General features: G+C 72.6%; 56 protein-coding genes and 1 riboswitch (1 of these 57 cut by a window edge). Of the genes, 27 read left to right on the forward strand and 29 right to left on the reverse strand.

Annotated elements, in window-relative coordinates:
- Positions 1-264 precede the first annotated feature (264 nt).
- Positions 265-906: a DNA-3-methyladenine glycosylase gene (locus Sdi02f_RS29895; protein ID WP_030404499.1), complete on the reverse strand. Its 642-nt coding sequence runs from the start codon at positions 904-906 to the stop codon at positions 265-267.
- A 146-nt stretch (positions 907-1,052) separates the two neighbouring features.
- On the opposite strand from Sdi02f_RS29895, the gene Sdi02f_RS29900 reads away from it, so the two are divergent.
- From Sdi02f_RS29900 to Sdi02f_RS29910, 3 genes are all read left to right on the forward strand, one after another.
- On the forward strand, positions 1,053-1,835 hold the full coding sequence (locus tag Sdi02f_RS29900; protein ID WP_030404498.1) for a sporulation protein: 783 nt from the start codon (positions 1,053-1,055) through the stop codon (positions 1,833-1,835).
- Positions 1,836-1,899: 64 nt separating this feature from the next.
- On the forward strand, positions 1,900-2,439 hold the full coding sequence (locus Sdi02f_RS29905) for a YbhB/YbcL family Raf kinase inhibitor-like protein (protein ID WP_030404497.1): 540 nt from the start codon (positions 1,900-1,902) through the stop codon (positions 2,437-2,439).
- A gap of 197 nt (positions 2,440-2,636) precedes the next feature.
- Positions 2,637-3,143, forward strand: a complete 507-nt coding sequence (locus Sdi02f_RS29910) for an HNH endonuclease (RefSeq protein ID WP_108934354.1) — start codon at positions 2,637-2,639, stop codon at positions 3,141-3,143.
- Between the two features lie 37 nt (positions 3,144-3,180).
- Here the strand turns inward: Sdi02f_RS29910 and Sdi02f_RS29915 are convergent, their stop codons facing one another.
- The 3 genes from Sdi02f_RS29915 to Sdi02f_RS29925 all read right to left on the reverse strand — a co-directional run bounded on the left by Sdi02f_RS29915 (position 3,181) and on the right by Sdi02f_RS29925 (position 5,558).
- Positions 3,181-4,110, reverse strand: a complete 930-nt coding sequence (locus Sdi02f_RS29915; protein WP_030404496.1) for an SPFH domain-containing protein — start codon at positions 4,108-4,110, stop codon at positions 3,181-3,183.
- Between the two features lie 164 nt (positions 4,111-4,274).
- Entirely contained in the window at positions 4,275-4,706 is a 432-nt protein-coding gene (locus tag Sdi02f_RS29920; protein ID WP_030404495.1) for an NfeD family protein, read from the reverse strand.
- Positions 4,707-4,760: 54 nt separating this feature from the next.
- A complete protein-coding gene (locus tag Sdi02f_RS29925; RefSeq protein ID WP_030404494.1) occupies positions 4,761-5,558 on the reverse strand; it encodes an ABC transporter ATP-binding protein in 798 nt (265 codons plus the stop codon).
- A 153-nt stretch (positions 5,559-5,711) separates the two neighbouring features.
- Here Sdi02f_RS29925 and Sdi02f_RS29930 point away from each other — a divergent pair, with 153 nt between their 5' ends.
- Positions 5,712-6,494 carry an Rv1486c family protein gene (locus Sdi02f_RS29930; RefSeq protein WP_053638650.1) on the forward strand — a complete coding sequence of 261 codons (783 nt, stop codon included), beginning with the start codon at positions 5,712-5,714 and terminating at the stop codon, positions 6,492-6,494.
- 184 nt (positions 6,495-6,678) lie between these two features.
- Here the strand turns inward: Sdi02f_RS29930 and chpE are convergent, their stop codons facing one another.
- From chpE to Sdi02f_RS29945, 3 genes are all read right to left on the reverse strand, one after another.
- Positions 6,679-6,927: a chaplin ChpE gene (chpE, locus tag Sdi02f_RS29935; protein WP_030404492.1), complete on the reverse strand. Its 249-nt coding sequence runs from the start codon at positions 6,925-6,927 to the stop codon at positions 6,679-6,681.
- A 169-nt stretch (positions 6,928-7,096) separates the two neighbouring features.
- Entirely contained in the window at positions 7,097-7,738 is a 642-nt protein-coding gene (locus Sdi02f_RS29940) for a response regulator (RefSeq protein ID WP_030404491.1), read from the reverse strand.
- Positions 7,731-8,876, reverse strand: coding sequence for a GAF domain-containing sensor histidine kinase (locus Sdi02f_RS29945; protein ID WP_030404490.1), 1,146 nt, complete (start codon positions 8,874-8,876; stop codon positions 7,731-7,733). The genes Sdi02f_RS29940 and Sdi02f_RS29945 overlap by 8 nt, the downstream gene beginning before the upstream one ends.
- Positions 8,877-9,094: 218 nt before the next feature.
- Here Sdi02f_RS29945 and Sdi02f_RS29950 point away from each other — a divergent pair, with 218 nt between their 5' ends.
- From Sdi02f_RS29950 to Sdi02f_RS29960, 3 genes are all read left to right on the forward strand, one after another.
- Positions 9,095-9,790 carry an SDR family NAD(P)-dependent oxidoreductase gene (locus tag Sdi02f_RS29950; protein ID WP_030404489.1) on the forward strand — a complete coding sequence of 232 codons (696 nt, stop codon included), beginning with the start codon at positions 9,095-9,097 and terminating at the stop codon, positions 9,788-9,790.
- The gene (locus Sdi02f_RS29955; protein WP_108934355.1) at positions 9,790-10,899 is read left to right on the forward strand and encodes an S-adenosylmethionine:tRNA ribosyltransferase-isomerase; all 1,110 of its coding nucleotides are present in this window, start codon (positions 9,790-9,792) and stop codon (positions 10,897-10,899) included. The genes Sdi02f_RS29950 and Sdi02f_RS29955 overlap by 1 nt, the downstream gene beginning before the upstream one ends.
- A gap of 352 nt (positions 10,900-11,251) precedes the next feature.
- Complete coding sequence (locus Sdi02f_RS29960) at positions 11,252-11,968, forward strand: transglycosylase SLT domain-containing protein (protein ID WP_030404487.1); 717 nt, start codon at positions 11,252-11,254, stop codon at positions 11,966-11,968.
- Positions 11,969-12,098: 130 nt separating this feature from the next.
- On the opposite strand, the gene Sdi02f_RS29965 is transcribed toward Sdi02f_RS29960, so the two are convergent.
- A complete protein-coding gene (locus Sdi02f_RS29965) occupies positions 12,099-14,669 on the reverse strand; it encodes an ABC transporter ATP-binding protein/permease (RefSeq protein ID WP_174843415.1) in 2,571 nt (856 codons plus the stop codon).
- Between the two features lie 293 nt (positions 14,670-14,962).
- Between Sdi02f_RS29965 and serB the strand changes: the two genes are divergently transcribed.
- Positions 14,963-16,243 (forward strand): phosphoserine phosphatase SerB, encoded by a 1,281-nt coding sequence (gene serB, locus Sdi02f_RS29970; protein WP_108934357.1) that lies wholly within the window; start codon positions 14,963-14,965, stop codon positions 16,241-16,243.
- On the opposite strand, the gene Sdi02f_RS29975 is transcribed toward serB, so the two are convergent.
- From Sdi02f_RS29975 to Sdi02f_RS29990, 4 genes are all read right to left on the reverse strand, one after another.
- Positions 16,222-16,740 (reverse strand): SixA phosphatase family protein, encoded by a 519-nt coding sequence (locus Sdi02f_RS29975; RefSeq protein ID WP_031087111.1) that lies wholly within the window; start codon positions 16,738-16,740, stop codon positions 16,222-16,224. The genes serB and Sdi02f_RS29975 overlap by 22 nt on opposite strands.
- A 91-nt stretch (positions 16,741-16,831) precedes the next feature.
- The gene (locus Sdi02f_RS29980; protein WP_030404483.1) at positions 16,832-17,038 is read right to left on the reverse strand and encodes a hypothetical protein; all 207 of its coding nucleotides are present in this window, start codon (positions 17,036-17,038) and stop codon (positions 16,832-16,834) included.
- 190 nt (positions 17,039-17,228) lie between these two features.
- Complete coding sequence (locus Sdi02f_RS36775; RefSeq protein ID WP_037800608.1) at positions 17,229-17,345, reverse strand: SGM_5486 family transporter-associated protein; 117 nt, start codon at positions 17,343-17,345, stop codon at positions 17,229-17,231.
- A gap of 75 nt (positions 17,346-17,420) precedes the next feature.
- On the reverse strand, positions 17,421-18,761 hold the full coding sequence (locus Sdi02f_RS29990; RefSeq protein WP_174843416.1) for a CynX/NimT family MFS transporter: 1,341 nt from the start codon (positions 18,759-18,761) through the stop codon (positions 17,421-17,423).
- A 58-nt stretch (positions 18,762-18,819) separates the two neighbouring features.
- Here Sdi02f_RS29990 and Sdi02f_RS29995 point away from each other — a divergent pair, with 58 nt between their 5' ends.
- Positions 18,820-19,512, forward strand: coding sequence for a FadR/GntR family transcriptional regulator (locus Sdi02f_RS29995; protein WP_031087108.1), 693 nt, complete (start codon positions 18,820-18,822; stop codon positions 19,510-19,512).
- Positions 19,513-19,629: 117 nt separating this feature from the next.
- Here Sdi02f_RS29995 and fabI read toward each other — a convergent pair whose 3' ends face one another.
- On the reverse strand, positions 19,630-20,397 hold the full coding sequence (gene fabI / locus Sdi02f_RS30000; RefSeq protein ID WP_030404480.1) for an enoyl-ACP reductase FabI: 768 nt from the start codon (positions 20,395-20,397) through the stop codon (positions 19,630-19,632).
- Positions 20,398-20,402: 5 nt separating this feature from the next.
- Entirely contained in the window at positions 20,403-21,107 is a 705-nt protein-coding gene (gene fabG, locus Sdi02f_RS30005) for a 3-oxoacyl-[acyl-carrier-protein] reductase (RefSeq protein WP_030404479.1), read from the reverse strand.
- Between the two features lie 276 nt (positions 21,108-21,383).
- Here fabG and Sdi02f_RS30010 point away from each other — a divergent pair, with 276 nt between their 5' ends.
- The 3 genes from Sdi02f_RS30010 to tyrS all read left to right on the forward strand — a co-directional run bounded on the left by Sdi02f_RS30010 (position 21,384) and on the right by tyrS (position 25,640).
- Positions 21,384-22,907, forward strand: a complete 1,524-nt coding sequence (locus Sdi02f_RS30010) for a TldD/PmbA family protein (RefSeq protein ID WP_030404478.1) — start codon at positions 21,384-21,386, stop codon at positions 22,905-22,907.
- Complete coding sequence (locus Sdi02f_RS30015) at positions 22,904-24,298, forward strand: metallopeptidase TldD-related protein (protein ID WP_108934359.1); 1,395 nt, start codon at positions 22,904-22,906, stop codon at positions 24,296-24,298. The genes Sdi02f_RS30010 and Sdi02f_RS30015 overlap by 4 nt, the downstream gene beginning before the upstream one ends.
- A 73-nt stretch (positions 24,299-24,371) precedes the next feature.
- The gene (gene tyrS, locus Sdi02f_RS30020; RefSeq protein ID WP_031186131.1) at positions 24,372-25,640 is read left to right on the forward strand and encodes a tyrosine--tRNA ligase; all 1,269 of its coding nucleotides are present in this window, start codon (positions 24,372-24,374) and stop codon (positions 25,638-25,640) included.
- An 81-nt stretch (positions 25,641-25,721) separates the two neighbouring features.
- On the opposite strand, the gene Sdi02f_RS30025 is transcribed toward tyrS, so the two are convergent.
- Positions 25,722-26,003, reverse strand: a complete 282-nt coding sequence (locus Sdi02f_RS30025) for a GlsB/YeaQ/YmgE family stress response membrane protein (RefSeq protein ID WP_030404475.1) — start codon at positions 26,001-26,003, stop codon at positions 25,722-25,724.
- Positions 26,004-26,263: 260 nt separating this feature from the next.
- Between Sdi02f_RS30025 and Sdi02f_RS30030 the strand changes: the two genes are divergently transcribed.
- Positions 26,264-26,662, forward strand: a complete 399-nt coding sequence (locus tag Sdi02f_RS30030; protein ID WP_030404474.1) for a DUF3099 domain-containing protein — start codon at positions 26,264-26,266, stop codon at positions 26,660-26,662.
- A 208-nt stretch (positions 26,663-26,870) separates the two neighbouring features.
- A complete protein-coding gene (locus tag Sdi02f_RS30035; RefSeq protein WP_108934360.1) occupies positions 26,871-27,110 on the forward strand; it encodes a hypothetical protein in 240 nt (79 codons plus the stop codon).
- On the opposite strand, the gene moaA is transcribed toward Sdi02f_RS30035, so the two are convergent.
- The 3 genes from moaA to Sdi02f_RS30050 form a co-directional block, all read right to left on the reverse strand.
- On the reverse strand, positions 27,107-28,096 hold the full coding sequence (gene moaA, locus Sdi02f_RS30040) for a GTP 3',8-cyclase MoaA (RefSeq protein WP_055469528.1): 990 nt from the start codon (positions 28,094-28,096) through the stop codon (positions 27,107-27,109). The genes Sdi02f_RS30035 and moaA overlap by 4 nt on opposite strands.
- 167 nt (positions 28,097-28,263) lie before the next feature.
- Positions 28,264-29,898 (reverse strand): monocarboxylic acid transporter, encoded by a 1,635-nt coding sequence (locus tag Sdi02f_RS30045; protein ID WP_031087105.1) that lies wholly within the window; start codon positions 29,896-29,898, stop codon positions 28,264-28,266.
- Positions 29,895-30,251 carry a DUF485 domain-containing protein gene (locus tag Sdi02f_RS30050; protein WP_030184863.1) on the reverse strand — a complete coding sequence of 119 codons (357 nt, stop codon included), beginning with the start codon at positions 30,249-30,251 and terminating at the stop codon, positions 29,895-29,897. Before Sdi02f_RS30050 ends, Sdi02f_RS30045 begins: the two co-directional genes overlap by 4 nt.
- Before the next feature lie 474 nt (positions 30,252-30,725).
- On the opposite strand from Sdi02f_RS30050, the gene Sdi02f_RS30055 reads away from it, so the two are divergent.
- The 7 genes from Sdi02f_RS30055 to Sdi02f_RS30085 all read left to right on the forward strand — a co-directional run bounded on the left by Sdi02f_RS30055 (position 30,726) and on the right by Sdi02f_RS30085 (position 36,859).
- Positions 30,726-32,264 carry a S8 family serine peptidase gene (locus Sdi02f_RS30055; protein WP_030404470.1) on the forward strand — a complete coding sequence of 513 codons (1,539 nt, stop codon included), beginning with the start codon at positions 30,726-30,728 and terminating at the stop codon, positions 32,262-32,264.
- 97 nt (positions 32,265-32,361) lie between these two features.
- A complete protein-coding gene (locus Sdi02f_RS30060) occupies positions 32,362-32,676 on the forward strand; it encodes a hypothetical protein (RefSeq protein ID WP_108934361.1) in 315 nt (104 codons plus the stop codon).
- A 50-nt stretch (positions 32,677-32,726) separates the two neighbouring features.
- Positions 32,727-33,734, forward strand: a complete 1,008-nt coding sequence (locus tag Sdi02f_RS30065) for a CopD family protein (protein WP_108934362.1) — start codon at positions 32,727-32,729, stop codon at positions 33,732-33,734.
- Between the two features lie 104 nt (positions 33,735-33,838).
- Entirely contained in the window at positions 33,839-34,831 is a 993-nt protein-coding gene (locus Sdi02f_RS30070; RefSeq protein ID WP_030404468.1) for a DEDDh family exonuclease, read from the forward strand.
- Positions 34,832-34,929: 98 nt separating this feature from the next.
- Entirely contained in the window at positions 34,930-35,163 is a 234-nt protein-coding gene (locus Sdi02f_RS30075) for a metallothionein (RefSeq protein WP_030404467.1), read from the forward strand.
- Positions 35,164-35,223: 60 nt separating this feature from the next.
- A complete protein-coding gene (locus Sdi02f_RS30080; protein WP_030404466.1) occupies positions 35,224-36,015 on the forward strand; it encodes an SURF1 family cytochrome oxidase biogenesis protein in 792 nt (263 codons plus the stop codon).
- Between the two features lie 88 nt (positions 36,016-36,103).
- Positions 36,104-36,859 (forward strand): SDR family oxidoreductase, encoded by a 756-nt coding sequence (locus Sdi02f_RS30085; RefSeq protein ID WP_031087097.1) that lies wholly within the window; start codon positions 36,104-36,106, stop codon positions 36,857-36,859.
- Positions 36,860-36,888: 29 nt separating this feature from the next.
- On the opposite strand, the gene amaP is transcribed toward Sdi02f_RS30085, so the two are convergent.
- The 8 genes from amaP to Sdi02f_RS30125 form a co-directional block, all read right to left on the reverse strand.
- A complete protein-coding gene (amaP, locus tag Sdi02f_RS30090; RefSeq protein ID WP_030404464.1) occupies positions 36,889-37,476 on the reverse strand; it encodes an alkaline shock response membrane anchor protein AmaP in 588 nt (195 codons plus the stop codon).
- Positions 37,473-38,153, reverse strand: coding sequence for a DUF6286 domain-containing protein (locus tag Sdi02f_RS30095; RefSeq protein ID WP_108934363.1), 681 nt, complete (start codon positions 38,151-38,153; stop codon positions 37,473-37,475). The genes amaP and Sdi02f_RS30095 overlap by 4 nt, the downstream gene beginning before the upstream one ends.
- Positions 38,150-38,533: a hypothetical protein gene (locus Sdi02f_RS30100; protein WP_108934364.1), complete on the reverse strand. Its 384-nt coding sequence runs from the start codon at positions 38,531-38,533 to the stop codon at positions 38,150-38,152. Before Sdi02f_RS30100 ends, Sdi02f_RS30095 begins: the two co-directional genes overlap by 4 nt.
- Positions 38,530-38,715, reverse strand: a complete 186-nt coding sequence (locus Sdi02f_RS30105) for a hypothetical protein (RefSeq protein ID WP_031087091.1) — start codon at positions 38,713-38,715, stop codon at positions 38,530-38,532. Before Sdi02f_RS30105 ends, Sdi02f_RS30100 begins: the two co-directional genes overlap by 4 nt.
- A 49-nt stretch (positions 38,716-38,764) precedes the next feature.
- Complete coding sequence (locus Sdi02f_RS30110) at positions 38,765-39,247, reverse strand: Asp23/Gls24 family envelope stress response protein (protein WP_030404460.1); 483 nt, start codon at positions 39,245-39,247, stop codon at positions 38,765-38,767.
- A 118-nt stretch (positions 39,248-39,365) separates the two neighbouring features.
- Positions 39,366-40,163: an enoyl-CoA hydratase/isomerase family protein gene (locus Sdi02f_RS30115; protein WP_030404459.1), complete on the reverse strand. Its 798-nt coding sequence runs from the start codon at positions 40,161-40,163 to the stop codon at positions 39,366-39,368.
- A 168-nt stretch (positions 40,164-40,331) separates the two neighbouring features.
- Positions 40,332-40,553 carry a helix-turn-helix domain-containing protein gene (locus Sdi02f_RS30120; RefSeq protein WP_030404458.1) on the reverse strand — a complete coding sequence of 74 codons (222 nt, stop codon included), beginning with the start codon at positions 40,551-40,553 and terminating at the stop codon, positions 40,332-40,334.
- Between the two features lie 365 nt (positions 40,554-40,918).
- On the reverse strand, positions 40,919-42,517 hold the full coding sequence (locus Sdi02f_RS30125; protein ID WP_030404457.1) for an ABC-F family ATP-binding cassette domain-containing protein: 1,599 nt from the start codon (positions 42,515-42,517) through the stop codon (positions 40,919-40,921).
- A gap of 262 nt (positions 42,518-42,779) precedes the next feature.
- Between Sdi02f_RS30125 and Sdi02f_RS30130 the strand changes: the two genes are divergently transcribed.
- The gene (locus Sdi02f_RS30130) at positions 42,780-43,193 is read left to right on the forward strand and encodes a VOC family protein (protein ID WP_108934365.1); all 414 of its coding nucleotides are present in this window, start codon (positions 42,780-42,782) and stop codon (positions 43,191-43,193) included.
- 35 nt (positions 43,194-43,228) lie between these two features.
- Here Sdi02f_RS30130 and Sdi02f_RS30135 read toward each other — a convergent pair whose 3' ends face one another.
- The 3 genes from Sdi02f_RS30135 to Sdi02f_RS30145 form a co-directional block, all read right to left on the reverse strand.
- Positions 43,229-44,641, reverse strand: a complete 1,413-nt coding sequence (locus Sdi02f_RS30135) for a hypothetical protein (protein ID WP_174843417.1) — start codon at positions 44,639-44,641, stop codon at positions 43,229-43,231.
- Between the two features lie 202 nt (positions 44,642-44,843).
- The gene (locus Sdi02f_RS30140) at positions 44,844-45,971 is read right to left on the reverse strand and encodes an alpha/beta hydrolase (RefSeq protein WP_053638643.1); all 1,128 of its coding nucleotides are present in this window, start codon (positions 45,969-45,971) and stop codon (positions 44,844-44,846) included.
- A 114-nt stretch (positions 45,972-46,085) separates the two neighbouring features.
- Positions 46,086-46,820 carry a class II aldolase/adducin family protein gene (locus Sdi02f_RS30145; RefSeq protein ID WP_108934366.1) on the reverse strand — a complete coding sequence of 245 codons (735 nt, stop codon included), beginning with the start codon at positions 46,818-46,820 and terminating at the stop codon, positions 46,086-46,088.
- Positions 46,821-47,045: 225 nt separating this feature from the next.
- Here Sdi02f_RS30145 and Sdi02f_RS30150 point away from each other — a divergent pair, with 225 nt between their 5' ends.
- From Sdi02f_RS30150 to cobN, 5 genes are all read left to right on the forward strand, one after another.
- The gene (locus tag Sdi02f_RS30150; RefSeq protein ID WP_030404452.1) at positions 47,046-48,314 is read left to right on the forward strand and encodes an inorganic phosphate transporter; all 1,269 of its coding nucleotides are present in this window, start codon (positions 47,046-47,048) and stop codon (positions 48,312-48,314) included.
- Between the two features lie 34 nt (positions 48,315-48,348).
- Positions 48,349-48,570 carry a hypothetical protein gene (locus tag Sdi02f_RS30155; protein ID WP_030404451.1) on the forward strand — a complete coding sequence of 74 codons (222 nt, stop codon included), beginning with the start codon at positions 48,349-48,351 and terminating at the stop codon, positions 48,568-48,570.
- A gap of 148 nt (positions 48,571-48,718) precedes the next feature.
- Positions 48,719-48,860, forward strand: a riboswitch (cobalamin riboswitch).
- Between the two features lie 107 nt (positions 48,861-48,967).
- Positions 48,968-49,933 carry a cobalamin biosynthesis protein gene (locus tag Sdi02f_RS30160; protein ID WP_030404450.1) on the forward strand — a complete coding sequence of 322 codons (966 nt, stop codon included), beginning with the start codon at positions 48,968-48,970 and terminating at the stop codon, positions 49,931-49,933.
- Positions 49,930-51,438 (forward strand): cobyric acid synthase, encoded by a 1,509-nt coding sequence (locus Sdi02f_RS30165; protein WP_108934367.1) that lies wholly within the window; start codon positions 49,930-49,932, stop codon positions 51,436-51,438. The genes Sdi02f_RS30160 and Sdi02f_RS30165 overlap by 4 nt, the downstream gene beginning before the upstream one ends.
- Positions 51,435-54,847 carry the 5' portion of a cobaltochelatase subunit CobN gene (cobN, locus tag Sdi02f_RS30170; protein WP_108934368.1) on the forward strand. It continues 241 nt past the right edge of the window, so 3,413 of the gene's 3,654 nt are visible here — the first part of the coding sequence; it begins with the start codon at positions 51,435-51,437; its stop codon lies beyond the right edge, outside the window. Before Sdi02f_RS30165 ends, cobN begins: the two co-directional genes overlap by 4 nt.

Below are 54,847 nucleotides of genomic sequence, written 5' to 3' on the forward strand. Positions count from 1 at the left end.
CCTTTTCGATCTGATTCCCTGTCGGCGGGTTTTGCCGTCGGCTTCCGGCTTTCGCTCGTCGGCCTTTCGACATTCACTACGTTAGCCCATTTCTCCGGGGACTCATAATCGAGTCCCGCGAGTTCGAATTCGGGCATGCGGACATGCCGAAATCTTTCCCGCTGAGGGAGTTGGTAGGTAGTGGGTTGGCCGCTTCCGGCTGCAGGCGATTGCCGTACCCGGGTCAAGCGGCTCGGGCTACGTTACGCGTCTCCCCAAAGGGAGTCAACTTCGGCGCTTCCGCGGGACGTGGGCCCGGTAGGGGCTGACCGTCGGGTCGTTGGCGACCCAGTAGCGCCAGGGATGGACGCCCCCTTCGCCCGCCACGCCGGTCCGGGGGCCGTTGCGTACCTGGTCACCGGGTACGGGGGTGCCCGTCAGGATGCGCAGCGGGGTGTCCTCGGTGGTGCACGCGTCCGTGCCGTTCAGCGCGCGGTCGACGCCCAGGGCGGTGGCGAGACGGGCCGGGCCTTTGGCCAATTCCTTGTCATTGCGGGCGGAGAGCCGACGGGTCCGGGCCAGTTCGGCGCCCTCGATGATCTCGCCGGCCCGGAGCAGCACCGCGCTCGCGCGGCCCTCGGGGCCGCACACCAGGTTCATGCAGAACCACATGCCGTAGGTGAAGTAGACGTACACGTGGCCGGGCGGGCCGAACATCACTTCGTTGCGGGGGGTGCGGCCTCGGTAGGCGTGGGAGCCGGGGTCGTTCTGACCGTCGTAGGCCTCCACCTCCGTCAGGCGGAGGGCGATCGGGCCGTCGGGGGTGTTGCGCACCAGGATGCGGCCCAGCAGGTCGGGAGCCACCTCGAGAATGGGTCGGTCGAAGAATTCCCTGGGCAGGGGCGTACGGTCAGGGCTCGCGATCATGCTGTCCGAGCGTAACGCAGCCGCAACCGTGCGCGGGGTGGCCGGAGAGCCGCCGCCTTGCCGGGGTGCGGAGCGCGGAACCGGCCACGACCGGATCGCGTTTGTATGGGTCGAGGATCCACACGTAAGCCTGGAGAGGGAGAGACATGGCGTTCAAGAAGCTGCTCGCGAGCCTGGGGGCCGGCGGGGCCTCGGTGGAGACCGAGCTGCATGAGGTCAACGTCGTTCCGGGGGGTGTCGTCCAGGGCGAGGTGCGGATCCAGGGAGGGTCCGTCGAGCAGGCGATCGAGGGGCTGTCGGTCGGGCTCCAGGCCAAGGTCGAGGTGGAGAGCGGCGACCAGGAGTACAAGCAGGACATCGAGTTCACCAAGGTGCGGCTCGGGGGCGCCTTCGAGCTGCAGGCCGGTGCCGTGCACGCGGTGCCGTTCGGCCTCGAGATCCCGTGGGAGACGCCGATCACCATGATCGACGGGCAGGCGCTGCGCGGGATGAACATCGGCGTCACCACGGAACTGCAGATCGCGCGTGCCGTGGACTCCGGGGACCTGGACCCGATCAACGTGCACCCGCTCCCGGCGCAGAAGGCGATCCTGGACGCCTTCATCCAGCTCGGTTTCCGGTTCAAGAACGCGGACATGGAGCGCGGCCACATCCGGGGTACGCGGCAGCAGCTCCCCTTCTACCAGGAGATCGAGTTCTTCCCGCCGCAGCAGTACCGCGGGCTGAACCAGGTCGAGCTGAGCTTCGTGGCCGACGCGCAGGCGATGGACGTCGTCCTGGAGATGGACAAGAAGGCGGGGCTGTTCAGCGAGGGCAGCGACACGTTCCGTTCCTTCCAGGTGGGGCTGCACGAGTACCAGGGCACCGACTGGGCGGCGTACCTCAACCAGTGGCTGGCGGAGGTCGGCAGCAAGCGCAACTGGTTCTGAGGGATCGGGGCGGGATACCCGTAGGCTCGGTCGTCCCTGCACCAGATCATCAGGAGGTACCGAGGTGACCGAGCTGAAGCGGCGTCCGCTCCCCCATGACTTCCACCCGCCCGTGCCGTCGTTCACCGTCACGAGCGAGGACGTACGGGAGGGCGGGACGCTCAAGGACGCTCAGGTCTACGCGGGCGGCAACACCTCCCCTCACCTGCGGTGGGAGGGCTTCCCGGCCGGGACCAAGAGCTTCGCCGTGACGTGCTACGACCCGGACGCCCCGACGGGCAGCGGCTTCTGGCACTGGGTGGTGTTCGACATCCCGGCCTCGGTCACCGAGCTGCCGGTGGGCGCCGGCAGCGGCGCTTTCGAGGGACTGCCCCAGGGTGCCGTCCAGGCCCGCAACGACTACGGCAGCAAGGAGTTCGGCGGTGCCGCGCCGCCGGCCGGGGACGGCCCGCACCGGTACGTGTTCACGGTGTACGCCGTGGACCAGGAGAAGCTCGGTCCCGACGCCGAGGCCACTCCCGCCTTCGTCGGCTTCAACCTGCGGTTCCACACGATCGCGCGGGCCCAGTTGATCGGCGAGTACGAGGTGCCCGCGGAAGGCTGAGCGTTCCGAGCGTTCATGGAACGTTTGCCCGCCCCTGGTCTTGGAATGGATCAGGGGCGGGCATTTTTGTTGCCAGGGGTGGCGGGGGACAGCCCTCGTGGAGCAGCAGATATTGCGTTGTCCATCTCGGCGTGCCCGGCCAGAGTTGATCCCAGCCCGCCAGGGGGTGGGCCGGTGCGCACGGGAGGTGGGCTGGTATGCGGGACACGCTGGTGCTGAACGCGAGCTTCGAGCCGTTGTCGACGGTGACGTTGAATCGAGCCGTCGTTCTGGTGCTCCAGGACAAGGCCGTCGTCGAACAGTCCCACCCCTCCCTGCGGATGCGCGGAGCCGCGCTCGACATACCCGCGCCACGGGTGATCAGGCTGTGCCAATACGTGAGGGTGCCGTTCCGAAGACGCGCTCCGTGGTCCAGGCGGGGTGTGCTGGTCCGGGACCGGCACCGGTGCGCGTACTGCGGGCGACGGGCGACGACCGTCGACCACGTGGTGCCGCGGTCGCACGGCGGTCAGGACACGTGGCTGAACACGGTGGCGTCGTGCGCGGAGGACAATCACCGCAAGGCGAACCGGACGCCGGAGCAGGCGGGGATGCCGTTGTTGCGGGAGCCGTTCGAGCCGACTCCCGCGGATGCGATGTTGCTGGCGCTGGCCAGGGACGACTTCGCGGCGTTGCCGGAGTGGTTGGTGCTGGACGCGGCGTGACGGCCCCGTCGAACACCGCGCCCTCGGGCGCGGGTCGCTAGTCGATCGACGGCTTCTCGCGGCGTTCCTGGGGCGGGACGCCGGCGCCGCCCAGGCCGCCGATGTTGCCCATGGCGCCCGAGAGGCCCTTGAGGGCGTCGCCGATTTCGCTGGGGACGATCCAGAGCTTGTTGGCGTCGCCCTCGGCGATCTTCGGGAGCATCTGGAGGTACTGGTAGGAGAGCAGCTTCTGGTCCGGGTCGCCGGCGTGGATGGCCTCGAAGACGGTGCGGACGGCCTGGGCCTCGCCCTCGGCGCGCAGGGCGGCGGCCTTGGCCTCACCTTCGGCGCGCAGGATCTGGGACTGCTTCTCGCCCTCGGCGCGCAGGATTTCGGACTGCCGGACACCTTCGGCCTGGAGGATCGCGGCGCGCTTGTCGCGGTCGGCGCGCATCTGCTTCTCCATCGAGTCCTGGATGGAGGTGGGCGGTTCGATGGCCTTGAGCTCGACGCGGTTGACGCGGATGCCCCACTTGCCGGTGGCCTCGTCGAGGACTCCCCGCAGGGCCGCGTTGATCTCCTCACGGGAGGTGAGGGTCCGCTCCAGGTCCATGCCGCCGATGATGTTGCGCAGGGTGGTGACCGTGAGCTGCTCGATCGCCTGGATGTAGCTGGCGACCTCGTAGGTCGCGGCGCGGGCGTCGGTCACCTGGTAGTAGATGACGGTGTCGATGTTGACGACCAGGTTGTCCTGGGTGATGACCGGCTGCGGCGGGAAGGGGACGACCTGTTCGCGCAGGTCGATGCGGTTGCGGATGGTGTCGATGAACGGGACCACGATGTTGAGGCCCGCGTTGAGGGTCCGCGTGTAGCGGCCGAAGCGCTCGACGATGGCGGCGCTGGCCTGTGGAATGACCTGGATGGTCTTGATCAGGGCGATGAAGACCAACACCACCAGGATGATCAGGACGATGATGACCGGTTCCATCGTGGGTGTCCGTCCCCTTCTCCGCCTCGGCGCTCCGGCAGATCCCGTTGAGCTGTCTGGCTCTGACTACTGCTGATCTTACGGCTGTTGAGGATCTTGCTGGTCGAGTCTGACAGACCGTGGCGCGACTCGGGGGCCGTTCGGGCCACTTGAGGCGCGACGGGTCACACGACGACGGCCGTGGCCCCGTCGATCTCCACCACGTCCACTTCCTCACCGGGTTCGAAGGAGCGTCCGGTGTCCAGGGCGCGGGCCGACCAGATCTCCCCGGCGAGTTTGATCCGGCCGCCGGAGCCGTCGACCCGTTCCGTGACGACGGCCTGTCTGCCCTTCAGCGCGTCGATGCCCGAGGCCAGTCCGGGTTGTCGGGCGCGGTGCCGGGCGGCGACGGGTCGTACGACGGCGATGAGCGCGACCGAGACGATGACGAAGACGAGGACCTGGACGACCACGCCCGCGCCCAGCCCGGAGGCGACGGCGGCGGCGACCGCGCCGACGGCGAACATCCCGAACTCCGGCATCGCGGTCACGACGAGCGGGATTCCGAGCGCTGCCGCGGCGACGAGCCACCACACCCATGCATCGATGTCGTTCACGCCGTCATGGTAGGTCCGTTGGGGACGTGAGGGACAGGGCGCACGGTGAGCGGGTCAGGACAGCGGGAGCCCCTTCGCGGTCCAACGGTCCCCGGCCTGCTCGACGATGAGCGGGAGTCCGAAGCAGAGGGACAGGTTGCGGGAGGTGAGTTCGAGCTCCAGCGGGCCGGCGGCCAGGACCTTGCCCTGACGGATCATCAGGACGTGGGTGAAGCCGGGGGCGATCTCCTCGACGTGGTGGGTCACCATGATCATGGAGGGTGCGATGGGGTCGCGGGCGAGCCGTCCGAGTCGGCGGACGAGGTCCTCGCGGCCGCCGAGGTCGAGGCCCGCGGCCGGCTCGTCGAGAAGGAGCAGTTCGGGGTCGGTCATCAGGGCGCGGGCGATCAGGGTGCGCTTGCGCTCGCCCTCGGAGAGGGTGCCGAACCTGCGGTCCAGGTACTCGGTCATGCCGAGGCGGTCGAGGAAGGCGCGGGCGCGCTGCTCGTCGATGTCCTCGTACTCCTCCTGCCAGCCGGCGGTCATGCCGTACGCGGCGGTCAGGACGGTCTGCAGGACGGTCTGGCGCTTGGGTAGCTTGTCGGCCATGGCGATGCCGGCGACGCCGATGCGCGGGCGCAGTTCGAAGACGTCGGTACCGGGCCTGCCGAGGGTCTCGCCGAGGATGGTGGCGGTGCCGTTGCTCGGGTAGACGTAGCTGGACGCGACGTTGAGGAGGGTGGTCTTGCCGGCGCCGTTGGGGCCGAGGATGACCCAGCGCTCGCCCTCCTTGACCGACCAGGAGACCTGGTCCACCAGAGCCCGGCCCTCGCGGACCACGGATACGTCCTGAAGCTCCAGAACATCGCTCATGAGCGCGTTGTCTCCCCTTGCATTGTGGCCGGTCTCGGCTGTCGCGTACACCTGTGACTCGGGCCGCGGCGCCGGTGGGCGCAGGCCCCTCCAGGAAATCTACGCCACCGGTCGGCTTCACCGTTCCATCGGTCCGGTCCTTAGGGTGGGGGCATGCTCTCGGAACCACGCGCAGGGCGCCTTGCCGCCTGGGGAAATGCCCTTATTGCCCACATGGTCTCGCCGGACGACGCCGCGGTCGCGATCGTGGGCGAGGACGCGGTGCACCGGGTGGAGGGTCTGCCGGGTGAGGACGGGCCGGTCGGTCTCACGCTGGCGCTGGGGCGGCTGCGCGCGCTCGGGGCGCGCGGACTGCGGGTGGCGCTGCCCGCGCCGGGGCATCCGCTGGGGCTGAGCGGGCCGCCGGAGTTCAACGCGCGGGCGCTGGAGGCCGAGGAGGCGGTGATCTGCGAGGGGGCCGCGCTGGGGCTGGTGCCGGAGGTGTACGAGGCGGGGCCCGAGGGCGACGTGCACGTCGAGGTGGTGTGGCACTGCCTGCCGGTGCGGGAGGCGCCGCCGGCGGACGTGCCCTCGCTCGGTGAGGCGGAGCGGGAGCTGGCGGAGGCGCTGCGGGACGCGACGGAGACGCTGACGCGGTTGGACGTCGCCGGGTCGGGGCCGGTGGCGGAGGCGGCGGTCGCCGCCTACCGGGCGCGGGCGGAACGCGGACGCGAGGTGCTGGCGCCGGGGTATCCGCCGCGGGCGGTGCGGGTGCTGGAGCTGGCGCAGCGGGTGGGGATGCTGGTGTCGCTGGCGTCCGGGAACGGGCACGGGGGTGCCGTGAGCGCGTCCGAGATGGCCGCGCGGGGGGATGCGCTCAGGCCGGTGGAGCGGGTGGCTCGGCGGGCGCAGGTCGCGGCGTACAACTCCGTTGTGGTGGAGCGGGGGACGCGGTGACGGTGCCGTGCCTTGGCGGGTGCCCGGTGTAGATGTGTGGGGGGCGTGCGGGCGTGGGGGCGCTGCTCGGCGCCCGCGAGGTGCCGCAGCGCCCACCCGTGCCGCCCCAGCGGCACGACTGCCCGCTGCTCGGGCGGTACGCGGCCCCGCTGTCGGGGCGGCACGGGTGAGGGGGTGGCCTGCGTCAGTGGTTAACGCCGAGGTTGCCGAAGGCCGGGTTCAGGAGGCCGATGACGTTGACGCTGTTGCCGACGGCGTTGACTGGGATGTGGATCGGCGCCTGGACCAGGTTGCCGGAGGCGACGCCCGGGGAGGCGATGGCCTCGCCGTGGGCGTGGGCGCCGCCGTCGGTGGCGGAGGCCATGCCCGCGCCGGCGGCGATCAGCCCGCCGGCCACCATCGTCACGGCCGCTGCCTTCTTCAGGTTCTTCACTTGCTAGCCCTCCTTGCGGTCACCGCGGCAGTCGCCGCGGCACGCACTGGAGAACGGCCGGACCCCTCGAAGGATGCGCCATATGGGGGACATTCCCACGACGGTATGAATCTCCGACCGGAGGGGAACCCTCCGCCGGGTCGCCGCGTATCGGGTCGGTCGGCCCCGGTCAGCCGGCGACGCCGTGACGCACGGCCCACAGGGCGGCCTGGGTGCGGTCCGCGAGGTCGAGTTTCATCAGGATGTTCGAGACGTGGGTCTTCACGGTCTTCTCGGAGAGGATCAGCGCCCGGGCGATCTCCCGGTTGGAGCGGCCGTCGGCGATCAGTCCCAGCACCTCGCGCTCCCGTTCGGTGAGGGAGCCCGCCCTGCCCGGCCCGGAGCCGCTCTCCTCCTGGCTCAGCAGGGCACCCGCGACCTCGGGCTGGAGCAGGATGTGCCCGGCGTGCACGGAGCGGATGGCGCCGGCCAGCGCGTCGGGGTCGACGTCCTTGTAGACGTATCCGGCGGCGCCCGCGCGCAGGGCCGGGACCACGGTGCGCTGCTCGGTGAAGCTGGTGACGACGAGCACGCGCGCGTGGTTGTCCAGCTCGCGGAGTCTGCGCAGTGCGTCGACGCCGTCCATGCCCGGCATCTTGACGTCCATGAGGATCACGTCCGGCTTCAGCTCCTGGGCGCGCTCGACGCCCTCGGCTCCGTCGGCGGCCTCGCCGACCACCTCGATGTCGTCCTGGACCTCCAGGAAGGTGCGCAGTCCCCGGCGGACCACCTGGTGGTCGTCGACGAGCAGCACCTTGATTGCGTCAGCCACCGGGAACCTCCATCTCGATCGTGGTGCCCTCGCCGGGCGTGGAACGCACGGTCAGCCGGCCGCCGGCGCCGCCGGCCCGGTCGCGCATGGAGACCAGGCCCAGGTGGCGTCCGGCGCGGCGGACCGTGTGCGGGTCGAAGCCGCTGCCGTCGTCGGTGATCCGCAGGACCGCTCCGGCGCCCCGCCGGTGCAGGGTCACCTCGACGTGGTCCGCCCCGGAGTGGCGCAGGGCGTTGTGCAGGGCCTCCTGGGCCACCCGCAGCATCGCCTCCTCCTGGGCGGCGGGCAGGGCCTTGACGCCGCGGCCGGTGAAGGTGACGCGGGCGCCGTGGGCGCGGTCGAGGACCTGGATCTGGGTGCGCAGGGTGGCGACGAGGCCGTCCTCCTCCAGGGCGGCGGGGCGCAGCTCGACGACGGCGGCGCGCAGCTCGTCGGCGGCCTCGGCGGCGAGGGTGGCGACCTGGTGCAGCTCGTCCTTGGCCCGCGCGGGGTCGCGGTCGACCAGGGCGGTGGCGGCCTGGGCGGTCAGGCGCAGCGAGAAGAGCTTCTGGCTCACCGCGTCGTGCAGCTCGTGGGCGAGGCGGGAGCGCTCCTCGGCGATGGTCAGCTCGCGGCTGCGCTCGTACAGGCGCGCGTTGGTGAGGGCGATCGCGGCGTGCTGGGCGAGGATGCCGAGCAGTTCCTCGTCGTCCTGGGTGAAGCCGCAGCCGCCCGCGGGCTTCGCGCAGTTCTTGTTGGCGAGGAACAGGGCCCCGAGCACCTCGTCGCCGTCGCGGATGGGCAGGCCCAGGAAGTCGACCAGCTCGGGGTGGGCGGAGGGCCAGCCCCCGAAGCGGGGGTCCTTGCGGACGTCGCCGAGGCGCTCGGGGGTGGCCTCCTGGAGCATGGCGGCGAGGATGCCGTGCTGGCGGGGCAGCGGGCCGATGGCCTTCCACTGCTCGTCGCTGACGCCGTCGACCACGAACTGGGCGAAGCCGCCGTGGTCGTCGGGGACGCCGAGGGCGGCGTACTGCGCGTCGAGCAGCTCGCGGGCCGAGGCGACGATCGTCTTGAGGACGTCGCGCACCTCGAGGTGCCTGCTCATGGCCAGCAGCGCGGAACTCACCGCGGTGAGGCCGGACCGGGGGCCGTGGTTCATGTCCTCACGGTACCCACGGGGGGTGCGGGCGGGATCGGCCCGGTGACGGGCGTCTCCTAGGGCGGTGGGACTAGGTCCGGGGTCCCGCCCGTCGGGCCTAGGGCGAAGGGCCCTGCCCGGTCCCGCCCCGTGCCCGAGGTGACCGGTGGGGCCCGGTTCCTACGTTGGGATCACGCCGGCCGAACGGAACGGCGGAGACGACGAAGGGGACGTGTGTCATGCCGGTTGCGATCATCACGGGGGCGTCCAAGGGGCTGGGCCGGGCGCTCGCCGAGGCACTGGCGGCGCGGGGGTGGGACCTGGTGCTGGACGCCCGGAACGCCGGGGTGCTGAAGGAGACGGCGAGGGCGCTGGAGGCGTACGGGACGCGCGTGACGGCGTTGCCCGGTGACGTCACCGACACCTGGCACCGCACCGCGCTGGTGACCGAGGCCCGGGCGCTGGGCGGCGTGGATCTGCTGGTCAGCAATGCGAGCGCGCTGGGCGCCGAGCCGCTGGTGAGGCTGGAGGAGCTGCCGCTGGACGGGCTGCGGCGGGCCCTGGAGGTGAACGTCGTGGCCGCGCTCGGCCTGGTCCGGGAGGCGCTGCCGGCGCTGCGGGCGGCTCCCGCGGGCACGGTGGTGACCGTCAGCTCGGACGCCGCCGCCGAGGCGTACGAGACGTGGGGCGGTTACGGGGCGTCCAAGGCGGCCCTGGACCAGTTGGCGGCGGTGCTGGGTGCCGAGGAGCCGGGGCTGCGGGTGTGGGCGGTCGATCCGGGGGACATGGCCACGGACCTGTACGCCGCGGCCGTACCGGACGACGACGGTGCGCGGCCGGAGCCGGCGAGTGTCGTGCCGGCGCTGCTGCGCCTGCTGGACGAGCGGCCGGCGAGCGGGCGCTACGGCGCCGCGGCGCTGCTGGAGGCGCGGTGATGCGGGCGCCGGCGGTCGGGGTCCCGGAGGAGCTGTCGGCCCGGGTGCCGGTGGAGCAGCGGGGGCCGGGCCTGGACCGGGACGGCGTACGGCTGCTGGTGTCGCGCGGCACCGAGGTGTCGCACCACGCGTTCGGGGAGCTGCCGGGGCTGCTGCGGGCCGGTGATCTGCTGGTGGTGAACACCTCGCCCACGCTGGCCGCCGCCGTGGACGGCCGGGCCGGGCACGCGCGCGTGGTGGTGCACTTCTCCACGCGGGGGGACGACGGCCGGTGGGCGGTGGAGCTGCGGGAGCCGGACGGGAGAGGGACCACGCGCGCGCGGGGTGCGGTGACGGGCCTCCCGCGCGCGCGTGCGGAGGAAGCGGAGGGAGTGAGGGGACGCGGGTGCGGTGGCCTCGCGGGGACGCGGGTGCGGCTGCCGGGTGGCGCCCGGCTGGTGCTGGAGGAGCCGCTGAGTGCGCGCGGGGAGCGGTTGTGGTGGGCGCGGGTGTCGGGGGTGGCGGTGCCGGCGCTGCTGCGGGAGCACGGGCGGCCCATTCGGTACTCCTATACGGAGCGGGACCAGCCGCTGTCCGTCTATCAGACGGTGTTCGCGCTGCCGTCGGACGACGGGACGGGCAGTGCGGAGATGCCGAGCGCGGCGCGGCCCTTCACGGCGCGGCTGGTGGCGGAGCTGGTGAGCCGCGGGGTGCAGTTCGCGCCGGTGAGGCTGCACACGGGGGTGGCGTCGGCGGAGTCGCACGAGCCGCCGTACCCGGAGCGGTTCGCCGTGCCGGAGGCGTCGGCACGGCTGATCAACGCCGTGCGCGCCGGTGACGGGCGGGTGGTGGCGGTGGGGACGACGGCCGTGCGGGCGGTGGAGTCGGCGGCCGGGGACGACGGGGTCGTGCGGGCGCGGGCCGGGTGGACCGATCTGGTCGTGACCCCGGAGCGCGGGGTGCGGGTCGTGGAGGGTCTGCTGACGGGGCTGCACGAGCCCGAGGCCTCGCATCTGCTGATGCTGGAGGCGGTGGCGGGGCGGGCGGCGGTCGACCGCGGGTACGAAGCGGCGGTGCGGGACCGCTACCTGCGGCACGAGTTCGGGGACGTCCATCTCCTCCTGCCGTAGGGGGCGGCGCCGACCCACTCACACTTTGCATTGCTCCAGCAACTAGCAGTGAGAAAGGTGGAGGGCCGATGTGAGCCCGGGCATAGGGCGCACGTCACGTACGAAGGGGAGTAGGAGAACGACTCGTCCGTTTTGAGCGGGGCAGATGGTCCAATCTGCCCCGCTTTGCCGTTCCCTGATCCACTATCTCGGATCGTACGTCACACCTTTGCCACCGGATTTTGCGGCCGCTAAGAATTGCTCTCGTCGCTCAGCGCCGTGGGTTCTCCCCCGCGGCGTTTGTGCCGGAAGCACCAACTGTCCCCACCGGACGAGAGCGACCTCCGCGCTACTCGAAGAGGTCTATCCCGCCATGCTCAAGAACATCCTCCCCCGTGGTCGCAGTCGTTCCCTGACCCGCACGCACAAGGTCGCGATCGCCGGTGTCGGCACGCTCGGCGCCGCCGCCGTCGCCCTCACCGCCGTCCCGGCCAGCGGTCAGACGACCACGAGCGAGGCCGCTCCGACGGCCAAGGTGGCGTACAGCACCCAGCAGATCCAGGACGTGCACGCCGGCGTCACCGGCCAGCTCGCCGGCGCCAGCCAGAAGGTCGCGGCGATCGAGGCCAAGCAGGAGGCGGCCGCGAAGAAGGCGACCGCCGAGAAGAAGGCCGCCGCCGAGAAGGCCGCCGCCAAGCGTGCGGCCAAGGAGTCCACCAGCCGGTCCGCCCAGCGCACCGAGGTCAAGAAGGCCGCGCCGAAGTCCTACCCGAACAACCTCGACGGCTGGATCCGCGAGGCCCGGGCCATCATGAAGAAGCACGGCATCCCCGGCTCCTACGAGGGCATCCACCGCAACATCATGCGGGAGTCCTCCGGCAACCCGAAGGCCATCAACGACTGGGACATCAACGCCATCAACGGCATCCCGTCGAAGGGCCTGCTCCAGGTCATCCCGCCGACGTTCAAGGCCTACCACGTGGCCGGCACCTCGAAGAACATCTACGACCCGGTCGCCAACATCGTCGCCGCGTGCAACTACGCCGCGGACAAGTACGGCACCATGGACAACGTCGACAGCGCGTACTGAGGTCGGCGCGGACCTCTTCACGCCCACGCCGACGCCTGAACCGACGCCGACGCACAGTCGAACGCCGAAGGGCGGCACCCTCCTGACGGGGTGCCGCCCTTCGGGGCGTGCGGGGCCTTCGGCCGCCGGACTACTTGCGCATGACCTCGGGCTCGTGGCGGCGCAGGAAGCGGGCGACGAAGAAGCCGCAGATCACGCCGAGGACGATCAGCGCGGCCATGTCCAGGCCCCAGGCGCCCACGGTGTGCTCCCACAGCGGGTCGGCCTCGGACCCCTTCTCCGGTGGGCTGATCTTGTTGAAGTCCAGCGTGGCACCGGCCGCCGCGACCGCCCAGCGCGAGGGCATCAGGTACGAGAACTGGTTGACGCCGACGGCGTCGTTCAGGGCGAAGAGGCACCCGGTGAAGACGACCTGGATGATCGCGAACATCACCAGCAGCGGCATGGTCTTCTCGGCGGTCTTCACCAGCGAGGAGATGATCAGGCCGAACATCATCGAGGTGAAGCCGAGCGCCATGATCGGCAGGGACAGCTCGAGCAGCGTCATCCCCCCGAGGACCAGCCCCTCCTCCGGGATCTCGCGGGTGGCGAAGCCGATCACGCCGACCAGCAGGCCCTGGAACACGGTGATCAGGCCGAGCACGAAGACCTTGGACATCAGGTACGCGGACCGGGACAGGCCGGTCGCGCGTTCCCGCTCGTAGATCACCCGTTCCTTGATCAGCTCACGGACCGAGTTCGCGGCGCCGGCGAAGCACGCGCCGACCGCGAGGATCAGCAGGACCGTGGTGGCGGTGCCGTTGGGGATGATCCGGCCGGTCTGCGGGTTCGCGGGGTTGGGCAGCAGACCCTTGTCCGCGTCGATGAGCAGGCTCACCGCGCCGAGCACGGCCGGCAGGATCACCATCAGGGCCAGGAAGCCCTTGTCGGAGGCGATCACCGACACGTAGCGCCGCACCAGCGTGACGAACTGGGACATCCAGCCCTGCGGCTTGGGCGGCTTCATCGCCTGCATCGGCGGCACCTGTACGGACTGCGGCGCGACGGCGTCCAGGTCCGCGGCGTACATCTGGTAGTGCTGCGAGCCCTTCCAGCGGCCCGCCCAGTCGTAGTCGCGGTAGTTCTCGAAGGCGGAGAACACATCGGCCCAGGTGTCGTAGCCGAAGAAGTTCAGCGCCTCCTCCGGCGGGCCGAAGTAGGCCACCGAACCGCCCGGCGCCATCACCAGCAGTTTGTCGCAGGTCGCCAGCTCGGCCACCGAGTGGGTGACGACGAGGACGGTGCGGCCGTCGTCGGCGAGGCCGCGCAGCAACTGCATGACGTCGCGGTCCATGCCCGGGTCGAGACCGGAGGTCGGCTCGTCCAGGAAGATCAGCGAGGGCTTGGTCAGCAGCTCCAGGGCGACGGAGACGCGCTTGCGCTGGCCGCCGGACAGGGACGTGACCTTCTTGTCCTTGTGGATGTCCAGCTTCAGCTCGCGCAGCACCTCGTCGATGCGGGCGTCGCGCTCGGCGGCCGTGGTGTCGGCCGGGAAGCGGAGCTTGGCCGCGTACTTCAGGGCCCGCTTGACGGTCAGCTCCTTGTGCAGGATGTCGTCCTGCGGGACCAGACCGATGCGCTGGCGCAGCTCGGCGAAGTGCTTGTACAGGTTCCGGTTGTCGTAGAGGACCTCGCCCTGGTCGGCGGGCCGGTAGCCGGTGAGCGCCTTGAGCAGGGTCGACTTGCCGGATCCCGACGGACCGATGACCGCGATCAGCGACTTCTCGGGTACGCCGAACGAGACGTCCTTGAGGATCTGCTTGCCGCCGTCGACCGTGACGGTCAGGTGACGGGCGGAGAAGGAGACCTCACCGGTGTCGACGAACTCCTCGAGCCGGTCGCCGACGATCCGGAACGTCGAGTGGCCGACACCGACGACGTCGCTCGGGCCGAGCAGCTGGGTGCCGCCCTTGGGAATCGGCTGGCCGTTGACGTACGTGCCGTTGTGCGAGCCCAGGTCGCGGATCTCCATGCGCCCGTCGGGCGTCGAGTGGAACTCCGCGTGGTTGCGGGAGACCTGCAGGTCGGAGACGACCAGTTCGTTCTCCAGGGCGCGGCCGATGCGCATCACGCGGCCGAGCGAGAACTGGTGGAACGTGGTCGGGCTGCGGTCCCCGTGGACCGGCGGCGCCCCCGCCGCGCCGCCGGGTCCCTGCTGCCGGGGGAAGTGCGGCGCGGCCTGCTGGGGCTGGGGTGCGGCCTGCTGGGGCTGCTGCTGCCAGCCGGCCTGCTGGGCCTGCTGGGCCTGGGGCGGCTGGGCGTGCTGCGGGACCTGCTGCGGCGGTGCCTGCTGGGCCCAGCCCGCGTTCGCGCCCTGCGCGGCGTACGGCTGCTGCTGCGGCTGGGACTGCGGCGGGCCGGCCGGGGCCTGGGCGCCGGTGAGGCTCACGCGCGGTCCGTCGGTCGCGTTGCCCAGGTTCAGCACCGTGCCGGCGCCGAGCTCCACCTGCTGGACCCGCTGTCCGTGCACGAACGTGCCGTTGGTGCTGCCGTGGTCCTCGACGACCCAACTGCGGCCGTTGAAACTGATCGTGGCATGCCGCCAGGAGACCCTGGCATCGTCGAAAACAAGCTCCCCCTGCGGATCGCGTCCTAGCGCGTATGACCGGGACGGATCGAGCGTCCAGGTCCGTCCATTGGATTCCAGTACGAGTTCCGGCACTCCATGCCCCACTGAGTTGTCCCCCGATGTGCTCCCGTCGCGGGGAGTCTAGGGATGTCGAACATCGGGGGGAACTATTTCAGGCTCGCCCCCCTGACCGAAAGTCGGGCCTTGTGAAGAACTGCGCGGGCGTCCCCGGGACGCTCCCCCGGCAGGGCCGAAACCTGCCCGGAGGGTGGCATTCCGCGCGAGGGGGACGTGCGCGCCGCCCGGTGCCCCCTCCCCGCGCGGGCTGTCCGCCAGGCGGACCTCGCAGGCGGGGGGTGCCGGGCGCCGGATACGGTGGGAGCACCATGAGCGCTACGCAGACCTCTGACGTTCCCACGCTTCTCGTCAAGATCTTCGGCAAGGACCGGCCGGGCATCACGGCCGGCCTGTTCGACACCCTCGCCGCCTACTCCGTCGACGTCGTCGACATCGAGCAGGTCGTCACCCGGGGCCGGATCGTCCTGTGCGCGCTCGTGACCGAGCCGCCCCGTGGCCTGGAGGGCGACCTCCGGGCGACCGTCCACAGCTGGGCGGAGTCGCTGAAACTCCAGGCGGAGATCATCTCCGGCATCGGCGACAACCGGCCGCGCGGCCTCGGCCGCTCCCTGGTGACGGTGCTGGGGCACCCGCTGACCGCGGAGGCGACCGCCGCCATAGCGGCCCGGATCACCGACTCGGGCAGCAACATCGACCGTATCTTCCGGCTGGCCAAGTACCCCGTGACGGCGGTCGAGTTCGCCGTGTCCGGGGTGGAGACCGAGCCGCTGCGCACCGCGCTGGCCACCGAGGCCGCGGCGCTCGGCGTGGACATCGCGGTCGTCGCGGCGGGACTGCACCGGCGGGCGCAGCGCCTGGTCGTGATGGACGTGGACTCCACGCTGATCCAGGACGAGGTCATCGAGCTGTTCGCCGCGCACGCCGGCTGCGAGGACAAGGTCGCCGAGGTGACGGCGGCCGCGATGCGCGGGGAGCTGGACTTCGAGCAGTCGCTGCACGCCCGGGTGGCCCTGCTGGCGGGCCTCGACGCCTCGGTGGTGGAGAAGGTGCGCGCCGAGGTGCGGCTGACGCCGGGTGCCCGCACCTTGATCCGCACCCTCAAGCGGCTCGGCTACCAGGTGGGGGTCGTCTCCGGCGGCTTCACGCAGGTCACCGACGCCTTGCGGGAGCGGCTGGGGCTGGACTTCGCGCAGGCCAACACGCTGGAGATCGTCGACGGCAGGCTGACCGGCCGGGTGACCGGGGAGATCGTGGACCGGGCGGGCAAGGCACGGCTGCTGCGCCGGTTCGCCGCCGAAGCGGGTGTGCCGCTGTCGCAGACCGTGGCGATCGGTGACGGTGCCAACGACCTGGACATGCTGAACGCGGCCGGGCTGGGCGTCGCCTTCAACGCCAAGCCGGTGGTGCGCGAGGCGGCGCACACCGCCGTGAACGTGCCCTTCCTGGACACGGTGCTGTACCTGCTGGGCATCACCCGTGAGGAGGTCGAGGCCGCGGACACGCTGGACGAGAGTCCCGGCGAGGGCCCGGACCGCGAGGGTCCCGGGCCCCGTGCCGTGGACGCGGGTCAGTCGGTCGGCGCCCAGTAGTCGGCCAGGGTGGCCCGGCCGGGCTCCACGTCCTTCCAGGACCCCGTGAAGGTCAGGACGGCGAAGGCCGCGGTCGGGAAGCCCCGGTTGTTGATCCGTTCACGGACCCCGTCCTCGGCGGAACCGGCCAGGATCTCGGTCAGTGCCTCCATGCCCGGGTTGTGGCCGATCACCAGCACGTTCCGCAGGTCGTCGGGGGTTTCGTTGAGCACGGCGATCAGTTCGCCGGGCGAGGCCTCGTAGATCCGCTCCTCGTAAACGGTCTTCGGCCGGTGCGGGAACTCCTGGACGGCGAGCTTCCAGGTCTCCCGGGTCCGGACCGAGGTGGAGCACAGGGCCTGGTCGAAGGGCACGCCGGTATCCGCCAGCCGGCGCCCGGCCTCCGCGGCTTCCATGCGGCCCCGGTCGGCGAGCGGCCGCTCGTGGTCGCTCACCTGTGGCCAGTCGGCTTTCGCATGCCGGAAGAGAACAATCCTGCGGGGTTCTGCGACGCTCATTCATCCAGCTTCGCACGAAACAGGCCACGGGGCTCCGGGAGTTGACATGCGGACCCGCCGTGGGCCGCCCGTGCCGGAACGCGGTCGGCGCTCAGCGTGCGGCGAGCTGCTTCACCTGCTCCAGCAGGTGGGCGATCGCGGGCTGCCCGGCGGCCGCCTGGGCGTCGGCGGGGTTGAGTATGAGCAGGAGCAGCGCGACGAAGGCGAGCACGGGCAGGGCCAGGGCCCACCAGGGCAGCCGGATGTCGACGCCGCCCCGGGTCGCCTGGGAGGGCCGGATCTGGGTTGGGGCCGACATGGGTGCCTCCGCTGGTCTTCGGGCCTGGTCCGTGCTCCTCGGCCCGCTGTCGCGGGCACATCTCGACGGTACGGAATCCGCGGGGCCCGCCCCATCCGGAGGTCCACCCACTTGACCCTGAGCCTCGCCCCCTAGGGGACGGGGGGTTAACCCCACCCTCCCCCGGGCGGGGGCAGCGGCGGGAGCGGGGTCACGGAGAGGCGATCGTCGCGATGACGCCGATGATCACGAAGATCGCGAGGAAGACGCCGAAGACGATCAGCATCTTCTTCTGGCCGTGCTGGGGGTTCGGATCGAGGACTGGCATACGGCAAGTCTCGCATCCCCCTCCCGGACCGCTTCCGGCGACCCGGCGCGTCGGCCGCCGGTCCGCCCGCCGGGCTCAGCGGCCCGCCTCGTCCTCCACCGTGCGGTCGCGTCCCGCCAGGACGCCCACCACGATCTGCGGCACCATCAGCGCGCTCATCAGCGCGATCGGCAGTCCCCAGCCGCCACTGTGCTGGTAGAGCACGCCCACCAGGAGCGGACCCGGGATGGAGATCAGGTAGCCGGTGCTCTGCGCGAACGCGGACAACTGGGCGACGCCCGCTCCCGTCCGGGCCCGCATGCCGACCATGGTCAGCGCGAGCGGGAAGGCGCAGTTGGAGACGCCCAGCAGCAGGGCCCAGGCCCAGGCGCCGCCGACCGGGGCGAAGTACAGACCGGCGTATCCGGCGAGGCCGCACACGCCCAGGACCAGCACGATCGGGCCCTGGTGGGGCAGGCGGGTCGCCACGCGCGGGATGACGAAGGCGAGCGGCACGCCCATCACCATGATCACGGCGAGCAGCAGGCCGGCGGTGCCGGCGGACACGCCCGAGTCACGGAAGATCTGCGCCATCCACCCCATCGTGATGTAGGCGGCGGTGGCCTGGAGGCCGAAGAAGACGGCGAGCGCCCAGGCCGTACGGCTGCGGGTGATCCGCAGCGGCGGCTGTTCCCCGGACTTCTCGGCGGACTGTCCGTTCTCCGGCCGCGGCGCGGCGGTGGAGCCCGGCGTCCTGCGGTCCCGCACGAAGGGCAGCCACGGGACGACGGCGAGCGCCGGCAGCACGGCCCAGACCGCGAGACCGGACTGCCAGTGGCCGCCCAGCGCGTTCGTCACGGGCACCGTCGCCGCGGCGGCGACGGAGGTGCCGAAGGCCAGGGCCATCGAGTACAGGCCGGTCATGGAACCGACGCGGTCGGGGAAGTAGCGCTTGACGATGACCGGCATCAGGACGTTGCTGACCGCGATGCCCATCAGCGCCAGGGCGGTGGCGGCGAGGAAGCCGCCCGTGCCGCCGGCGTACGGGCGTATCAGCAGGCCGACGGCGATGGCGGCCATGCCGGCGCAGACCACCGCGCCGGGCCCGAAGCGGCGGGCCAGCCGGGGCGCGGTGACCCCGAAGACGGCGAAGCAGAGCGGGGGCACGGAGGTGAGCAGTCCGGCGATGCTGCCGCTCATGCCGAGCCCGTCGCGGACCTCTTCCAGGAGCGCGCCCAGGCTCGTGATGGCGGGACGCAGGTTCAGCGCGGCCAGGACGATGCCGAGGATGAGCAGCCGGGTCGTCCACGTCGTCCACGCGCGCGTGGCGGGCGCCTCGCCGGGCACCTCGCGCACACCGCTCTCCGTGTGCCGCTCGGCACGCGCCTGCGTACGTGTCTCCGTCCGCGCTTCGTCACTAGCCATGAGGCCCATCATAGAATCATGGGATGATTGGTTGTCCACTCGCTCGTCCACCCGTGTGCGAAGGTGAGCCATGCCACTGAGCCATCCCCGTCGTTCGGCCCTGTCCGAGCAGGTCATCTCGGCGCTGCGGCAGCAGATCGCCTCGGGCGAGTGGCCGGTCGGCTCCCGCATCCCCACGGAGCCCGAACTGGTCGAGCAGCTCGGCGTCGCCCGGAACACGGTCCGTGAGGCGGTCCGCGCGCTCGCGCACAACGGGCTGCTGGACATCCGCCAGGGCTCGGGCACGTATGTCGTGGCGACCAGCGAGCTGGCCGGCGTCATGCAGCGCCGCTTCGCCGGCGCCGAGCCCCGGCACATCGCGGAGCTGCGTTCCACGCTGGAGTCGGCCGCCGCGCGCCTGGCCGCCGAGCGGCGCACGGAGAAGGACCTCAAGCAGATCGACGCCCTGCTGCTGCGCCGGGAGGAGGCCTGGGAGTCGGGTGAGGCGGAGGCGTTCGTGGCGGCGGACGCCACCTTCCACCTGGCGGTCGTGGCCGCCTCGCACAACGACGTGCTGACCGCGATGTACGCGGACCTGAGCGAGGTGCTGCGGGACTGGCTGCGGGGCGACGTGGGCGAGGGCATGTCCCCGGCGACGCACATGGACCACGGCCGGCTGGTGGACGCGATCCGCGCGGGCGACGCGGCGACGGCGGCGGAGGAGGCCGCGGCCTATCCCTTCGTGTGCCGTCCGGGGCTGCTCAATCCGCCCTCGGACGGCTGACCCGCGCCCGGCCCGAGGCGTCGCCGGACGCCTCCGCGGCACCGCGACGACGCGAGGGCCCGCGTCCCGCAGGGGGACGCGGGCCCTCGGCGAGGTGTCCGGTGGCGAGGTGTCCGGTCAGGCGCCGATGGCGTGCAGACCGCCGTCGACGTGGACGATCTCGCCCGTGGTCTTCGGGAACCAGTCGCTCAGCAGCGCGACGATGCCGCGGCCGGCCGGCTCCGGGTCCTTCAGATCCCACTCCAGCGGGGAACGGCTGTCCCACACGGAGGCGAGCTCCGAGAAGCCCGGGATGGACTTGGCGGCCATGGAGCCGATCGGGCCCGCCGAGACCAGGTTGCAGCGGATGTTCTGCTTGCCCAGCTCACGGGCCATGTAGCGGCTGGTGGCCTCCAGCGCGGCCTTGGCCGGGCCCATCCAGTCGTACTGCGGCCAGGCGTACTGGGCGTCGAAGGTGAGGCCGACGACCGAGCCGCCGTTCTGCATCAGCGGCAGGCAGGCCATGGTCAGCGACTTCAGGGAGTACGCCGAGACGTGCATGGCCGTCGCCACCGACTCGAACGGCGTGTTCAGGAAGTTGCCGCCGAGCGCGTCCTGGGGGGCGAAGCCGATGGAGTGCACGACGCCGTCCAGGCCGCCCAGCTCCTCGCCCACGACGTCGGCGAGCCGGGCGAGGTGCTCGTCGTTGGTGACGTCCAGCTCGATGACCTTGGTGGGCTTGGGCAGCTTCCGGGCGATGCGCTCGGTCAGGGTGGGCCGCGGGAACGCGGTCAGGATGATCTCGGCACCCTGCTCCTGGGCCAGCTTCGCGGCGTGGAAGGCGATGGAGGACTCCATCAGCACACCGGTGATCAGGACGCGCTTGCCCTCGAGAATTCCGCTCATGGTGATCAGTGACCCATTCCCAGTCCGCCGTCAACGGGGATGACGGCTCCAGTGATGTACGAAGCCTCGTCCGAGGCGAGGAACCGCACCGTCGCGGCGATCTCCTCCGGCCGCGCGTACCGCCCCAGCGGCACCTGCGACACGATGTTGGCCCGCTGCTCGTCGGTGAGCACCTTGGTCATGTCGGTGTCGACGAAGCCGGGCGCCACGACGTTGAAGGTGATGTTGCGCGACCCCAGCTCACGGGCGAGGGAGCGCGCGAAGCCGACCAGACCGGCCTTGGAGGCGGCGTAGTTCGCCTGCCCCGCCGAGCCGAGCAGCCCGACCACGGACGAGATGAGCACGACGCGGCCCTTCTTGGCGCGCAGCATGGCGCGGTTGGCGCGCTTGACGACGCGGAAGGTGCCGGTGAGGTTGGTCTCGACGACGGAGGTGAAGTCCTCCTCCGACATGCGCATCAGGAGCTGGTCCTTGGTGACGCCGGCGTTGGCGACCAGGACCTCGACGGGACCGTGGGTCTCCTCGATCTCCTTGTAGGCCTGCTCCACCTGCTCGCTGTCGGTGATGTCGCACTTGACGGCCAGGAAGCCCTCCGGCGGCTCTCCCGAGCGGTACGTGATCGCGACCTTGTCGCCGGCGTCGGCGAAAGCGCGGGCGATGGCGAGGCCGATGCCCCGGTTTCCTCCGGTGACGAGAACCGAGCGGCTCAACGGATCACCCTTTCCCTAACGGTCGTTCCACCCGCCCGGGCACCCGTACGGCGGACGGAGACGGCAGGCGGCTTCCTCGAAAACCTATCGGTCCCCGGCCTCCCCCAGAGACTCGGGCACCCACAGTGGCTTACGGGGCTGTCTGTCGGATCCCTACAGAACCGGTGCCGGGCGCGGCGGGAAAGGTGTGGTCGCCGGACCGCCGACGCGACATGATGCGGCCCAGCCCCCGGTGTCGCGGCAGACGACCGGTCACGTCGACAGAAAGAGACACAGGTGCCCCACCGCATCGACGAAGCCTTCACGGCACTCCCCCTACGCGCCCTCGCCGACGCCGCGCTCGCCCGTGCGCGTGCCCTCGGCGCGGAGCACGCCGACTTCCGCCTGGAGCGGGTGCGCAGCGCCTCCTGGCGGCTCAGGGACGCCAAGCCCGCCGGGTCCTCGGACACCACCGACCTCGGGTACGCGGTACGGGTGGTCCACGGCGGTACGTGGGGCTTCGCGTCCGGTGTGGACCTCACCCTGGACGCCGCCGCCAGGGTCGCCTCGCAGGCGGTGGCGATGGCGAAGCTGTCGGCGCAGGTGATCAGGGCCGCCGGGTCGGACGAGCGGGTCGAGCTGGCCGGTGAGCCCGTGCACGCCGACCGGACCTGGGTCTCGGCGTACGACATCGACCCCTTCGGCGTGCCCGGCGCGGAGAAGTCGGCGCTGCTGGCCGACTGGAGCGCGCGGCTGCTGGCCGCCGACGGGGTCGACCACGTGGACGCCTCGCTGCTCACCGTGCACGAGAACAAGTTCTACGCCGACACCGCCGGGACCGTGACGACGCAGCAGCGGGTGCGGCTGCACCCGGTGCTGACCGCGGTCTCCGTGGACGACTCCAGCGGTGAGTTCGACTCCATGCGCACGCTGGCGCCGCCGGCGGGGCGCGGCTGGGAGTACCTGACCGGGACCGGCTGGGACTGGGACGCGGAGCTGGCCGAGATCCCGGAGCTGCTGGCGGAGAAGATGCGCGCGCCGAGCGTCGAGGCCGGGCTCTACGACCTGGTCGTCGACCCGTCCAACCTGTGGCTGACCATCCACGAGTCCATCGGCCACGCCACCGAACTGGACCGCGCCCTCGGCTACGAGGCGGCCTACGCCGGCACCTCCTTCGCCACCTTCGACCAGCTCGGCAAGCTGCGTTACGGCTCCGAGCTGATGAACGTCACCGGCGACCGCACCGCCGAGCACGGGCTGGCGACGGTCGGGTACGACGACGAGGGGGTCGAGGGCCAGTCCTGGGACCTGGTGAAGGACGGCACGCTGGTGGGCTACCAGCTGGACCGGCGGATCGCGAGGCTCACCGGGTTCGAGCGGTCCAACGGGTGCGCCTACGCCGACTCCCCCGCCCACGTGCCGGTCCAGCGCATGGCCAACGTGTCGCTGCGGCCGGATCCCGGCGGGTTGTCGACCGAGGACCTGATCGGCGGCGTCGACCGCGGGATCTACGTCGTCGGGGACCGGTCCTGGTCCATCGACATGCAGCGCTACAACTTCCAGTTCACCGGTCAGCGGTTCTTCCGGATCGAGAACGGGCGGCTCGCCGGGCAGCTGCGGGACGTGGCGTACCAGGCGACGACCACCGACTTCTGGGGGTCCATGGCCGCCGTGGGCGGTCCGCAGACCTACGTCCTGGGCGGTGCCTTCAACTGCGGCAAGGCCCAGCCGGGCCAGGTCGCGGCCGTGTCGCACGGCTGCCCGTCCGCCCTGTTCAAGGGCGTCAACATCCTCAACACGACGCAGGAGGCCGGTCGATGAGCGTCCGCAGCAGCAAGCCGCACGAGATCGTCGAGCGGGCGCTGGAGCTGTCCCGGGCGGACGGGTGCGTGGTCATCGCCGACGAGGAGTCCACCGCCAACCTGCGCTGGGCGGGCAACGCGCTCACCACCAACGGCGTCACACGCGGGCGCACGCTGACGGTCGTCGCCACGGTCGACGGGCGTCAGGGCACGGCGTCCGGGGTCGTCTCGCGCTCGGCGGTGACCCTGGACGAGCTGGAGCCCCTGGTGCGCGCCGCCGAGGCCGCCGCGCGGGGTGCCGGTCCCGCCGAGGACGCGCAGCCGCTGGTCACGGGCGGGGCGGTGGCGCCGGACTTCACCGACGCGCCCGCCGAGACCTCGTCGGCGGTGTTCGCCGACTTCGCGCCGGCGCTCGGGGAGGCGTTCGCCCGCGCGCGGGCGGGCGGGCGGGAGCTGTACGGGTTCGCGAACCACGAGATGACCTCGACGTACGTCGGCACGTCGACGGGCCTCAGGCTGCGGCACGACCAGCCGAACGGGACCCTGGAGCTGAACGCCAAGTCGCCGGACCGGACCCGGTCGGCGTGGGCGGGGCGGGCCACGCGGGACTTCAAGGACGTCGACCCGGCGGCGCTCGACGCCGAGCTGGCCGTACGGCTCGGCTGGGCCGGGCGGCGGGTGGAACTGCCCGCCGGGCGGTACGAGACGCTGCTGCCGCCCACCGCGGTCGCGGACCTGCTGATCTACCAGTACTGGTCGGCCTCCGGGCGGGACGCGGTCGAGGGGCGCACGGTGTTCTCCAAGCCCGGCGGCACCCGGCTCGGCGAGCGGCTCGGCGCGCTGCCGCTGACCCTGCGCAGCGACCCGCACGAGCCGGGCCTGGAGAGCGCGCCGTTCGTGGTCGCGCACTCCTCGGGCGGCGACCAGTCGGTGTTCGACAACGGGCTCCCGGTGGGGGCGACCGACTGGATCCGGGAGGGCGAGCTGCACCGGCTGACGACCACCCGGCACAGCGCGGGTCTGACGGGCCTGCCGGTCGTGCCCGCGATCGGCAACCTGATCCTGGACGGCGGCGATCCCGGACTGTCCCTGGACGAGATGGTCGCGGGCACCGAGCGCGGGCTGCTGCTGACCTGCCTCTGGTACATCCGGGAGGTCGACCCGGCGACGCTGCTGCTGACCGGGCTGACCCGGGACGGCGTCTACCTCGTCGAGCACGGCGAGGTGGTCGGTGAGGTGAACAACTTCCGGTTCAACGAGTCGCCGGTGGATCTGCTGGGGCGGGCCTCGCAGGCGGGGCGCACGGAGAAGACGCTGCCCAGGGAGTGGGGCGACTGGTTCACCAGGGCCGCGATGCCGGCGCTGCGGGTCCCCGATTTCAATATGAGCTCGGTCAGTCAGGGCGTATAACCTCGTAGGCGGCCGTCACCCGGCCGCCCGAAGATCATCAAGTACGTACGAGCACGTAGGAGACACGAGAACCGTGACGGACATCGTCGACGAGCTGAAGTGGCGCGGGCTGTTCGCCCAGTCCACCGACGAGGACGCTTTGCGCAAGGCTCTCGCGGACGGTCCCGTCACGTTCTATTGCGGTTTCGACCCGACGGCGCCGTCCCTGCACGTGGGACACCTGGTCCAGGTGCTCACCGTGCGCCGGCTCCAGCAGGCCGGTCACCGGCCGCTGGCGCTGGTCGGCGGGGCCACGGGTCAGATCGGCGACCCGCGCCCGACCGCGGAGCGCACGCTGAACTCGCCGGAGACCGTCGCGGGCTGGGTCCGGCGGCTGCGCGGCCAGATCGAGCCGTTCCTGTCCTTCGAGGGCGAGAACGCCGCGGTGATGGTCAACAACCTCGACTGGACCGAGGGCCTGTCGGCGATCGAGTTCCTGCGGGACATCGGCAAGCACTTCCGGGTCAACAAGATGCTGACCAAGGACTCCGTCGCCCGCCGCCTGGAGTCCTCCGAGGGCATCAGCTACACGGAGTTCAGCTACCAGCTCCTCCAGGCGATGGACTTCCTCCAGCTCTACCGGAGGTACGGCTGCACGATGCAGCAGGGCGGCAGCGACCAGTGGGGCAACCTCACGGCCGGTCTGGACCTGCTGCACCGCCTCGAGCCGGACGCCGCCGTCCACGCCTACGCGACGCCGCTGATGACCAAGGCGGACGGCACCAAGTTCGGCAAGACCGAGGGCGGCGCCGTCTGGCTCGACCCGGAGATGACCACGCCGTACGCGTTCTACCAGTTCTGGCTGAACGTGGACGACCGGGACATCTCGACGTACATGCGCATCCTGTCCTTCCGCTCCCGCGAGGAGCTGGAGGAGCTGGAGCGGCAGACCGAGGAGCGTCCGCAGGCGCGGGCCGCGCAGCGGGCGCTGGCCGAGGAGCTGACGACGCTGGTGCACGGCGCCGGTCAGACGGCCGCCGTGATCGCCGCGTCCAAGGCCCTCTTCGGCCAGGGCGACCTGGCGGAGCTGGACGAGGCGACGCTGGCCGCGGCCCTCTCCGAGCTGCCGCACGTCCGGGTCGCCGAGCCGGCCCCGGTCGTGGACCTGCTCGCCGAGGTCGGCCTGGTGGCCAGCAAGTCCGCCGCGCGCCGCACGGTGAAGGAGGGCGGCGCGTACGTGAACAACGCCAAGGTCACCGCCGAGGACGCCGTCCCCGCCGAGGAGGACCTGCTGCACGGGCGCTGGCTGGTGCTGCGCCGCGGCAAGAAGAACCTGGCCGCGGTGGAGGTCACCGGCGCCTGAGCGGGCGTACGCGAGAAGGGGCGACCCCGGCAGTCGTGCGACTGCCGGGGCCGCCCCTTCGCCGTACCGGTACGGGTACGGTCAGGCCCGTTCCCGTCGCCTCCTGCCGCGCATCGACGTGTAGGCCGCGTCGCCGAGGCCGACCACGATGATCGCCGCGACCAGCTGGAACAGGTGCCGCCACCAGTCGATGCCGGGTGTCGCCGCGACGCCGGCCGCGCGGGCGACGGCGTTGCCGATGATCGCGCCGATCATGCCGCAGATGGTGGTGAGCCACAGCGGCATGTGCTGCTTTCCGGGGATGATCGCCTTGGCGATCAGTCCGAGCACGAATCCCACGATGATCGCCCACAACCAGCCCATGGCTGCCTCCTCGTCCGGCTCCACGCGAGCATTGCCACCAGTGTTCGGCCGTACCGCGTTCGGCGCATGCCGCATACGGCCGAACGGGGCACCGGCGCCTGCGCCGTACGGCGCACAGGATGCGGTCGAACCGGGGTGCCCCGGTCTCGTGGGCGGCGCGGGCGCGGCGTAACGTGGGGAGTTGTCCGGGACCGGCGTCCCCGAGCGGCCGCGGACGAGAGCGGGGCGGGGAGTCCGATGCGGGCGGATGGTGGAACCAGATGCGGAAGCTGAGTACCGGTGGCAGTGCCGAGGTGTTCCGGATCACCGGGGCCCGCACGGGCCTCCAGGAGGACGTGCGCGGCCGGCAGCGCCGGTACGTCATCTCGATGGCGATCCGTACGGCGTCGGTGATCCTCGCGGTCTGCCTGTGGAACGTGGAACGGCCCGTCGCGATCGCGGCCCTGGTCCTCGGGGCGGTGCTGCCGTACATCGCGGTCGTGATCGCCAACGCCGGGCGCGAGAACGCGCCATCCTTGCCGTCGACGTTCGTGACGCCGCAGACCCCGCCGATGATCACCCCGCCGCGGGCCGGCAGGGGTGCGGCGGAATCCGTTCCGGAGGGCGCCGCGGCAGACCCGGGGCCCGGCGCGGCACGTGATGCGCCCGGCCGGTCCTGAGCGCCGGCCCCCGCGCGGCGGCGTCGATTCCGCGCCAGACCGAAGAACTGCTCAGATGAATTCGTGTTGTTCCGGGCTCCGCCGGGGGTGGGCCGTGACATACTTCGTACGCGCTCCGCATCCCCCGTCGGAGCGACGGACCGACGCCGGGCAGCTCCCCCCGTGGCTGCTCGGCGTCGCCATGTGTGGGGACCTGTGAGAAGAAACCGTGAGTGACGACACCACCCCGATCTGCTCCGCCAAGGGCTGCCGCGCAGCCGCCGTGTGGGTGCTGGCCTGGAACAACCCGAAGCTCCACACCCCGGAGCGCCGCAAGACCTGGATCGCGTGCGACGAGCACCGGGAGTCCCTGTCCCAGTTCCTGGGGGTGCGGGGCTTCCTGAAGGACGTGGTCCCCCTCGCCGAGTGGGAGGCCCCGGAGGATTCCGGCAGGCCGGACGGCTCCTAACCGCCGATCGCGGACATCGGACGGTCCGGCTGCACGAACGCCGGGTCGTCCAGGCCCGCGCCCGCCTTCTTGCCCCACATGGCCAGGCGCCAGATGCGGGCGATCTCCTCGTCGGGCGCGCCGGAGCGCAGGGCCGCGCGCAGGTCGGTCTCCTCGGTGGCGAACAGACAGGTGCGCACCTGGCCGTCGGCGGTCAGGCGGGTGCGGTCGCAGGCCGAGCAGAACGGGCGGGTGACGGAGGCGATGACCCCGACGCGGTGCGGGCCGCCGTCCACCAGCCAGCGTTCGGCGGGGGCCGAGCCGCGTTCGCCGGCGCCCTCCGCGGTCAGTTCGAAGCGGGTGCGCAGGGAGGCCAGGATGTCACCGGCGGTGATCATGCCCTCGCGCTTCCAGCCGTGCTGGGCGTCCAGGGGCATCTGCTCGATGAAACGCAGTTCGTACGCGTGGTCGAGGGCCCAGGCGAGCAGGTCGGGGGCCTCGTCGTCGTTGAGCCCCGGCATCAGCACGCTGTTGACCTTGACCGGGGTCAGTCCGGCCTCGCGGGCGGCTTCCAGGCCCTCCAGGACGTCCTTGTGGCGGTTGCGCCGGGTGAGGGTCTTGAAGACCTCCGGGCGCAGGGTGTCCAGGGAGACGTTGACCCGGTCCAGGCCCGCCGCCTTCAGGGCCGCCGCCGTGCGCTTGAGGCCGATGCCGTTGGTGGTCAGGGACATCTGGGGGCGCGGGGCCAGGGCGGCGACGCGCTCGACGATGCCGACGAGGCCGGGGCGCAGCAGCGGCTCCCCGCCGGTGAAGCGGACCTCCTCGATGCCGAGGGAGGTGACCGCTACGTCGATGAGGCGGACGATCTCGTCGTCCGTGAGCAGGTCGGGCTTGGCGAGCCACTGGAGGCCCTCTTCGGGCATGCAGTAGGTGCAGCGCAGGTTGCAGCGGTCGGTGAGCGAGACCCTCAGGTCGGTGGCCACTCGGCCGTAGGTGTCGATGAGCACGTGGGCCCCCTCCCTCGACGCGGATCGGCGGAGCACTTCTCTCCTCCGACACCGTCGAGCCTACGTGACGGGTCCGACATCGACAGCCGCCCGAACCCACGACGCGGGACGCGGCCGCGTCGTAGGGATCTACGAGCGGCCGCGTCCGCGCCGGTCGGGCGGTGGCGTCAGTGCGCGCCGGTGCCGGTCAGGGACCGGACCTCCAGTTCCGCGTACTTCGCCTTGTCGGGCTCCTCCTTCGACAGGACCGTGCCGAGCCAGCCCATCAGGAAGCCGAACGGGATGGAGATGAGGCCCGGGTTCTTCAGCGGGAACCAGGAGAAGTCGACGTCCGGGAACATCGCCGTCGGGTCGCCGGACACCACGGGCGAGAACAGCACCAGGCCGACGGCGACGATCAGGCCGCCGTAGATCGACCACAGGGCGCCCTGGGTGGTGAAACGCTTCCAGAAGAGGCTGTAGAGGATCGTCGGCAGGTTGGCGGAGGCCGCGACCGCGAACGCGAGCGCGACCAGGCCGGCCACGTTCAGGTCGCGGGCGAGGGCGCCGAGCGCGATGGAGACGATGCCGATGAAGACGGTCGCCCAGCGGGCCGCCCGCATCTCCTCCTTCTCGGTGGCCCGGCCCTTGCGGATGACGTTGGCGTAGATGTCGTGGGCGAAGGACGAGGACGAGGCGAGGGTGAGGCCCGCGACCACGGCGAGGATGGTCGCGAAGGCCACCGCCGAGATCGTGGCGAGCAGGATGGCGCCCCAGGCCGAGTCGACGCCGCCCACGTGCAGCGCCAGCAGGGGCGCCGCCGTGTTGCCGGACGGGTTGGACGCGACGATCTCGTCCTTGCCGATGAGCGCCGCGGCGCCGAAGCCGAGGGCGATGGTCATCAGGTAGAAGGCGCCGATGATGCCGATCGCCCAGTTCACGGACTTACGGGCGGCCTTGGCGTTGGGCACCGTGTAGAAGCGGATCAGGATGTGCGGCAGGCCGGCGGTGCCGAGCACCAGGGCGATGCCCAGGGAGATGAAGTCGAGCTTGGTGGTGCCGCTCGCGCCGTACTGGAGGCCGGGCTCCAGGAAGGCGGAGCCGGCGCCGCTGTTCTCGGCGGCCTTGCCCAGCAGGTCGGAGATGTTGAAGTCGAACTTCAGCAGCACCAGGAAGGTGATCAGGATGGTGCCGCCGATCAGCAGCACGGCCTTGACCATCTGGACCCAGGTGGTGCCCTTCATGCCGCCGATGGTGACGTACACGATCATCAGGACGCCGACGAGGGCGACGATGAGCACCTTGCCCGCGTCGGAGGTGATCCCGAGCAGCAGCGAGACGAGGACGCCCGCGCCCGCCATCTGGGCCAGCAGGTAGAAGATCGACACGACGATCGTCGAGGTGCCGGCGGCGGTGCGCACGGGCCGCTGGCGCATGCGGTACGCAAGGACGTCGCCCATCGTGTAGCGGCCGGAGTTCCTGAGCGGCTCGGCGACCAGCAGCAGGGCGACCAGCCAGGCCACCAGGAAGCCGATGGAGTACAGGAAGCCGTCGTAGCCGAAGAGGGCGATGGCGCCCGCGATGCCGAGGAAGGACGCGGCCGACATGTAGTCGCCGGAGACGGCGAGGCCGTTCTGGAAGGCGCTGAACTGGCGGCCGCCCGCGTAGAAGTCGGCGGCGTCCTTGGTCTGGCGGCCCGCCCACACGGTGATGAACAGCGTGGCGACGACGAAGACCGAGAAGAGCGTGATGATCAGCGGCCGGTGTTCGCTCGCCTCGTTGGCGGCGAGTTGGGCGGCGAGTACGGACTGTGCGGGGCTCATGCGCCGCCCTCCATCCGGGACTTGATGGCCTCGGCCTTGGGGTCGAGCTTCGCGGCGGCGTGCCGCGAGTACCACCAGGCGATGAGGAACGTGGTGACGAACTGGGCGATGCCGAAGACGAACGCGACGTTGATGTTGCCGAAGAGCTTGGTGCCCATGAAGCCGCCGGCGTAGTTCGACAGCAGCACGTAGAGCAGGTACCAGGCGACGAAGGCGACGGTCAGCGGGAAGGCGAAGGAGCGGAAGGAGCGGCGCAGTTCGGCGAACTCGGCGCTCTGCTGCACTTCGGAGAACTCCTCGGCGGAGGGGAGTCGGTGTTCCTCTTTCGAGGGGGGCGGTGCGTCGGTGGCCACGGAGTCTCCTCGTACGACGGACATGACGGCTTGGACCTCGGTGTTCTCACAGGGGGCTGATGGTGCTCGGGCTCCCTGTCCAACGACACGGCGCCCCGCGGGGACCGGTTCAACGCCCGTGGCACTTTCCGAAGCAACTCCCGGCAAGTCATTGCTGGCCAGCGACTTCGGGGATAACTTCACCCTGCACCACTACGTCATGTACCTGCCCGACCCGTCACCCGTGTCCGGGCAGGTGCCGTTTTGCCGATGATGTGGAGACCCCATGGATCATCTGCGTTCCCCGAGTGCTCCGCGCTCCAGACCCGGGCTCGCCCTCGCGGTGCCGGTCGCACCCGGCGGGCAGGGGTCGGACAGCACGGTGAGCGATACCTCGCGGGCACCCCTGCGTGACCCGCGGGCACCTCTGCCTGCCTGCCACGCACCGGCATCACGAGTTTCCCGAGCTTTCCCGACGGACTGGAGACACCACGCATGACCGCACCACACCCGCGTCACCGTCGCGCCCTCGCGATCCCGGCCGGCCTGGCCGTGGCCGCGTCGCTGGCGTTCCTGCCGGGCACGCCGGCCGCCGCGGTTCCCGTCGCGCAGGCCGCCCCTTCGGCCGCGACCGACGGGGCCTCGATGAGCTACGTCGTCAACGTCTCCCCCGGGCACGGCCCTTCGGCCGCCGTGCGACGCGCGATAGCCAAGGCGGGCGGCACGATCGTCACGTCGTACGACCGGATCGGCGTGGTCGTCGTCCACTCCGCCAACCCCGACTTCGCCAAGAGCGTCCGCAAGGCGCCCGGCGTGCAGTCGGCCGGTGCCACCCGCACCGCGCCGCTGCCCTCGGCCGCCACGACGGACATGGGCGCGCCGCAGGTGCTCAGCGGCGCGGAACTGGCCGCCGCCCAGGCCTCCTCCGCCAAGGCCGGGGACCAGGACCCGCTGGAGTCGCTGCAGTGGGACCTGCCCGCCATCAAGGCGGACAAGGCGCACGAGAAGTCGCTGGGCAGCAGCAGGGTGACCGTCGCCGTCCTCGACACCGGCGTCGACGACACGCACCCGGACATCGCCCCGAACTTCGACCGCAAGGCGTCGGTGAACTGCGTCGCGGGCAAGCCGGACACCACCGAGGGCGCCTGGCGGCCGAGCGCGGCCGAGAGCCCGCACGGCACCCACGTGGCCGGCGAGATAGCCGCCGCCAAGAACGGCATCGGCATGACCGGCGTCGCACCCGGGGTGAAGGTGTCCGGCATCAAGGTCGGCAACCCCGACGGCTTCTTCTACGCCGAGGCCGTGGTCTGCGGCTTCATGTGGGCGGCCGAGCACGACGTCGACGTGACCAACAACAGCTACTACACCGACCCGTGGTACTTCAACTGCAAGGACGACCCGGACCAGAAGGCGCTCGTCGAGGCCGTCTCGCGGGCCACGCGGTACGCGGAGAAGAAGGGCGCGGTCAACGTCGCCGCGGCCGGCAACGAGAACTACGACCTCGCCTCCGACGAGATCACCGACCCGTCCTCGCCGAACGACACCACCCCCGGTGACCGGACCGTCGACCCGTCGAAGTGCCTGGACATCCCGACCCAGCTCCCGGGGGTCGTGACGGTCGCGGCGACCGGCGCGAAGGGCCTCAAGTCGTCCTTCTCCAACTACGGCCGGGGCGTCATCGACATCGCCGCGCCCGGCGGCGACTCGACGGCCTACCAGACGCCCGAGCCGCCCGCCACCAGCGGCCTGATCCTGGGCACGCTGCCCGGCGGCAAGTGGGGCTACATGGCCGGTACGTCGATGGCCTCCCCGCACGTCGCGGGTGTCGCCGCGCTCATCAAGTCGACGCACCCGCACGCCTCCCCGGCGATGGTCAAGGCCCTGCTGTACGCCCAGGCCGACGCCACGGCGTGCACCAAGCCGTACGACATCGACGGCGACGGCAAGGCCGACGCCGTGTGCGAGGGCCCGAAGAACCGCAACGGCTTCTACGGCTGGGGCATGGCCGACGCCCTGGACGCGGTGACCCGGTAGTCGCTGCGCGCGCGTGACCCGCGCGCGCCGGGTGCGGGGGCGGCGGTCCGGTTTCCGACCGGGTCCGCCGCCCCCGCCGTACGGCAGTACCGGTGTCATGGGCACCTACGAGGACCCCGCCACCTGGACACCCGAACCGGTGCGCCCCCGTTGGTCGCCCGCGCTCAAGTTCGTCGCGAGCCTGCTGTTCATCCCGCTGTTGGGCGCCTTCTGGCTGAAGCGGCCGCCCGTGGAGTGCGAGACACCCCGGCGCGACTACCGCGGCGTGGGCGGACGGTACGTCGCCGAAGTCGCGCTCGCCCAGGGGTGGGAGCCGCGGCCCACGGACGTGCGCGAGGAGGTGCGGCTGTGGTGGTCGGCCGCTTCCCGCCCGCAGGACGCCTCCGCCGCCGGCACGGCCCGGGACGCGTGAGGGCGCTGCCCGGACTTGCCCGGATCTGAGGACTTGGTGAAGATCCTGGGGTGACCCCGATACGACCGCCGTCCCGTACCGCCGGCACCGGACGCCACTCGCGGCCCTCCGGAACCGGACGGACCGTGGCCGTACTCGTGCTCGTGGCGCTCGGCGCGCTGATACCCGTGCTCGGTCCCTCCCCCGCGCTGCACGGCACCGGGGAGGCCGAGGCGCCCGGCACCGGCGGCATCGCCCTGCTGCGCACGGTGCTCTTCGCCGCGCTGAGCGTTCCGCTCGGCGAACTCTTCGTGAACCGCCTGGCCCGCTCGCTGCCCGGCGCTCCCCCGGACCGGCCCCGCAGTTGGTCCCCGTACGCGGCCGCCGCCGGTTTCGCCGCCGCGCTGGGGCTGGCCTCGGTGGTGGCCACGGGGAACCTGGTGCCGGTCTCCGCCGCCGACATCGACGTCGGCGGCCTGTACGCCTCCCGCGACGGCAAGCTCGCGCTCCTGGAGGTCAACGGCTTCCTCGCGGCCTGGCTGTGCGCGACCTCGCGCCGGCCCGGGCTCCAGGTCTGGCCGTTGGCCGCCGTGATCGTCGCGGACGCGCTGCGCGCGCATCCCACGACCGAGTACAGCCCGCTGCTCGGCTCCGGTCTCACCCTCGTCCACCTGACGTGCGCCTCGCTGTGGGCGGGCGGTCTGCTGTACGCGCTGCGGGTGCTGCGGCGTTGGCGGGGCGCGGAGGCGGCGCCCGCGCTGCTGGGGCTCTACGCGCGCGTGGCGGCCGTTCTGCTGGCCGCCCTCACGGCGACCGGGGTGTGCAGTTCGCTGCGCCGGATGCCGGCGGGCACGATCCTGGAGCAGCTCACGGACACCGCGTACGGGCGTGTCCTGCTCGCCAAGGTGCTCCTGGTGGCCGCCGTCGCCGTCCTCGCCCTGTGGGCCAGGATCCGGCTGGGCCGCGCCGCCGATCCGCTGTCCGCCTGCTCCCCCGCGCGCGCGGAGGTCGTCGCGCTGGGCGTGGTGGTGGCGGTGTCGGGGCTCCTGACGGCGCTTCCGGTGCCCATCCGGTGGTGAGTGCGCCCGCCGGGTGCCGCAACGCTCCCCCGGCGCGCGGAACTTGACGGCACGGGGTACCTGCGCGACCGGAGTGTCGGTCCCGGCCCGTATCCTCATTGACCATGCTCGAAGACCGTACGACCGCAGCGCCGTCCGCCACGGCGTGGCCGGCCGCGTATCCGCAGGGGTACGCGGTCGTCGACGTGGAGACCACCGGCCTGGCCCGCGACGACCGCATCATCTCGGCGGCCGTCTACCGCCTGGACGCCCGCGGCGAGGTCGAGGACCACTGGTACACCCTGGTCAATCCCGAGCGCGATCCGGGACCGGTGTGGATACACGGCCTGACGAGCGAGGTACTGCGTGAGGCGCCGCTCTTCCCGGACGTCGCCGAGGAGTTCGCGGCCCGGCTGGACGGGCGGGTCCTCGTCGCGCACAACGCGGTCTTCGACTGGCAGATGATCGCCCGCGAGTACGCGCGCGCGAAGCGCGAGGCGCCGGTGCGGCAACGGCTGTGCACCATCGCCCTGTCCAAGGCGCTCGACCTGCCGCTGCCCAACCACAAACTGGAGTCGCTGGCCGCGCACTTCGGCGTCGTGCAGCAGCGGGCGCACCACGCGCTGGACGACGCGAGGGTGCTGGCGGAGGCGTTCCGGCCGAGCCTGCTGGCCGCGGCGGCGGGCGGTGTGCGGCTGCCCCTGCACGAGTGCCGGCCGCTGACCGAGTGGACGGACCGTCCCGCGCCCCGGATCGGGCAGCAGGCGAGCTACGGGAGCTACCGGCCGAACAGTTGGCGCCCCTCCCGCAAGAGGCCCGCATGCCCCTATCCCAACCCGGGCCGGTACGAAGAGGGCAAAAGGCTCAAGCAGGGCATGCGGGTCGCCTTCTCGGGCGACACGTCCGTCGAGCGGGACCTGCTGGAGGACCGTGCCGTCGAGGCGGGCCTGCACGTGGCGACCAGCCTGTCCCGGCTGACCAGCCTCCTGGTCACCAACGACCCGGACTCGGGCACCTCCAAGGTGGTCAAGGCCCGGCAGTTCGGCACGCCGGTGGTGGACGAGGCGGCGTTCGGGCAACTGCTGGCGGACGTCGAGCCCGCGGACGCCGCGTCCTGAGGCGCGCGGCGCCGCGGAGCCGTACGGACGGGTGATTCCGGGCGACTCGCCCGGCGTCCGCCCGCCCCCGTCCGCGGACACGGCCCACCCTGTGGCGCATGGCGACATGTGAAGTCTGCGGCAACCACTACGGAATGACCTTCGAGATCCACGCCCAGGGAGCGGTGCACGTCTTCGACTGCTTCTCCTGCGCGATCCACCGGATGGCGCCCATCTGCGAGCACTGCCGGGTGCAGATCATCGGCCAGGGCGTCGAGGTCGACGGCCACTGGTTCTGCGGCGCCCACTGCGCCCGCGCCGAGGGGAGGGCGGGGATCGTCGACAAGGTCTGAGCGCGGCCCTCCCGGGGACCTCCCCGCGAGGGCCGGTCACGGCCAAGGTACCGTCGATGCGTGTACCGCTTCCTGTTGTCCCGCCAGTGGGTGATCCTCACGCTGATCGCCGTGCTGCTCATCCCCACGATGATCGAGCTGGGCTTCTGGCAGATGCACCGCTACGAGGAGCGCACCGCCCGGAACGACCTGGTCGCGCGCGCCCTCGAGGCGGCGCCGGCGCCCGTGGAGTCGCTGACCGCACCCGGCAAGAAGATCACCACGCGTGAGCGGTACCGGACCGTCACCGCGAAGGGCCGCTTCGACACGGACCGCGAGGTCGTCGTCCGCCGCCGCACCGACTCCGACGACAACATCGGCTACCACGTGCTGACCCCGTTCGTGCTGGACGACGGCAAGGTCATGCTGGTCAACCGGGGCTGGATCCCCGCGGACGGCCCGAGCCAGACGGAGTTCCCCGAGATCCCCGCGCCGCCCCGGGGCGAGATCACCGTCACCGGGCGGCTGATGCCCGACGAGACGACCGAGGCGAGCGGCATCAAGGACCTCGAGGGCCTGCCGGACCGGCAGGTCATGCTCATCAACAGCGAGCAGCAGGCCGAGCGTCTGGGCGCCCGGGTGCTCGGCGGGTACGTCGTCCTGAAGACGCCGGAGCCGAAGGACGACAGCCCGGAGCCGATCGGCAGGCCCGGCAACGAGAACGCCGCGCTGAACTTCGCGTACGCGATCCAGTGGTGGCTGTTCGCCGCGGCCGTACCGGTCGGCTGGTGGTTCCTGGTCCGCCGCGAGAAGCGCGAGCGCGAGGCCGGCGAGGACACGGAGCCGGCGCGGCCGGAACCCGCCGCGGTGTAGGTGACACGGGCGGCCCGGAGGTCCGGTCACGTCGGCCCGGTGGACTCGGCCCTCGCCCCGTCGGGGGACGAGGGGGCAGGATAGGGTCATGGATCTTGGACTGAAGGACCGGGTGTACGTCGTCACGGGAGCCACCCGGGGCCTGGGCAACGCCGCCGCGCGCGAGCTGGTCGCCGACGGGGCGAAGGTGGTCGTCACCGGACGGGACGAGAAGAGCGCCGCAGAGGCGGCCTCGGCGCTGGGAGCGGGGGCGGTCGGCGTGGCCGCCGACAACGCCGACCCGCGGGCCGCCGGGCGGCTGATCGCGACCGCGCGTGAGCACTTCGGCCGTTTCGACGGCGTCCTGATCAGCGTGGGCGGGCCGCCGCCCGGGTTCGTCGCCGACAACACGGACGAGCAGTGGCAGGCGGCGTTCGAATCGGTGTTCCTCGGCGCGGTACGGCTGGCGCGGTCGGCCGCGGCCGAGCTGGAGGACGGCGGGGTGATCGGGTTCGTGCTGTCGGGCTCGGTGCACGAGCCGATCCCGGGTCTGACGATCTCCAACGGCCTGCGCCCGGGGCTCGCGGGCTTCGCCAAGTCCCTCGCCGACGAGCTGGGCCCGCGCGGCATCCGCGTCGTCGGCCTGCTGCCGGGGCGCATCGACACCGACCGGGTGCGCGAGCTGGACGGCCTGTCGGCCGACCCGGAGGCGACCAGGGCGGCCGCCGAGTCCCGCATCCCCCTGCGCCGCTACGGCGCCCCGGACGAGTTCGGCCGCGCGGCCGCGTTCCTGCTCTCCCCCGCGGCGTCGTACGTCACGGGCGTCATGCTGCCGGTGGACGGCGGCGTACGGCACGGCTTCTAGGCCGGACGGGGGGGACGCCCCCGTCGGCTTCAGCTCACGCGTTCGGCCCCGTGCTTGACGCCCCGCAGGTGGACCTCCGCCGGGAGGGACGGCAGGTTGGCCGAGGTGCGGGCGTGGGTGAGGGCCCGGGCGGTGAGGTCGTGCAGGGCGGTGCCGGGGTCCACGTGGGGGGCCAGCAGCAGCCGGACGCGGGCCGCCGGGGCGTCGCGGCGGCCCGTGAGCCGCACCCCGGCGCCCTCGACCCCGTCCACACGCTCCGCCTCACCGGCGAGGACGTCCTCCAGCGCCCTGCCGCGCAGCGTGGCGCCCTCGCCGTCCCCGGTGTCGACGAGGACCTCGGTGAGCCTGCGGCGGCGTACCACCGCGACCAGCCACCACAGGGCGAGCAGCAGCAGGACGGCGAGCGCGGCGATGACGACCGGCCACCACCAGCCCGCGTCCTGCCACCGGGTCCGTTCGGCGTCGCTGAGCAGCACGTCGTGCGGCCCCCGGTGGAGCCACCAGGAGGGCATCGGCGCGTCGAATCCCACGGCCAGCACCACGCCGCCGAGCGCCAGCAGGACCAGACCCACCAGCGCGGTCAGCACCCGGTTCACCGTTGTGAGCACCGCGTTCACCCCTTCCGTCCGGGGCGCTTCACCCGCAGCGACACGGCGGGCGGCCGGGCCAGGCCGAGGCCGCGCACCGCGTCGTCGAGCACGCCGTCCAGGTCGGCCCGTACGTCGTCCAGTTCCCTGAAGTGCGACTGCGCCCGTACCCGGGCCCTGCGGCGGCGCATCCGCACGCGTGCCGACTGCACCCCGGAGACCTCCATGGCCCGGTCGCGCAGCACCGTGGCGGCGGCGTTCCGGTGCAGCCCGGCGCGCACGCCGGGGTGGGTGCGGCGCATCGGCAGCAGCCGGCGCAGCCCCGGGGTGAGGGCCAGCACGAGCAGCCAGAGCCCGAGGGCCGCGGCGACTCCCGCACCGACCTGGACCCATGTGTCGTCGACGGGCCGTTCGGCGAGCTGCCGGGCCAGGTCCTGGCGCCAGCCGAGGGCGGCCCGCCCGGCGCGCACGGCGACGACGTCGTAGAGGAAGGCCCCGGCGAGGAGCAGGAGCAGGAGAGCGACGATTCCGGCGGGGACGCGGCGCGCGGACCAGAAGCGGCCGGCCCGGCCGACGGCGGGCGCGTCCGGGGCGCCGGGCCCCTGCTCGTCCGGCGCCGGTGCCGTGTCCGGTCCGGTGCCGCGTTCCACCACGGGCAGGCGCTGGGTGCTGCCCTCTCCGGTCCCGGCGCCCTGCGGCTCGCTCATCGGGTCCTCCCCTGCTTCGCGCCGTACTCCGCCGCCAGGTGCAGGCGCTCCACCCGCACGGCGACCTCCGGCACCGCCATGCCCACCAACGCGCGTACCCGCTGGACGACTTGGTGACGCACCCCGGCGCACCGGGCGCCGATGTCGCAGGGGTAGTCGAGTTCGAGGTGGACGCTGACGCGGGCGGTGTCGTGGTGAACGACGACGGTGGCGTACGGGCGTGCCGCGTCCCGGTGGAGCGGGCCGAGGGCCTCGTGCGCCGCCCGGGCGGCGACCTTGGCGACGACCCGGTCGGCGATCCGGGTGGCACCGCGCTCGCCCGGTGCCACCCGGGCCAGGGGTTCGAGCAGCTCGCCCGCCCCGTCGCTCACGCCGGTCACCGCCGGCGGTCGTCGCGGGAGCGGAAGAAGTCGCCGAGGTCCATGTCGCCCTCCAGGAGGCGGCCGACGACGAATCCGACGGCCCCCAGGGCCGCCACCAGCAGGAAGGCGCCGAACCCGCCGAAGTATCCGGCGAAGCCCAGTGCCATGCCGGCGATCATGCCGATCACGGCCATGCTCATGGTGCGATCCCCTCGTCCACCGCTTCGTCCCTTCGGGTCACGGTCCGCGTCACTTGATCCTGGGCTCCGGTTCCTCGTCCTCCTCGTCGGGCAGCTTCACGTCGGTCACGGCGATGTTGACCTCGACGACCTCCAGACCGGTCATCCGCTCCACCGCCGCCACCACGTTCTCCCGCACGTCCCGGGCCACGTCGCTGATCGACACGCCGTACTCGACGACGATCTCCAGGTCGAGGGCGGTCTGCGTCTCGCCGACCTCGGCCTTCACCCCGCGGGTCACCCCGGACTTGGTCCCGCCGGGGACCCGGTCGCGCACGGCGCCGAAGGTGCGCGACATACCGCTGCCCATCGCGTGGACACCGGACACGTCGCGTGCCGCCATTCCGGTGATCTTCTCCACGACGCCGTCGGCGATGGTGGTGCGTCCCCGGGTGCCGGGGGCGCCTCCGCCGCGCCGGACCGACTGGGCCTTGACCGTGCCGGGGGTGTCGACCGTGTCCTGTCCGCTCCGGTGGCTCTCCATGTCACTCATGCCCGTACGTCCCTTCCGGTCGTAGTCCTGTGACCACGTTAGGCGGGGTTGCGCGGACGCGCGCCACGGGCGCGGCGGGCCGGGGGAACGACGGCGGGGGCGCGCCGCGGCGAGCGCCCTACTCCCCGAGCCCCGCCAGGTCGCGCAGCCGGCGTCCCTGGGCGGCCCGTTCGGCGGTGCGCTGGGCCTCGTAGTCCCGTGTCCGGGCGCCCTGGAGCAGCGCCTTGGTCTCGACGACCGCGTCGCGCGGTGCGGCCAGGATCGCGGACACCAGGTCGCGCACCGTGCCGTCGAGCTGGTCCGCGGGCACGGCGAGGTTGGCCAGGCCGGTGCCGACGGCCTCCTCGGCCGCGACGAAGCGCCCGGTCGCGCAGATCTCCAGTGCGCGGGCGTATCCGACCAGGGACACCAGGGGGTGCGTGCCCGTGAGGTCCGGCACCAGGCCCAGGCTGGTCTCGCGCATGGCGAACTGCACGTCGTCCGCGACGACCCGCAGGTCGCAGGCGAGGGCCAGTTGGAAACCCGCCCCGATGGCGTGCCCCTGCACGGCGGCGACCGAGACGAGGTCGCTGCGCCGCCACCAGGTGAACGCCTCCTGGTACTCGGCGATGGTCGCGTCCAGTTCGGCGTCGCCGCCCCGTGCGAGGTCGAGGAAGGACGGTTCCCCGTCGAAGCCCTCGGGCGTGAACGCCTGCCGGTCGAGCCCGGCCGAGAAGGACTTGCCCTCGGCGCGCAGCACCACCGCCCGTACGGAGCCCGGCAGCAGCCGGCCGGCCTCGGTGAGGGCCCGCCACAGGGCGGGGCTCTGCGCGTTGCGCTTGGCCGGGTTGGTCAGCGTCACCGTGGCGATCGCGTCGTCGACGGTGAGCCGCACGCCGTCCCGGTCGAGTGCGGGGTCGTGGGCGGGCGAAGCCATGGGGCGCCTCCGAAAGGTGCGGTCGTCGTCCCCGCCGGGCGCCGGACACTGCGCCGTGCGACGGCAGGGCTAAGTGACTGCACAGTAACCACCCGGAAGGCCGAACGACCGACCGGGTGGCCACCATCACTTTCGCATCGCCTTGGAAGTCGGGGGCCGCCCGGAACGTCAGGCCGATGAGGCCTTTTTGCCCCGGGTAGCCCCGCCACGCCCTCGGAGCGTGACTCCCGACTCACTGAGCATGCGGTGCACAAAGCCATACGAGCGGCCGGTTTCCTCGGCCAACGCCCGGATGCTCGCACCGGCGTCGTACTTCTTCTTCAGGTCTGCCGCGAGCTTGTCGCGCGCGGCGCCGGTCACCCGGCTGCCCTTCTTCAGAGTCTCGGCCACCCGTGCCTCCTCATGGGAAGTGCGCTCTGGTACTCCTCATGATCACCCCTCATGGCGCTCATGGCCACCCATTCGGCAAGGTCGATGAGGCAAGGATGTGACGACAGGAGCGGGCCCCCACATACGGAATCCGTGATTCCAGAGATTCGGGCGCGTTCGGCCGAACGGGTTTCTCCGCGTCATTCCAGGTCAGAAAGGCGTCGCGGCCGGGACCCCGGCAAAGGGGCCCCGGCCGCGAAATCGATGTAGGACACACCTCTTGATGAGGAGATCTCACACAGATGGTGGATCACGGATCGGCCGAATGATCCATACCGGTGGATCATTCATTCGATCAAGCAAAGGCGACGCCCGGGGGGCGACGCTCAGGCGAGCGCGACGAGATCCGCGTAGTCGGCGCCCCACAGGTCCTCGACACCGTCCGGGAGCAGGATGATCCGCTCCGGCTGGAGCGCCTCGACGGCGCCCTCGTCGTGGGTGACCAGGACGACCGCGCCCTTGTAGGTGCGCAGCGCGCCGAGGATCTCCTCACGGCTGGCCGGGTCGAGGTTGTTGGTGGGCTCGTCCAGGAGCAGCACGTTCGCCGAGGACACCACGAGGGTGGCCAGGGCGAGACGGGTCTTCTCGCCGCCGGAGAGGACACCCGCGGGCTTGTCGACGTCGTCGCCGGAGAACAGGAACGAGCCCAGCGTCTTGCGGACCTCCACCAGGTCCAGGTCGGGGTTGGCCGAGCGCATGTTCTCCAGGACGGTGCGCTCGGGGTCGAGGGTCTCGTGCTCCTGCGCGTAGTAGCCGAGCTTGAGGCCGTGGCCCTCGATCACCTGGCCGGTGTCGGGCTTCTCGACGCCGCCGAGCAGGCGCAGCAGGGTGGTCTTGCCCGCGCCGTTGAGGCCGAGGATGACGACCCGGGAGCCCTTGTCGATGGCCAGGTCGACGTCGGTGAAGATCTCCAGGGAGCCGTACGACTTCGACAGGCCCTCGGCGGTCAGCGGGGTCTTGCCGCAGGGCGCGGGCTCCGGGAAGCGGAGCTTGGCGACCTTGTCGGACTGGCGGACCGCCTCCAGGCCGCTGAGCAGCTTGTCGGCGCGGCGCGCCATGTTCTGCGCGGCGACGGTCTTGGTGGCCTTGGCGCGCATCTTGTCGGCCTGCGAGTGCAGCGCGGCGGCCTTCTTCTCGGCGTTGGCGCGCTCGCGCTTGCGGCGCTTCTCGTCGGCCTCGCGCTGCTGCTGGTAGAGCTTCCAGCCCATGTTGTAGACGTCGATCCGGGAGCGGTTGGCGTCCAGGTAGAACACCTTGTTGACGACCGTCTCGACCAGTTCCACGTCGTGGGAGATGACGATGAAGCCGCCGCGGTAGGTCTTCAGGTAGTCGCGCAGCCAGACGATCGAGTCGGCGTCGAGGTGGTTGGTCGGCTCGTCGAGCAGCAGGGTGTCGGCGTCCGAGAACAGGATCCGGGCCAGCTCGATGCGGCGGCGCTGACCGCCGGAGAGCGTGTGCAGGGGCTGGCCGAGCACCCGGTCGGGCAGGTTGAGCGCGGCGGCGATGGTGGCGGCCTCGGCCTCGGCGGCGTATCCGCCCTTGGTGAGGAACTCGGTCTCCTGGCGCTCGTACTGCCGCAGCGCCTTGTCGCGGGTGGCACCCTGGCCGTTGGCGATGCGCTGCTCGTTCTCGCGCATCTTGCGGATCAGGACGTCGAGGCCGCGGGCGGACAGGATGCGGTCGCGGGCGAGCACGTCGAGGTCGCCGGTGCGCGGGTCCTGCGGGAGGTAGCCGACCTCGCCGGAGCGGGTGACGGCACCGGCGGCGGGCTGGCCCTCGCCGGCCAGGACCTTGGTGAGGGTGGTCTTGCCCGCGCCGTTGCGGCCGACCAGGCCGATGCGGTCGCCCTTGGCGACGCGGAAGGTGGCGCTTTCGATGAGGACGCGGGCACCGGCGCGCAGCTCGATGCCGGAAGCGGAGATCACGGTCAGACTCCTGGGCGGGTGGATTGGCGGGATGGGCGGCTGTGGAGGATCCCGCCGTCTAATGCACGAGGAGAATGGCCATGGGGGCCAGTCTAACGGGGCGGTGCAACCTCTTTTCCCGCGAGCGCGGCCGGGGCGGCCCGAGCGGTGCCCGTGCGTTGTCAGTGGCCGGTGCAAGACTGGGCGAACGAGTCGAAAGCGGCTCCGGCCGCGGGCTCGGTCAGGTCACGACGCACCACCGGCTCACAAGGAAGTGATCGGCATGGCAGGCAAGGACAGCGGACGCCCGAGCATCTGCCCGACGCTCCGGTACAAGGACGCGAAGGCGGCGATCCGGCAGCTCACCGCGGCCTTCGGCTTCACCGAGATCGCGGTCTACGAGGACCAGGACGGCTCGGTGGCCCACGCCGAGCTGGGCCAGGGCAACGGAGTGGTCATGCTCGGCTCGAAGGGCAAGGGCGGCCGCTTCGACGAGGCGATGCAGAACGGCGGCGTCTCGGGGGTGTACGTCGTGGTGGCGGACGTCGACGCCCACCACCGGCGGGCCGTGGAGGAGGGCGCGGAGATCCTCGTGCCCCCGACCGACCAGGACTACGGCTCGCGGGACTACATGGCCCGCGACCTGGAGGGCAATGTCTGGAGCTTCGGGACGTACGCGCCGGAGGTACGCGGGTAGCCTCCGGCGCTGTGCCCGCGGGGGGGGCTCCGGGCTCAGCCGGCCCCGGTGTGGACCTGGAAGGCCGCCCGGCGCACGGCCTTGGCCAGCGCGGGGTCGGGATGCGCGGCCGCGAGCGCGACCAGGACCTGCACGGTGCGGGGGTGGCCGACCGCGCGGACCTCGTCGAGCAGGGCCGGGACGGTGGGCTGCACCGCCGACTCCAGGTGCCGCACCAGCAGCGGGGCCTCCCCGTGGTCGGCGACGGCCGCCGCGGTGTCCACCCACAGCCAGGTGGCCTCTGGGCGGGTGAGGACCTCGTGGGCGTCCTCCGGATCGGCGCCGTCGTGCTCGGCCAGCCACAGCAGGGCGTACGGGCGCAGCGTCGGCTCGTCGAGGACACCGCGCACGTCCGGCTCAGCGGGAGCGCCGACGACCCGCAGCGCGTCGAAGGCGAGGCCGCGCAGCAGGGCGTCCTCGCCGCGGGCGGCGCCGAGCAGTTCGGCGACGGCGCTGCCGACGGGGCGGGCGGCGAGCCAGGCCCGGTACTCGTCGCGGGCGGCGTTGGGGCGGAGCCGGGCGCAGCCGCGGAGCATGCCCTCGGCCGACTGCTCGATGTTGCCCGCGGGGCTCTGCGCGGCGACGCAGATCTGCTCCAGCTTGACCCAGACCGCCCAGCTCCCGAGCGGGGTCAGCGTGGCGTGTCCGTCGCCGCAGGTGAGGGCGCCGACGGAGGCGAGGGCGTGCAGGGCCCAGTCGAGAAGCGGGCCGAGCGGGGTGTCGGGGTCCGGGGCGGACGGGACCGCTCCCGCGGTGGCGGGCTCCGGGCGGGGGCCGTAGGGCACCTCGCAGCGCTCGGTGCGCAGTTCGGTGACGCGCTGCTCCAGGAGGTCCAGGAGCTGCGCCACGGGGACGGGTCCGGCGGACAGCTGGAGGAAGGAGAGCACCTGGGGCATCGCGGAGACGACCTCGGCGACGACCGCCGGCTCCTCGGCGGGTTCGGGCTGGGCGAGCGACCAGGCGTCGAAGAGGGCGACCCAGCCGCGCAGCACGGCGCTGTCGTCGCGGTTCCAGGCGCGCAGGCGCCAGCCGGGGCGGGCGGTGTCGCCGTGCACCTCGATCAGTCCGGCGAGGCGGGCGGTGTCCCAGTCGGCACGGACCTTGGCCACGGTGAGGCCCAGTTCGCGGGCCGCGTGGGCGGCGGTGGCGTCGGACAGGGTGGCCTTGCCGTCGGCGGTCGCGCTGCCGCGGCCGGGGCCGAGGGCGGAGTCGGCCCAGCGGGCGACACGGGCCGCGCCGGCGAGAACGGAACGAGCCATTCCGGCCAGTTCCGACCGGGCCGGTGTGCCTTCCGGGGGGCGCGGCGCGGGGCGGCGCGGACGCCGCTGATTGATCGCTTGGGGGGCGGCGGCCAGGGGTCGCGGGCGGACGAGTCGAAGCCTGGAGTCGCGCGGGATACGGGACGTCACGGGTGCAGTCTTCCGGTTGACGGTCCGAAAACCCAAACGGACGTCCCCGGCGGCCTCCTGGGAGGGCCGGCACGGGCCGCGGCGGGCCTGTCCGGGCACCGGATCAGGCCAGTGGCGCGGCGCCCGGACAACCGCGGCGTCGCGCGTCCCGACGGCGACCCGGCCGGGGCGGCCCGGCGCGGGTGCCGCCCCCGGCGCGGGGTCACACCAGGGGGGTCATGAAGCGGCGCAGGGCCTCCTCGTAGGCCTCGGGGTCGGCGTTCCACATGGCGCCGTGCGGGGCGTCGCGGACCGTGTGCAGGGCGACCAGGCGCGCGTGGGTGTCGGCGAGGCGGCGGGAGAAGCGCCAGGGGGCCACCGCGTCGTCGGGGCCGTGGAAGATCAGGGTGGGCACCGACGGGCGGTACAGGCCCGCCATGCCGGCGTCCCGGTCGGCGTGCAGACCGGCGCGGCCCTGCGCGGCCCGGACGGCGAGCGGCAGGAGCGCGGCGGGGGTGCGGCGGGCGGCGGCCAGGGCGCGCAGGGTGGTCTCCCAGCTGAGCACCGGGGAGTCCAGGACGAGCCCCGCGATGCGCTCGCGCACGCCGGAGAGCGCCGCGGTGCGCAGGGCCATGGTGGCGCCGGTGGACCAGCCGAGCAGGACGACCTTGCGGGCGCCGTGGTCGACGGCGTAGCGGACGGCGGCGTCCACGTCGCGCCACTCGGTCTCGCCGAAGTGGTGCACTCCGTCGGGCGAGGGCGGGGCGCCGACGTCGCCGCGGTAGGCGAGGGCGAGCACCGCGACGTTCCTGCGGTGCAGGGGGGCGATCAGGTTCAGGGCGTGTTCGCGGGTGGCGGCGAGGCCGTGCACGGCGATGATCCAGGTCGGCCGGGCCCCGGGCACGAACCAGGCTGGGAGCGGCCCGAGTTCTCCCGGTACCTCGACGTCGGTGTAGTCCAGGCCGAGGGCGGTGCCCGGGTTGCCGACGTACAGGTTGGGGGTCATCCACGCCCGGTCGCCGGTCCCGAGGGTGCCGTGCGTGACGCGTTCGAGGCGGCGTACGACGGTGTCGGCGCCGTGTTCGGCGGTGCCGAGGACCGGGCCGACGACCGCGTGGGAGCCGTCGCCGGCGAGCCCGTACCGGCCCGGGCGCAGCGCGGCCAGGTCCCGGGTGAGGGTGATCTGCCCGGCGGCGGTGCCGTGCACGGTGAGCCGGGGCTCGGTGGGCAGGGGACGGCCGGGGGTCGCCTTGAGCGCGGCGTCGCTGGCGAGCCGGCCTGCGGCGACGCTCGCCGCCCCGGTCGCCAGGGCTGCGGTGACGGCGGCTGCCGTCGCGGTGACAGTGCGCATGGGGCCAGTCTCCTGGGGGAGTACTCGGGCGGCCAGTGGACGCGTGACGGTGGGTGACGAGGTGCCGGTGTTCCGTAGCCGGTACCCCCTGAGCCGCCCGGCACGCACCCGGCGTCAGCTTCGCCGGCCGTACCCGCGCAGCCGCTCGGCCGCCTCCGCCAGTTGGGCCGGCGTCAGCAGGGACGGCGAGTGGCCCGGCACCGAGGCGGCTGTCAGCCACAGGCGGCACATCCACTCGAGCTGGGCGGTGCGGTCGTAGGCCTGGTCGAGGGAGGTGCCGTAGGTGAGCGTGCCGTGGTTGCGGAGCAGGCAGCCGGTGCGGCCCGCGAGGGCGTCGAGCATGCCGCGGGCGAGTTCGTCGGTGCCGTAGGCCGCGTACGGGGCGACCCGGACGGGGCCGCCGAGGGCGGCGGTCATGTAGTGCACCGGCGGGAGTTCGGGGACCAGCAGCGAGACCGCCGTCGCGTGCACGGCGTGGGTGTGGACGACGGCGCGGGCGCCGGGGTCGGCGCGGTAGACGGCCAGGTGCATGGGCAGTTCGCTGGTGGGGACGAGGGTGCCGAGCACCTGGCGTCCGTCCAGGTCGACGCCGGTTGCGTCGGCCGGGGTCAGCCGGTCGTAGGGCACGCCCGAAGGGGTGACCAGGACCGTGTCGCCCACGCGCACCGAGACGTTGCCGGAGGTGCCGACCACCAGGCCGTCGGCGACCGTCCGCCGGGCCGTCGCGACGAGCTCCGCCCAGGCCGACTCCCTGGCGCCCTCCCCCGCCGGCTCCCCGGCCCCGCCCCGGGCCGGCCCCGGGTCCGTCCCCTCGGTCCCGTCCGCCCCCGTGGCCCGCTGATTCGTCACAGTCGCCGTCTCCTCCCGGGCCGCCCGCGCGCCCCCTCACGTCCGCCGTCGCACGGCCTCGCGGCGATCCTGCCAGGGACGTCTCCGGAGAGCACCGGAACGGGCACGCAGAGGGAGGCTCCGGCACCGCTTCCGGTCACCGTGACGCCCTGCTCAGTTCATCTTCCGTTCACCCTGGTTACCTACGTTCGTCGCGCCAACGACCTCGAACGATTGCCTGGGTAAATGGAAAGCTTCTCGCTGATCCTCGCGATTGTGGTGGTAACCGCACTCGCGTTCGATTTCACGAACGGTTTCCACGACACCGCGAACGCGATGGCAACGACCATTTCGACCGGTGCGCTCAAGCCCAAGGTGGCGGTGGCGATGTCCGCCGTCCTCAACCTTGTAGGCGCCTTCCTCTCGGTGGAGGTCGCCAACACGATCTCCAAAGGTCTCGTCGACGAGACCGGCATCCGTCCCGAGGTCATCTTCGCCGCCCTGGTCGGCGCGATCCTCTGGAACCTGCTGACCTGGCTGGTCGGACTCCCGTCCAGTTCCTCGCACGCCCTGATGGGCGGCCTGATCGGTGCCGCCGTCGCCTCGGCCGGCATCGGCGCGGTCAACGGCGACGTGCTCGTCACCAAGGTGCTCCTGCCCGCCGTCGCCGCCCCGATCGTGGCCGGCGTCGCGGCGATGCTCGCGACCCGCATGACGTACTCGCTGGGCCGCAAGGCCGACGGCAGGGCGGCCGCGAAGGGCTACCGCGCCGGCCAGATCGCCTCCGCGGGCCTGGTCTCGCTGGCCCACGGCACCAACGACGCCCAGAAGACCATGGGCATCATCACCCTCGCCCTGATCGCCGGCGGCGCGCTCGCCCCCGACTCCGACCCGCCCGTGTGGGTCATCCTGAGCGCGGGCCTCGCCATCGCGCTCGGCACCTACCTGGGCGGCTGGCGCATCATCCGCACCATGGGCAAGGGCCTGACCGACCTCCAGCCGCAGCAGGGCTTCGCCGCCCAGACCAGCGCCGCGACGGTCATCCTGGCCTCCTCCCACCTCGGTTTCTCCCTCTCCACCACGCACTCGGTCTCCGGTGCGGTGATGGGCGCGGGCCTCGGCCGCAAGGGCGGCGTGGTCCGCTGGTCCACGGCCACCCGGATGTTCGTCGCCTGGGGCCTGACGCTGCCGGCCGCGGCCCTGGTCGCCGCACTCGCCGAGTGGGTCTGCCGCGCCGGCGACTGGGGCACGGCCCTCGTCGCGGTGTTCCTGGTCGCGTCCAGCTACGCGATCTGGCGGATCTCCCGCCGCGAGGTCGTCGACCACACCAACGTCGTCGACGCGCAGGAGCCCGCGTCCGCCGAGCCCGCCGGGGCGGCCGGGCCCGCCGGCGTGGTCACCACGGCCATGGCCGCCGTGTCGCCGCCCCCGGCGGGCGTGACGGAGGACCTGACGGCCACCGTCCCGGCCCCGGCCGCCGCCGACCCCAAGGCCCCCTCGGCCACCACCGTCTGAGCCCGCGTCCCGGGTACGAAGGAAGCGAACCTCCATGAGCATCGACTGGGCAGCCCTCGGCTCCGTCTTCGGCGTCAGCCTCGTGGTCACGGTGGCCCTGGTGGGCCTGTTCACCCTCGGCATCGTCGGCCTCTCCCGCCAGGAGCGGGCCGCGGCGCAGGGCGGCTCCGCGACCCTCGCGGTCACCGGCGCGTACGCGTGCTTCGCGGCCTGCACGGCGGCGGTGGCGTACGGGATCTATCTGATCGTCGCCTGAGCGCCCCCGCACCACCGCGCACGCCCCGGGGCGGGGCGCGGAACGGACTCGCACCGTTCCGCGCCCCGCCTCTGCGCGTTCCGGCGCGCATCCCGCGGGTGTGGGCCTGCGCACACTCCCCCGTCGCAGGTCAACGCCAGGTTGACGGCTGTTCGCGGACCGTGGTGGACTTCCGGGGCCATCTACGGCGGCAGGAGAGGAAGCCCGGTGCGAATCCGGCGCGGTCCCGCCACTGTGACCGGGGAACAGGAGCCCCGGGAGCCAGGAACTCTCACCGCCGGACTCTTCGAACCAGGGCGTGGACACCCTGAGTGAGGACATGACGCGATGCCCGGCTGCCGCCTCCGCACGACACCCCCCACCAGGTCTCTCCCTGCCCGTGTGACCGGCTGAGCCCGTGCGAGCCGGACGCGTCTTCGCGTACGGCGCCGCCGCCGGCCTCCTCGGCGACCTCCTCCTCGGCGACCCCCGCCGCGGACACCCGGTCGCCGTGTTCGGCCGTGCCGCGAGCGCCGTGGAACAGGTGCTGTGGCGGGACCACCGGGGCCGGGGCGCCCTGCACACCGCCGTGTGCGCCGGGGGCGCCGCCGCCCTCGGGCTGGCCGCCTCCCGTGCCGTGCGCCGCTCCCCCGCCGCCTCCGTCGCCCTGACCGCGGCGGCCACCTGGACGGTGGTCGGCGGCACCTCACTCGCCCGCGAGGCCGGGGCCGTCGGCCGGGCCCTGGACGCCGGGGACGTCGAGGCGGCCCGGGCGCGGCTGCCGCACCTGTGCGGGCGGGACCCGCAGGCCCTGGACGCCGACGGGATCGCCCGGGCGGTCGTGGAGTCCGTCGCCGAGAACACCTCGGACGCGGTCGTGGGGGCCCTGGTGTGGGGCGCGGTGGCCGGAGTGCCCGGACTGCTGGGCTTCCGCGCGGTCAACACGCTGGACGCGATGGTCGGCCACAAGTCCCCCAGGTACCGCCGCTACGGCTGGGCCTCGGCCCGCCTCGACGACCTCGCGGGCTGGCCCGGCGCCCGCCTGACCGCCGTACTGACCACGGTCGCGGGCGGCGATCCGCGCGGCGCCGTACGGGCCTGGCGCGCGGACGCCGCACGGCATCCGAGCCCCAACGCGGGACCGGTGGAGGCCTCGTTCGCGGGCGCCCTCGGCGTACGGCTCGGCGGGACGCTCTCCTACGGCGGGCGGGTGGAACACCGGCCCGTGCTCAACGGGGCGGCGGGACGCGCCGTGCGGGCCGGTTCCGGCGACATCGGCCGGGCGGTGCGCCTCTCCCGGCGCGTGGGCTGGCTGGCGCTGGGCGTGTGCGCGGGCGCACGGCTGCTCGCGCACGGCATCGTCACGAAGGGACGTACGTCATGAACGGTGGCCTGCTCGTCGCCGGTACCACCTCCGACGCCGGCAAGAGCGTCGTCACCGCCGGGATCTGCCGCTGGCTGGTGCGCCAGGGCGTCAAGGTCGCGCCGTTCAAGGCGCAGAACATGTCGCTCAACTCCTTCGTGACCCGCGACGGCGCCGAGATCGGGCGGGCCCAGGCCATGCAGGCCCAGGCCTGCCGGGTGGAGCCGACCGCGCACATGAACCCCGTGCTGCTCAAGCCCGGCGGGGAGCGCAGCAGCCAGGTCGTGCTGCTGGGCCGGCCGGTCGGCGAGATGAGTGCCCGCGGCTACCACGGCGGCCGCCAGGAGCGGCTGCTCGGCACGGTGCTCGACTCGCTCGCCGAACTCCGCGCCTCCTACGACGCGGTGATCTGCGAGGGGGCGGGCAGCCCGGCCGAGATCAACCTGCGCCGCACCGACATCGTCAACATGGGGATCGCCCGGGGCGCCGGACTGCCCGTCCTGGTCGTCGGCGACATCGACCGCGGCGGCGTCTTCGCCTCCTTCTTCGGCACGGTGGCGCTGCTGGCGCCCGAGGACCAGGCGCTGGTCGCCGGGTTCCTCGTCAACAAGTTCCGCGGCGACGTCTCGCTGCTGGAGCCGGGACTGGAGATGCTGCGCGGCCTCACCGGGCGGCGGGCCTACGGCGTGCTGCCGTACCGGCACGGGCTCGGCATCGACGAGGAGGACGGGCTGCGCGTCTCGCTGCGCGGGAGCGTGCGGGAGTCGGCCGTCGCCCCGCCCCTCGGCGAGGACGTGCTGCGGATCGCGGTGTGCGCGGTGCCGCTGATGTCCAACTTCACGGACGTGGACGCGCTGGCCGCCGAGCCGGGCGTCGTGGTCCGGTTCGTGGACCGGCCGGAGGAGCTGGCCGACGCCGACCTGGTGATCGTGCCGGGCACGCGCGGGACGGTGCGGGCCCTGCAGTGGCTGCGGGAGCGGGGGCTCGCGGACGCGATCGCCCGCAGGGCCGCCGAGCGGCGGCCGGTGCTCGGGATCTGCGGCGGCTTCCAGCTCCTCGGAGAGCACATCGAGGACGAGGTCGAGTCGCGCGCCGGGCACGTGGACGGGCTCGGAGTGCTGCCCGTGCGGGTGCGCTTCGCCCGCGAGAAGACCCTCACCCGGCCGGTGGGCGAGGCCCTCGGCGAGCGCGTCGAGGGGTACGAGATCCACCACGGGGTGGCCGAAGTGACCGGCGGGGAACCCTTCTTGGACGGCTGCCGGGCCGGCCGGACCTGGGGCACGCACTGGCACGGCTCGCTGGAGTCGGACGGCTTCCGGCGGGCGTTCCTGCGCGAGGTGGCCGCCGCCGCGGGCCGCCGCTTCGTGCCCGCCCCCGACACCTCGTTCGCCGCGCTGCGCGAGGAGCAGCTCGACCGGCTCGGCGACCTGATCGAACACCACGCGGACACCGACGCGCTGTGGCGGCTCATCGAGTCCGGCGCGCCGCAAGGACTGCCCTTCATTCCACCGGGAGCGCCCGCATGAGCACTGTGCTGTTGTTGTCGACCGCCGACACGGACCTGCTGGCGGCCCGCGCGTCGGACGCCGCCTACCGGATCGGCAACCCGACCCGGGTCGACGTCCGCGAGGAACTGCCGGGCCTGGTCGAGGGCGCGGACCTCGCCGTCGTGCGCCTGCTCGGCGGCAGGCGCGCCTGGGAGGACGGGCTCGCCGCGCTGAAGGCCGCCGGCATCCCGACCGTCCTGCTGGGCGGCGAGAGCGTGCCGGACGCGGAGCTGATGGCGGAGTCGTCGGTCCCGGCCGGCGTGGTGGCCGAGGCGCTGCGCTACCTGGTCGAGGGCGGCCCGGACAACCTCACCCAGCTCGCCCGGTTCCTGTCGGACACGGTGCTGCTGACCGGCGAGGGCTTCGACGAGCCGCGGAAGATGCCGGAGTACGGCGTGCACGGCTCCCGGGACCTCGTGGCGGGCCGCCCGACGGTCGGCGTGCTCTTCTACCGCGCCCACCAGCTCAGCGGCAACACCGCCTTCGTCGACACGCTGTGCGACGCGATCGAGGCGCGCGGCGCCAACGCCCTGCCGGTGTACTGCGGTTCGCTGCGCGGCGCGGACCCCGGGCTGTACGAGCTGCTGGGCCGGGCCGACGCCCTGGTCGCCACGGTCCTCGCGGCCGGCGGCACGCACGCCTCGCAGGCGTCGGCCGGCGGCGACGAGGAGGCCTGGGACGTCGGGGCGCTGGCCGACCTGGACGTCCCGGTGCTGCAGGGGCTCTGCCTCACCTCCTCCCGGGCCGCCTGGGAGGCCTCCGACGCCGCGCTGTCCCCGATGGACGCGGCGATGCAGGTGGCCATCCCGGAGTTCGACGGACGTCTGGTGACGGTGCCGTTCTCCTTCAAGGAGCAGGGGCCGGACGACGTCCCGGTCTACGTCGCCGACCCCGAGCGGGCCGGCCGGGTCGCCGGAATCGCCGTCCGGCACGCGGTGCTCCGGCACAAGCCGAACGCCGACAAGAAGCTCGCGCTGGTCTTCACGGCGTACCCGACCAAGCACTCCCGCGTCGGCAACGCGGTCGGCCTGGACACCCCCGCCTCGGCGGTGCGGGTGCTGGACGCGCTCAGGGACGCGGGGTACGGGGTCACCGGGTACCCCGCCGAGGGCGACGAGCTGATCCACCGGCTCATCGAGGCGGGCGGTCACGACGTCGAGTGGCTGACGGAGGACCAGCTCGCCGCGGCGCCCGCGCGGGTGCCGCTGGCCGACTACCGGGCGTGGTTCGAGAGGCTGGACCCGCAACTGCGGGACGGCATGCGCGAGGCGTGGGGCGAGCCCCCGGGTTCCCTGTACGTGGACGGCGACGACATCGTGCTGGCGTCGGTCCGGTTCGGGAACGTCGTGGTGATGATCCAGCCGCCGCGCGGCTTCGGGGAGAACCCGATCGCGATCTACCACGACCCGGACATGCCGCCGTCGCACCACTACATGGCCGCCTACCGCTGGCTGGAGCACACGTTCGGCGCCGACGCGATCGTCCACATGGGCAAGCACGGCACGATGGAGTGGCTGCCCGGCAAGGGCCTCGGCCTGAGCGCCGGCTGCGCACCGGACGCCGTGCTCGGCGACCTGCCGCTGATCTACCCCTTCATCGTCAACGACCCCGGTGAGGGTACCCAGGCCAAGCGGCGCGGCCACGCCACGGTCGTCGACCACCTCGTGCCGCCGATGGCGCGCGCGGACACCTACGGCGACCTGGCCAAGCTCGAGCAGCTCCTCGACGAGTACGCACTCGTCTCCGACCTCGACCCGACGAAGGCGCCCGCGGTCCGCGCGCAGATCTGGACGCTGGTCAAGGCGGCCGAGCTCCACCACGACCTGCACGTGGACGACCAGCCGGACGACGACGACTTCGACGAGTTCGTCATGCACATCGACGGCTACCTGTGCGAGATCAAGGACGTGCAGATCCGCGACGGCCTGCACGTCCTGGGCGGCGGCCCGGTCGGCGAGCCGCGCGTCAACCTGGTGCTGGCGGTGCTGCGCGCCTCCCAGGTGTGGGGCGGGCGGGCGAACGCGCTGCCGGGCCTGCGGGCGACCCTGGCCGAGCACTTCGGGCTGGTGGAGAAGGATCTGCTGGCCGAACCCGGCGCGCCCGTGAAGGTGCCGGTCGAGCTGACGGACCTGGTGGACGGCCCGGCGCGGTCGGCGGCGGACGCGGTCGACCTGCTGGAGCAGTTGTGCCGGCGCGTCGCCGAGGGCATGGAGCTGCGGGCGTGGGACACGGCGGCCGTACCGGGGCTGGTGCGCGACGTCCTCGGCACCGAACTCCCCGACGCCGTGGCGGTGCTGGAGTTCGCCTGCACGGAGGTCGTGCCGCGGCTCGCCCGGACCACGGACGAGATCGGGCACATCCTGCGGGCCCTGGACGGCGGTTACGTCCCGGCCGGACCGTCCGGCTCCCCGACCCGCGGCCTGGTCAACGTCCTGCCGACCGGCCGGAACTTCTACTCCGTCGACCCGAAGGCGATCCCGTCCCGGCTGAGCTGGGAGGTCGGGCAGTCGCTGGCGGACTCGCTGATCCAGCGGTACCTGAGCGACACCGGCGCGTACCCGAAGTCGGTCGGCCTCACGGTGTGGGGCACGTCCGCGATGCGCACCCAGGGCGACGACATCGCGGAGATCCTGGCGCTGCTGGGCTGCCGCCCGGTGTGGGACGACGCGTCGCGGCGGGTGACGGGCTTCGAGGTGGTCCCGCTCGCGGAGCTGGGCCGGCCGCGCGTCGACGTCACGGTGCGCATCTCGGGGTTCTTCCGGGACGCGTTCCCGCACGTGGTGGGGCTGATCGACGACGCGGTGCGGGCGGTGGCGGAGCTGGACGAGCCCGCCTCGCAGAACTTCGTCCGCGCGCACGCCGACGAGGACACCGCCGGGCACGGCGACCGGCGCCGGGCGACCTCGCGCATCTTCGGCTCCAAGCCGGGCGCCTACGGCGCGGGTCTGCTGCCGCTGATCGACGCCCGGAACTGGCGCAGCGACGCGGACCTCGCCGAGGTGTACGCGGTGTGGGGCGGCTACGCCTACGGGCGTGGGCTCGACGGGCGGCCGGCGCGCGGGGACATGGAGACGGCGTTCCGGCGGATCGCGGTGGCGGCGAAGAACGTGGACACGCGTGAGCACGACCTCGTGGACGCCGACGACTACTTCCAGTACCACGGCGGCATGGTCGCGATGGTGCGGCACCTGACGGGGGACTCCCCCGAGGCGTACGTGGGTGACTCCGCCACCCCGGACCAGGTGAGGACGCGGACGCTGGGCGAGGAGACGCACCGGGTGTTCCGGGCGCGGGTGGTCAATCCGCGGTGGATGGCGGCCATGCGGCGACACGGCTACAAGGGTGCCTTCGAGATGGCGGCGACCGTGGACTACCTCTTCGGGTACGA

Source organism: Streptomyces ardesiacus (assembly GCF_003112575.1).
GTDB lineage: Bacteria > Actinomycetota > Actinomycetes > Streptomycetales > Streptomycetaceae > Streptomyces > Streptomyces ardesiacus.

What these genes read in the sequence shown, in the direction of transcription:
- Sdi02f_RS29895 (WP_030404499.1), bottom strand. Translation starts at nt 906, where the DNA reads ATGATCGCGAGCCCTGACCGTACGCCCCTGCCCAGGGAATTCTTCGAC.
- Sdi02f_RS29900 (WP_030404498.1), top strand. Translation starts at nt 1,053, where the DNA reads ATGGCGTTCAAGAAGCTGCTCGCGAGCCTGGGGGCCGGCGGGGCCTCG.
- Sdi02f_RS29910 (WP_108934354.1), top strand. Translation starts at nt 2,637, where the DNA reads ATGCGGGACACGCTGGTGCTGAACGCGAGCTTCGAGCCGTTGTCGACG.
- Sdi02f_RS29915 (WP_030404496.1), bottom strand. Translation starts at nt 4,110, where the DNA reads ATGGAACCGGTCATCATCGTCCTGATCATCCTGGTGGTGTTGGTCTTC.
- Sdi02f_RS29925 (WP_030404494.1), bottom strand. Translation starts at nt 5,558, where the DNA reads ATGAGCGATGTTCTGGAGCTTCAGGACGTATCCGTGGTCCGCGAGGGC.
- Sdi02f_RS29930 (WP_053638650.1), top strand. Translation starts at nt 5,712, where the DNA reads ATGCTCTCGGAACCACGCGCAGGGCGCCTTGCCGCCTGGGGAAATGCC.
- Sdi02f_RS29945 (WP_030404490.1), bottom strand. Translation starts at nt 8,876, where the DNA reads ATGAACCACGGCCCCCGGTCCGGCCTCACCGCGGTGAGTTCCGCGCTG.
- Sdi02f_RS29950 (WP_030404489.1), top strand. Translation starts at nt 9,095, where the DNA reads ATGCCGGTTGCGATCATCACGGGGGCGTCCAAGGGGCTGGGCCGGGCG.
- Sdi02f_RS29955 (WP_108934355.1), top strand. Translation starts at nt 9,790, where the DNA reads ATGCGGGCGCCGGCGGTCGGGGTCCCGGAGGAGCTGTCGGCCCGGGTG.
- Sdi02f_RS29960 (WP_030404487.1), top strand. Translation starts at nt 11,252, where the DNA reads ATGCTCAAGAACATCCTCCCCCGTGGTCGCAGTCGTTCCCTGACCCGC.
- serB (WP_108934357.1), top strand. Translation starts at nt 14,963, where the DNA reads ATGAGCGCTACGCAGACCTCTGACGTTCCCACGCTTCTCGTCAAGATC.
- Sdi02f_RS29975 (WP_031087111.1), bottom strand. Translation starts at nt 16,740, where the DNA reads ATGAGCGTCGCAGAACCCCGCAGGATTGTTCTCTTCCGGCATGCGAAA.
- Sdi02f_RS29980 (WP_030404483.1), bottom strand. Translation starts at nt 17,038, where the DNA reads ATGTCGGCCCCAACCCAGATCCGGCCCTCCCAGGCGACCCGGGGCGGC.
- Sdi02f_RS36775 (WP_037800608.1), bottom strand. Translation starts at nt 17,345, where the DNA reads ATGCCAGTCCTCGATCCGAACCCCCAGCACGGCCAGAAGAAGATGCTG.
- Sdi02f_RS29990 (WP_174843416.1), bottom strand. Translation starts at nt 18,761, where the DNA reads ATGATGGGCCTCATGGCTAGTGACGAAGCGCGGACGGAGACACGTACG.
- Sdi02f_RS29995 (WP_031087108.1), top strand. Translation starts at nt 18,820, where the DNA reads ATGCCACTGAGCCATCCCCGTCGTTCGGCCCTGTCCGAGCAGGTCATC.
- fabI (WP_030404480.1), bottom strand. Translation starts at nt 20,397, where the DNA reads ATGAGCGGAATTCTCGAGGGCAAGCGCGTCCTGATCACCGGTGTGCTG.
- Sdi02f_RS30015 (WP_108934359.1), top strand. Translation starts at nt 22,904, where the DNA reads ATGAGCGTCCGCAGCAGCAAGCCGCACGAGATCGTCGAGCGGGCGCTG.
- Sdi02f_RS30025 (WP_030404475.1), bottom strand. Translation starts at nt 26,003, where the DNA reads ATGGGCTGGTTGTGGGCGATCATCGTGGGATTCGTGCTCGGACTGATC.
- Sdi02f_RS30030 (WP_030404474.1), top strand. Translation starts at nt 26,264, where the DNA reads ATGCGGAAGCTGAGTACCGGTGGCAGTGCCGAGGTGTTCCGGATCACC.
- Sdi02f_RS30045 (WP_031087105.1), bottom strand. Translation starts at nt 29,898, where the DNA reads ATGAGCCCCGCACAGTCCGTACTCGCCGCCCAACTCGCCGCCAACGAG.
- Sdi02f_RS30055 (WP_030404470.1), top strand. Translation starts at nt 30,726, where the DNA reads ATGACCGCACCACACCCGCGTCACCGTCGCGCCCTCGCGATCCCGGCC.
- Sdi02f_RS30060 (WP_108934361.1), top strand. Translation starts at nt 32,362, where the DNA reads ATGGGCACCTACGAGGACCCCGCCACCTGGACACCCGAACCGGTGCGC.
- Sdi02f_RS30070 (WP_030404468.1), top strand. Translation starts at nt 33,839, where the DNA reads ATGCTCGAAGACCGTACGACCGCAGCGCCGTCCGCCACGGCGTGGCCG.
- Sdi02f_RS30075 (WP_030404467.1), top strand. Translation starts at nt 34,930, where the DNA reads ATGGCGACATGTGAAGTCTGCGGCAACCACTACGGAATGACCTTCGAG.
- Sdi02f_RS30085 (WP_031087097.1), top strand. Translation starts at nt 36,104, where the DNA reads ATGGATCTTGGACTGAAGGACCGGGTGTACGTCGTCACGGGAGCCACC.
- Sdi02f_RS30095 (WP_108934363.1), bottom strand. Translation starts at nt 38,153, where the DNA reads ATGAGCGAGCCGCAGGGCGCCGGGACCGGAGAGGGCAGCACCCAGCGC.
- Sdi02f_RS30105 (WP_031087091.1), bottom strand. Translation starts at nt 38,715, where the DNA reads ATGAGCATGGCCGTGATCGGCATGATCGCCGGCATGGCACTGGGCTTC.
- Sdi02f_RS30110 (WP_030404460.1), bottom strand. Translation starts at nt 39,247, where the DNA reads ATGAGTGACATGGAGAGCCACCGGAGCGGACAGGACACGGTCGACACC.
- Sdi02f_RS30115 (WP_030404459.1), bottom strand. Translation starts at nt 40,163, where the DNA reads ATGGCTTCGCCCGCCCACGACCCCGCACTCGACCGGGACGGCGTGCGG.
- Sdi02f_RS30130 (WP_108934365.1), top strand. Translation starts at nt 42,780, where the DNA reads ATGGCAGGCAAGGACAGCGGACGCCCGAGCATCTGCCCGACGCTCCGG.
- Sdi02f_RS30140 (WP_053638643.1), bottom strand. Translation starts at nt 45,971, where the DNA reads ATGCGCACTGTCACCGCGACGGCAGCCGCCGTCACCGCAGCCCTGGCG.
- Sdi02f_RS30150 (WP_030404452.1), top strand. Translation starts at nt 47,046, where the DNA reads ATGGAAAGCTTCTCGCTGATCCTCGCGATTGTGGTGGTAACCGCACTC.
- Sdi02f_RS30155 (WP_030404451.1), top strand. Translation starts at nt 48,349, where the DNA reads ATGAGCATCGACTGGGCAGCCCTCGGCTCCGTCTTCGGCGTCAGCCTC.
- Sdi02f_RS30165 (WP_108934367.1), top strand. Translation starts at nt 49,930, where the DNA reads ATGAACGGTGGCCTGCTCGTCGCCGGTACCACCTCCGACGCCGGCAAG.